Below are 57,132 nucleotides of genomic sequence, written 5' to 3'. Positions count from 1 at the left end.
GCCGAGTTTCGACAGCCGCTCGACGTCGTCGGCGGTTGCACCCGCAGCCATCGCGCCGAACCGTCCGGACGCGGCGATCAGCGACCCGGTCTTCTCCCACACCACCTGCAGGTAGTGCTCGATCGGGTCGCCACCCTCGCGCACCCCCACGGTCTCGCGCATCTGACCGGTGACCAGCTCCGCGAACGTCTCGGCGATGATGCGGACCGCCTCGGGACCGAGTGTCGACACCAGCCGCGACGCGCGGGCGAACAAGAAGTCACCGGACAGGATCGCGACGGAGTTGGTCCACCGCGAGTTCGCGCTGGGGGCGCCGCGCCGGAGCTGCGCCTCGTCCATCACATCGTCGTGGTACAGCGTGGCCAGGTGGATCATCTCCACCACGGTCGCCGAGGTGATGACCTCCGAGGCGTCCGGCCGCTCCCCGAACTGCGCCGACAAGATCGCGAACATGGGACGGAAGCGTTTGCCACCGGCCTTGGCCAGGTGCGTCGCCGCCTCGGTCATGATCTCGTCACCCGACGACAGCTCGGTCAGCAACAAGTCCTCGACCTGCGCCAACGACGATCGGACCGTCTCGGCGAACTCGTCGGTGCCCAGGTCCAACCCGGCGAATGTGGACTTCACGCGCTAGCCGCTCCATCTCGTCGTCGGTCGCAGCCGGCCTGAGGGCTCGGCTGCCATGGTGCCGAGCCTAGTCGTAGTCGCGGCCCGACATACTGGTCGGGTGAGTAGCGACATAACCCCGCCGGCGATCCCCGCACGGGCCGAGGTCCTCGTGGTCGGCGCCGGTCCGGGTGGGTCGGCCGCGGCCGCGCACGCAGCGGCCGCCGGGCACGACGTGGTGTTGCTGGATGCGGCGACGTTTCCGCGTGACAAGACCTGCGGCGACGGACTCACCCCGCGCGCCGTCGCCGAGCTCGACGACCTCGGGCTGGGCGCCTTCCTCGACGACCGGCCCCGCATCACCGGGCTGGACCTGCACGGGTGGGGCGCCGAGCAGCGGGTGCCGTGGCCGTCCGGCCGTTTCCCGGGTTACGGCAGCGCGGTGTCCCGCACGGAGTTCGACGACGCCCTGCGCGCCCACGCGGTCACTCGCGGCGCGCGAATGGTGCAGGGCGCCAAGGCAGTCGACGCCACGCTCACGGACGGGCGGATCACCGATGTGATCGTCGACGACGGGCACGGACGACGCTCGATCGCGGTGCGCGACGTGATCGTCGCCGATGGTGTGCGCTCGGGACTCGGCAAGGCGCTCGGCCGGCAGTGGCATCGCGACACCGCCTACGGCGTGGCCGCGCGTGCGTATGTGCCGTCCCGCCGGGCCGACGACAACTGGATGGGGTCGCACCTGGAGTTGCGTGGCCCCGACGGTGACCTGCTGCCCGGGTACGGGTGGGTGTTCCCCCTCGGCGACGTCGCTCCCGGCCCGCTCCCGGTCTCGGGCGGACTGCTCAACGTGGGTGTCGGGGCACTCGCCACCGCCAAGCGGCCGGCACACATGGCGCTGCGCCCGATCCTCGAGCACTACGCGCGGATGGTCGGCGACGAATGGGGCATCGACGGACCTCCGCGCCTGGTGACGTCGGCACTGTTGCCGATGGGCGGCGCAGTGACCGGTGTTGCCGGACCCAACTGGATGCTCATCGGCGACGCGGCGGCCTGCGTCAACCCACTCAACGGAGAGGGCATCGACTACGCCCTGGAAACCGGGCGGCTCGCCGTCGAACTGCTCGACGACACCCGCCGCTCCCCCGACCACACCACCCGCTGGCGTGATCTCCTCGTCGAGCACTACGGCCTGGCGTTCTCCGCGGCCCGGCGCCTGGCCGGGCTGCTCACCGTGCCGCAGGCGGTGCCCGCGCTGGGTCGTCCCGGCATCCGGTCGGCCCGATTGATGTCATTGGTGGTGCGTGTAATGGGCAACCTCATCACCCCCGACGACGCCGACCTCGTCGCGCGGGCATGGCGGACCGCCGGTCGCGTGTCCACGCGCGTCGACGACCGGCCGCCGTTCCGCTGACCTGCCCCGACCCGGTGTTGGAACAAATAAAGTGATATGTTCCATCCATGTCCGTTGCCACCTCAGCCGCCGTCCGCGCCCAGCGTTCCATCCAGAATCGGCTCGCCACGCGCTACCGCCTTCGGGGTGAGATCGACCAGATCGACGCCGTCGACGACCCGGTCACGATCGCACGGCTGCTCGCCACCCAGGAATTCCCCTGGGGCATCACCCAGGCCCTGAGTTTCGCCCTCTTCCGCACCTACGCGGTGCCGTCGATCGGCGAGCTGCTCTACGACACCGGGCAGTTCACCGAGAACACGCAGAAGCGCTACGACGACACCGTGCTGCTGCTCGACGCCCCGGTCGAGCACGGATTCGACAACCCTGCCGGGCGTGCCGGGATCCGCCGCATCAATCAGATGCACGCGATGTACGACATCTCCAACGACGACATGCTCTACGTGTTGTCGACGTTCGTGGTGTGCCCGGTGCAGTGGGTCAACGCCTACGAGTGGCGCTCGCTGACCGCGCATGAGGTCACCGGCCTCACCAATCACTACCGCCGCCTCGGAAAACACATGGCGATCAAGGGAATCCCCGAGACGTACGCCGAGTTCGAGCGTTTCTACGAGGACTACGAGCGGCGCAACTTCGGCTACAGCACCAAGTCGCTGGCGGTCGCCGACGCAACCCTCGATCTGCTCGGCACCTTCATGCCGTATCGCCTCCTGCCGCGGGCGGTTGTGCGCCGATTGTCGTTCGCGCTCATGGACGATCGCCTTCTCGAAGCCTTCGGCTATCCGAAACCCACTGTCGTCGAGCGCGTCCTGGCCCGCGGTGGCCTCAAGGCGCGGGGCCTCGCCATCCGGTTGTTCGCGCGACCGCGGACCGAACCGCTCTTCGGCCGCGAGACACCTCAGGTTCGCGGCTACCCGAACGGGTATCGACTCGAGGATCTGGGCACGTTCGCACCCGGATGTCCTGTGCCACATGGGGCGTCGGTCGCGAGCGACACCCCCGCTTCCTGAGGAGCGAGCTTGCGAGCGTCACCCCGCCCCCTGAGGAGCGAGCTTGCGAGCGTCACGAAGGGGCCTGTCGGGGGCCCTTCGTGACGTTCTTCGGCTGAGGACCAGCTACCGCACGGCCGAATGAATCGCCGCAATCCCGCCGGTGAGGTTCTGCCAGGCCACATTCGAGAAGCCCGCCGACCGGATCAGCGCCGCGAGATGCGGCTGGTCCGGCCAGGCCCGGATCGATTCGGCGAGATACACATACGCGGCCGGGTTGCTCGACACCTTCGTCGCGACCGCGGGCAGGGCCTTCATCAGGTACTCCATGTAGACCGTCCGGAACGGACGGAGCGTAGGCGTGGAGAACTCGCAGATCACCAGTCGCCCGCCGGGTTTCAGGACACGTCGCAACTCCGCCAACGCCTTCGGGGCGTCGTGGACGTTGCGGAGCCCGAACGAGATGGTGGCGGCGTCGAAGGATGCGTCGGCGAACGGCAGCGCGAGCGCGTCGGCGGCGACCTTGGGGACGTCGCGGTGGGCGCCGGCCTTCAGCATGCCCAGCGAGAAGTCGGCGGCCACACAGTGCGCGCCCGACGTCGCGAGCTCCACCGTCGACACCGCGGTGCCGGCAGCGAGATCGAGGACGATGTCCCCGGGTCGCAGATCGAGCGCGCGGCGGGTCTTCTTACGCCAGCTGCGGTCCTGCCCGAACGACAGCACCGTGTTGGTGCGGTCGTAGCGCTTGGCGACGCCGTCGAACATCGCCGCGACCTCGGCCGGATCCTTGTCGAGAGTTGCGCGATCCTGCGAGCCCGTTCCCATGCCGACCACGCTACCGCCCGCGCAGATGCCAAGCCCCATCGCGCTGTGCGTCTCAACCGGGGCGACTCAGCCGGCGAGGGTCTGCACCTCGCCGATCCCGGTCACCGCACGATAGTGGCCGAGGAGCTGATCGCACACCGCCGGCCAGGTGCGGGCGCGCACGGCGTTCAGGCCGGCGCGTCCCATCTCGGTGCGCAGTGCCGGGTCACGCAGGACGTCGACCACCGACGGCAGCCGATCCGCGAACTCGTCGGGCGCGAGCAGATAGCCGGTGCGGACGTGCGCGACCAGATCCCGCGGTCCACCCGCGTCGGGTCCGATGACCGGCAGTCCCGACGCCATCGCCTCCTGGATGGTCTGGCAGAACGTCTCGTGCTCGCCGGCGTGGACGAAGACGTCGAAGCTGGCGTAGGCGCGGGCGAGTAACACTCCCCGCAGTTCCCCGGTGAACACCGCGCCGGGCATCATCGACGCGAGCCGTGACCGTTCCGGGCCGTCGCCGACGATCACGAGCTGCACCGACGGGTCGTGTGCCAGGGCGGCGAGCCGCTCGACGTGCTTCTCCGGTGCCAGACGGCCGACGAAACCAACCACCAGCCGATCCTCGGCACCCCACGCAGCACGGAATTGCGGGTCGCGGTGTACCGGGTCGAACTGCTCGACGTCCACACCACGTCCCCAGCGGAACAGTCGCGGAACACCGCGCAGGGCAAGGTCTTTCATGGTTTCCGACGACGGCGCGAGAGTGCGGTCGCACATCTCGTGCAGCCGTCGGGTGTAGCGCCAGGCAAGTCTCGAGGTCACCGCCAGGCCGTAGCTCGCGGCGAAGCCTGCCACGTCTGTCTGGAACACGGCGACCGACGGTATCTCCAGGTGGCGGGCGGCGACGGCGCCGGCCGCTCCGATCACGAACGGCGACGCCAGGTGCACCACGTCGGGCTCGACGTCGCGCAGTGCCCGGTACAACGAGGGGGTCGGCACCCCGATCGGCAGCGACGTCACCTTCGGCACGTTCACCGACGGCACCAGGTGTACCGGGGTCCGTCGGCCGACCATCCGAGGCGCGGGAAGCTCGCCGCGCGGGGTGTCGGGGGCGATGACGAACGCCTGATGCCCGGTTCTCTCGAGATGGTCCACCACCCGCAGGACGGAATTGACCACTCCGTTCATCTGCGGCAGGAAGCTCTCGGCGACAATCGCGACCCGCATGCCGCCAGTGTCCGGCAGCGGCTTGTCCGCGGTGGTGGTAACACGTGACGACATGTCGAAGATCGGATGAACACGCCCGGGCGTCGACCTCGGCTGTTTCACCGCATGTCAGGGACACTTCAGACGTGACCGAATTGCTGCTGCTCAGCCGTTGGCTGGGTGCGGTCCCCGGCTTCCTCGCCGAACGGTGCCCGGCCGCCGCGCGTGTCGGTTTCGTCCCGACCGCGTCGTCGATTTATCCGGACCGGGCGTGGGTCGATCTCGATCGCACCACCCTGCTCGACCAGGGCTTCGACGTCGTCGACTTCGACATCGAAGCAGTGTCGGCCGCGGAGACGGGCACCTCCCTCGACGACGTCGACGCCCTCTTCGTCTCGGGTGGCAACGTCTTCCACCTGCTCGCGACGATGCGCCGCACCGGCTTCGACCGACTGCTCACCGACCGTGTCCGCGCAGGTCTCCCCTACCTCGGCGCCAGCGCCGGGGCCTGCGTGGTCGGCGCGGACATCGAACCGCTCGGGATGCTCGACGACCCGGCCGAGGCCCCGGGCCTCACGTCGACGACAGGGCTCGGCTGGATCGACGAGGTGATCGTGCCGCACGCCGACGGCATCGTGTCCGGCCGCGCGGTGGTCGACGAGTTGCGGACGCGCTACGGCAGCCGATTCACCCTGCGGATGCTCGACGACGATCAGGCGTTGCTGGTCTCGGGTTCGGAACGCTCGGTGGTGCCGTCCTGATCCGTCTCGTCCTGATCCGCCTCGTCTTTGTCACCGTCGGACCGGGCGCGCCGCGCGTTCAGCCGCCGGTTGATCTCGGCGAGCAGCACCATCACCGCTCCGACGATCAGCCAGCCGACCACGATGATCGACAACGCCGGGATGATCGCCAGGGTCCAGCTGCGCCCGGCGGGTCGTGCGAGGTCGGGGTTGGTGGCGTCGTATTCGACGCTGATCCGCTGGCCTTGCGTCAGTTCGGTCGGGTACAGCAGCCCGAGCCGGGGACTGTGGAAGTCGCCGTCGGGGGTCTGGAAGTTGACCGCCGCGTGCAGCCGGTCCGCCGACACGACGTCGGCCATCACGGTCGCCATGTTCCGGTCGATCTGCGCGTCGTTGCGGTGACATCCCGCGACCAGCACCAACGCCATGGTCGAGATGACCATGCCGAGCAGCACCAGCACGTACTGGGTGCGGCGCAGGACAGTGGGATTCACGTCGCCCAGCGTAGCGTCGCCCGCCCCCACGTTCTGGCCGCACCTCCAGCTTCTGGCCGCAGTTCCGTGTCCAAGCCGGAACCTGAAAGTGCGGCCAGAACCTGCAGTCGCCTACCCGACCCGCCCCGCGATCGCCGCATGCACGGCACGCAGGTGGGCACGGTCGGTGATCACCTCGACCACCTCGACGCCTCCATCGGGCGCGTCCTCGGCCAGCACCGACGACAGCTCACCGATGGTCACGCGCCGGTGCGGCACGTGGAAACCGGCGCACAGCGACGCGAGGTCGGCCGAATGCGGGGTGCCGAAGACCCGCTCGTAGGCGCCGACGTAGGGGCCGCTGTTGTAGCGCGGGTCGCCCTGTTCCAGCAGGCCGAAGATGCCGCCGCCGTCGTCGTTGGCCACCACGATCCGCAGGCAGGACGGCCGCGGCTCCCCCGGCCCGATGACGAGTCCGGTGGCGTCGTGGATGAAGGTGAGGTCGCCCATCAGAGCGATGGTGTGCGCGCCCGGCGAAGATCGGTCCAACGCCAACGCCGCACCGATCGCGGTCGAGTTGCTGCCGTCGATACCGGCCACACCCCGGTTGGACAGCACCCGCACACCGTCGGTGACGCGGCCGGCAAGCGCGACGTCGCGGATCGGGTTGCTGGCGCCGACGACGAGCTGATCGCCCGGCCGCATGGCCGCACTCACCACCCGGGCGACGTGCAGCCCGGTGGTGGCCGCCGGGTCGTCGAGCCGACCGTCGAGTTCGGCATCGACGGCGCCGAGCACCCGCTGCTGAACGTCGGCGCACTCCTTCAGCCACTCCTCGCGCGGCTCACCGGTCGGCTCCACCCGCGTCCCGGTGGCGTACACGTTGCCGGAGACATCCGGCCAGCGCGGACCGGTGGTCAGGGCGTACACGGTGACCGCTGGGTCGGCCAGCAGCCGCGACACCCCGCGGTGCAGCGTCGGGCGTCCGCAGATGATCGCCTGCTGCGGATGAACCGAATCCAACGCCAGCGGATGCAGTGGTGTATCGGCATGCGGCGCGGTCGGTTCCGCGACCGTGGGGATGCCGGCCAGCGCCGGGTGCACACCGGCGCCGTGCCCGGACACGACGACGGTGTCGAGCGACAGGTCGATGGGCAGCGGCACGTCGAGCTTGCCGACGGGAGCCTGGGTCCACGGCACACCGCCCGGGCGGCCGGCGAACGTGCCGAGGTCGTCGTCAGGCCCGACCTCGGGATCGGGGACGAGCGGTTCACGCAGCGGGATGTCGAACTGCACCGGGCCCGCGTTGCCGGTGCGGGCACCGCGCGCCGCCGCCAGCACGCGACCGACCGCGGAGCGCCACTGACTGTTGGTGTCGAGATCCTGCTCGGCGAGGCCGAGGCTGATCGCGGCCCGCACCTGGGTGCCGAAGATGCCGAACTGTTCGACGGTCTGGTTCGCCCCCGACCCCAACAGTTCATACGGCCGGTTGGCGCTGACCACCACCAGCGGGACGCGCGCATAGTTGGCCTCGAACACCGCCGGACTCATGTTGGCGACGGCCGTGCCGCTGGTCATCACGATCGGCACCGGCTGCCCCGACGACACCGCCAGCCCCAGTGCGAGGAATCCGGCCGACCGTTCGTCGATCCGGACGTGCAGGCGCAGTCGGCCCGCGACATCGGCGGCGTGGAGTGCGAACGCCAACGGCGCGTTCCGCGACCCCGGGCACAGGACCGCCTCGGTGACACCGCAGCGGATCATCTCGTCGACGATGACGCGGGCCTGCAATGTCGAGGGGTTCATGGGACCAGCGTAGGACGACATCGGATGTCATCCGCACGGCCTAACGACAGTGGTGCTCGTCACGCCCCGAGGCGCACCATGAACACATGGGCTTCTACGAGGACCGCATCCTGCCCCACCTGATCAACCTCACCTGCGGAATGTCGGTGCTCGAACCACTGCGCCGACGCACCTGCCAAGGCCTGTCCGGCGACGTCGTCGAACTCGGATTCGGGTCCGGGCTCAACGTCGGCGCCTATCCGGAGACGGTGACGCGGATCGCGGCCATCGAACCCAATGATCGCGGATGGAAGATCGCCGCCGACCGGGTCGCGGGTTCACGCGTACCGATCGATCGGGCGGGCCTCGACGGTCAGCGCCTGCCCTTCGACGACGACACCTTCGACCATGCGCTCACCACCTTCACGCTGTGCACCATCCCGGACCTCGCGGCCGCGTTGTCGGAGGTGCAGCGCGTGGTGAAGAGTGGCGGCACCCTGCATTTCCTCGAGCACGGCAACGCCCCCGACGAATCGGTGCGCCGCTGGCAGCGTCGGCTCGAGCCGATCCAGAAACGCGTCGCCGGCGGCTGCCACCTCACGCGCGACATCCCGGGCGTCCTCGCCGACTCGGGCCTCACCGTGGAGAGCATCGAACGCTTCTATCAGAAGGGCACCCCGAAGCCGATGGCCGCGATGAACCTGGGCGTAGCGCGAATACCGCTGGTCGAGTAGCCCGAGGCGCTAGCCGAGGGCGTATCGAGACCGCCCACCACATACCCTCAACCAAGTGCGTCGTTGGATATCGCTCGCCCTCCTGACCGCGGCCGCGACGTACGTCCTCGAACTTCTCGATGTGGACGCCGCGGCGTTGTTCGCCGGACTCGTCGTGGCGGCGATCCTGGCCATCGCCGGGTTCGGGCCGCCCAGGCTTCGCACGACCAGGCAGGCACGCTCAGACGACCCCGACCCCGAGGACCCCGACCCACCCGCCATCCCGCGACCGATCATGCAGGCCGCGCAGGGCGTGCTCGGGGTGTTCATCGGCACGATGGCCGACCCCGAGACGATGTCGGGCCTCGGGTCGTCGTGGTTCCCGGTCCTCGTCATCGGGTTGGCCACCCTCGCCCTGTCGGTCATCGGCGGCGCGTTGCTCGGCCTGCACCGGCTCGTCGACCCGCTGACCGGCTCCCTGGCACTCGTCGCCGGTGGCGCGTCCGGGCTGGTCGCCCTGACCCGCGAGTTCGGCGGCGACGAACGCATGGTCGCGGTCATCCAGTACCTGCGGGTGGCGTTGGTGACGATCAGCATCCCGCTGGTGGCGTCGGTGGTGTTCCACGCCGAATCCGCAGCGGTGCGCGAGGAGTCGCCCACCGTCGCCGACCAGGGCTGGGGCCTGCTGTTGCTGGCCGTCTGCCTGGGTGTCGGCATTCCGCTCGGCCGCCTGATCCGGTTGCCCGCCGCCGGGCTGCTCGGTCCGATGGCGCTGGCCACGGTCGCCGAACTGACCGGCCTCGCCGGCGACGCCGAGGTGTCGCCGATCCTGCTCACCGTCGCGTACGCGGTCATCGGCTGGCAGGCGGGTCTGGGCTTCACCATGGAACGGCTGCGCGCCATCGGTCGCGTGTTGCCCGCCGCTCTGGTGCTGATCCTCGGCATCGGCGTCGGGTGTGCGCTGCTCGGGGTGGCGCTGTCGGCATGGACGGGCGAGTCGATGTTCGACTGCTATCTGGCCACCACGCCGGGCGGGATCTATGCCGTGCTCGCGGCGGCCACCGCGGCGGGCGACAACGTCGCGTTCGTCGTCGCCGCGCAGATCCTGCGGGTGCTGTTGATGCTGTTCGTCGCGCCGTTCGCCGCCCGCGCCTTCGCGCGCCGACTGGGTCGGTGAGGGCAAGCCCCACGAGGGGACCTCGACCCGCCTCGTCAGCCTGTCTAGAGTCGAGGACATGAACGGGGACGCCAATCCGACCAATGCCCGCGAGTTCGACGTCGTCGTGTTCGGCGCGACCGGTTTCGTCGGCGAGCTCACCGCCCGCTACCTGGCCGAACACGGACCACGCGGCACCAAGGTCGCGCTCGCCGGGCGGTCGGAGACCAAACTCGCCGCGGTGCGCAAGCGACTGCCCGACCGCGCCCACGACTGGCCGTTGATCGTGGCCGACGCGTCGTCGCCGAGTTCGCTCGATGCGATGGTCGCCCGCACCCGCGTCATCTGCACCACCGTCGGCCCCTACCTGCGCTACGGCGAGGCCCTCGTCGTCGCCGCGGCGAGCGCCGGCACCGACTACGTCGACCTCACCGGCGAGGCGCCGTTCGTCCACTACTCCATCAACAAGGCACACGAGACCGCGCAGGCCACCGGCGCCCGCATCGTCCACTCGTGCGGATTCGATTCCGTGCCATCCGATCTCGGTGTGTATCTGCTGTTTCAGAAGATCTCCGACGACAAGGCCGGCGAGCTCACCGACACCACCTTCGTCGTCAAGTCGTTCAAGGGCGGGATCTCCGGTGGCACTTTCGATTCGGTGCGCGTGATGGCCGAGGAGTCGCGCAATGCGGAGACGCGGCGGCTTGTGCTCAATCCGCATTCGCTGTCCGGCAAGCCGGGCGAGACACCGCGGCCGGCCATCAAGTCCGAACCGAGCGACATGTCGATGATGAGCGCCAAGAAGGTCGATCCGTCGATGAGCGGCACGCTGGCGCCGTTCTTCATGGCCGCCTCCAACACCCGGATCGTGCGGCGCACCAACGCCTTGCTCGACAACGCCTACGGCCCGGACTTCCACTACGCCGAGACCATGTCGGTCGGCAAGATCCCCGGCGTCTCCACTGTCGCGGCGGGTGCCGTCGCCGTTGGCACGGGTGCATTCCTGGGCGCGATGAGCTTCGGCCCCACCCGCAAGCTGCTCGACCGTCTGCTGCCGAAGCCCGGTGAGGGCCCGAGCGAAAAGGCGCGTGAGAAGGGCTCGTTCATCACCGAGACCTATACGACGACCAGCACCGGCCGCCGGTATCGGTCGGAGATGCGGATGAAGGGCGACCCCGGCTACAAGGCCACCGCGGTGATGCTCGGCGAGAGCGCGCTGTCCCTCGCTCTCGAACGCGACCGCCTGTCCCCGCTGACCGGCGTCCTCACGCCCGCAGCCGCGATGGGCGAGGTCCTGGTCCGGCGCCTGCGCGACGCCGGCGCCACCCTCGACGCCGTCGAGCTCACGTAGGCCCCCGCCTCAACCGCTGGTCGATCTCGCCCCCACCCGCTGGTCGAGGGGTCCCCCAACCGCTGGTCGAGGCTCCTCCTTCGCTGGTCGAGTAGCCGAGGAGCCTGCGACGAGGCGTATCGAGACCCGCCGCACCCGACGCACAGCCGAAACCCTACTGCTGCCCCGGATTCAGCTTGATGAACAGCGCGTCCATCTCCGCGCACAGCCGATCACCGTCGTAGATCGCACCTTTGGTGAACACCTTGCGACCGTCGACGCGGTCGGCCCACGTGTGCGCCTGCAGCGGCGTGTTCAGCGGGGTGATCGAGCGGTATTGCACAGTGAGATAAGCGGTTCGGCAGACACCCTGGATGGCGACCGCTGAGGCGTAACCGCCGAGGTCGTCGAACGCGACCGCCACGTGTCCGCCGTGCGCCGCCTTGTTGCCGCCGAGATGGAAGTCGCGGAACGTCACGGTGGCGAACACGCCGTCGTCGTTGACGTCGGTGACCTCGAACGGCGGAAGCGTGATGTTGCCGCGCGCCGGCAGATCGATGCGGGTGCCCGACGGCGAGTGCCACTCGTCGATGCGGGTCGCGTCGAGCTTCTCGTTGATCGCCGCTAGCTGCTCGATCAGTTCGTCGGCCACCTCCGGAGGAGGGCATGCGTAGCGGACGTTGTCCATGAGGGCGCGGACTTGCTCGCTGAACTCGCCGTAGCGGGGCCCGCCCCGTTCGGTGGTGATGGCGGTGTGTGCGCGGAACCCGCCTTCGTGCGGATCTTCCTCGATCTCGGTGGTGGTTTCCGGACTGCTGGCACCGTCACTCATGGATCAACCGTATAGAACGGCCGTTCACGCGTCGCGATGTGATCCCGGTGGGCCGAAGTCGTCGTGGACCGGCTGGGGCTTCTCGTGGATGTCGCGCAGCCGGACGGCCCGCGCGATCACCAGGGCGAGCACCACCGACACCGTGACCCACACGGTGATGAGGATCGCTGCGATGATCCATGCCACGACCCCAGGATGCCACCATTTGTGGGGGCGTGGTCAACGCGTGACGTACTCGTGAGGTAGCCGGTCGCTGCCCGGCACGAGGTATTCGTCGGCGCTGAGCATGCGGGTCCACTCGCCGGTGAGCCCGCGATACCGGTTCTCCACGACCGCCCAGTCGGTGAGCTCGATTCCGTCGACGACGAGGCCGGCGACCAGACCGGCCAGGGCGACGTCGACGTCGCCGGCCGACTCCCACCGCCCGGCCGCGGCCTGACCTGGGACGACGGTGACCTGCCCGGCCTCGACGTCGACTCGGACGCCGAGCCGGCGCAGGTTGTCGACCACGGCCAGCACACGATCGTCGATAGGGCCGACGAAGCGACTTTCCCCGCCAGCGAGGCTCGCGACCACCAGTAGCAACGGAGCGACCCCGGAAGCATCCGCCAGGTCGATCGTGACCGGATCGACATCGCCGCTCGTCGACCGGCCGGTGACGGTCAGGCCGACCGACGACGACACGACGTAGCCGCCCATGTCGGCGAACGCGACCGCAAGTGCCTCCGCCGCAGGGACGTCCTCCGGCCAGTTGCGCACCAGCACTGTGCCGCCGGTCACCAGCCCTGCCGCGGCGAACGTACCGGCCACCATCACGTCGGGTGTCGTGTCGTCGCCCGCGGTGGGCGCGTTCACTCGCGCCCGCACGGGCGCGGCCGCGGGGGGCACGCGCCACCATCCGGTGTCGTTCATGGTCGTACCTCCATCGGGTAGTGATAGCTCTCCTTGACCGTGTCCAGGTGGACCCAGCTGTCGATCCGCAGCACCGACCGCATCGCCCGGAGACGGTCCAGCACGCTGACTGCGTCCGTCAGCGAGTTCGCGTCGATGGTCGCCAACAGGTCGTAGCGGCCGAGGGTCTCGGCGAGGAAGCGCACCTCCGGCATCTCCACCAGCAGGTCACCGGCCTGCGACACCGGGCCGCGCAGCGTGATCCCCACGCCGACGTCGATCCGGCTCTCCCGCCGGCCGGTCCGAACGATGGCCCCGATCCGGACGACGCCGTTGTCGATCATCCGCAGTACCCGGGTCCGCGCGGTCCCGGTGGACACCCCGACCTTCTCGGCGAGTGCCGTGAACGGCATTCGGCCGTCGAATTGCAAGTGCGACAATATCTTCGCATCCACCCGATCGATCTCGACGTCGGTGGCCTGCGCGGGCCGGAGGACGTCGACGGCGAGGCTGGTGTAGTAGAGGGTCTCGGTGGCCAGCACTCCGTCCACCGACCGGACGCGGTCGAGCACGGCGGCCAGCTCGGCGTCGTCGCGGGCGCGCACCTCGGCGATGAGCGGAAAGCTCCCCGAGGCGAGCGACACGAACGGCACCTCGGGCATCGCGCCAAGTGTTTCGCCGACGCGCCGCACCGGTTTGTCGACGGTCAGGGAGACATGCGCCAGTGACCGGATGCCCAGGGTCAGCGGATGCACGATGCCGACCACCCGGACGATGTCCTCGTCCAGGAGCTGACCCAATCGGCGGGCGGCGGCAGTGCGGGAGACGCCCACCCGATCCGCCAGATCGTTCGCGGTGATCCGCCCGTCGGCCCTCAGTTCTTCGAGGATCTGCAGGTCGATACCCGCGAGCGAGCCGTGCCTCGTCTCATCACGAGAAGTTAACAATTGAACACTCTCCAGGGCGATTGGGTCATTTTGCAGATTTCTGACGAGCAGAGCAGCGTAGAGCGCCAGAATCGACAGAACCTCGCACGTTTATGCAGTTTCAGGCCGTCGAACTGACAATCTCATTTTGCACGACGATTCTACGCAGACCTAATGTGTCCCTCGAACGACCGGCGATCAGGGCCGGCACCCATCACGACGAGGTCCGAGGATCACCATGCGAAGAGTTCTGGTCAGCATCGCCGCCACCGTGTTCGCGGCAACATCTCTCGCCGCCTGCAGCGGCGGCAGCGAAGTCACCGAGGCATCCGGCGACGCACCCGCGGGCCTGCTGCGCGAAGGTCAGCTGTCGGTGTGCACCGATCCGGAGTACCCGCCGATGGAGTACTTCGCCGACGGCGACACGTCCACCCCGGTCGGTTTCGATCCGGACGGAGCGCGCGCCCTCGCCGATCTGTGGGGTCTCGAGATCAGCTTCCAGAACACGTCTTTCGACGGCCTGATGCCGGCACTGCAGGCGAAGCGCTGTGACATCCTCTGGGCGGCACTGTATCTGAGCCCGGAGCGTCTCGAGGTCGCCGACGGCAGCCCATTCATGAACACCGGCCCGGGTCTCATCGTGCCGACCGCGACCACCGACATCACCACCGCCGACGACCTCTCGGGCAAGACCGTCGCCGTGCAGGGTGGCGGCTCCAACGAGCTCACCCTCAAGGACCTGTCGGCCAAGTTCGAGGCCGAAGGCAAGCCCGGCATCACCGTGCAGCCGTACCCGAAGACCGCAGAAACTGTCGCCGCGGTGACCAACGGCAAGGCCGACGCGCTGATCGAGACCGACGTCGCCGTCGTCGACATGGTGGGCAAGTCGAACGGCCAACTGAAGTCCATTCCGGGCGTGTTTCCCGCCGAGACCAAGTTCGGCGTCTTCACCCTCAAGGAGTCGCCACTGAGCCCCGCCGTCACCGAGGGCCTGCAGGAGCTCAACGACAACGGCACCCTGGCTCAGCTCGCCGAGAAGTACGGCCTCGATCCCAACAGCATCGTCACCGAGTAGACCATGACCTTCGACTTCGACGTCTTCGTCGACGCGCTGACCTCCGGCACGTTCTTCCGTGGGGCACTGCTCTCGCTGGCGCTGGCCGTGGTGTCGATGATCGCCGCGACCATCATCGGCTTCGTCGTCGCGCTGCTGCGGATCGCCAAGAACCCCGGCGCCCGCTCGGTGGGATGGACCTACGTCTGGTTCTTCCGGGCCATCCCCACCCTGCTGGTGCTGCTGATCATCTGGAACGCCGGACCTCAGCTCTTCCCGGCACTCCGGGACAACTGGTTCACCCCGTTCCTGGCGGCTTTCATCGGGTTCGCCGTGGTCGAGGCCGCCTACATGGCCGAGATCCTGCGGTCGGCACTGCTCAGCGTCGACGACGGACAGCACATCGCCGCACGCGCACTCGGCCTGCCGCCACACAAGGTGCTGTTCAAGGTGGTGCTGCCACAGGCGATCAAGGTGGCCATCCCGCCGAGCGGCAACGAGTTCATCGCGATGCTGAAGTACACGTCGCTTGCGTCGGTGATCTCGCTGCGCGAGCTGCTGACCACCGCGCAGTCGGAGGTGTCGGTCACGTTCCGCTACGCCGAATACTATTCGGCCGCACTGATCTACTACCTCGTCATCGTCAGCATCGCCATGCTCGGGCAGTACTTCCTCGAGCGTCGCTACCAGTGGATCTCCAAGGGCAACAGCACCTCACGGACCGCACCCCGATCACAGGAGGTCCCGGCATGACCGAGCCGGTCCTGCAGGCGATCAACCTGCACCGCAGTTACGGCGACACCGAAGTCCTCAAAGGTGTCGACCTGACCGTCGGCAAGGGCGAGGTCAAGGCGTTGCTCGGACCATCCGGGTCCGGCAAGTCGACCATCCTGCGTCTGCTGGCGCTGCTCGAGCCCGCCGACGACGGCGAGATCCTGCTCAACGGCAAGCAACTCGGCGTCTCCGTGGCCACCGACGGCAGCACCCGTCCGCTGCGAGAGGCGCAGCTGGCCAAGCAGCGCCGCGACATCGGCATGGTGTTCCAGCGGTTCAACCTGTTCGCCCACCTCGACGTGATGCACAACGTCACGTTGGCGTTGACGGAGGTGGCGGGCGTGTCGAAGCACGACGCCCGCGACCAGGCCGAGGCGATGCTGGAGCGGGTGGGCATGGCGCACCGGATGAAGCACTACCCCAGCGAGCTGTCCGGCGGCCAGCAGCAGCGCGTCGCCATCGCCCGTGCGCTGGTGATGAATCCGTCGGTGATGCTGTTCGACGAGCCGACGTCGGCGCTCGACCCCGAGCTGGTCGGTGAGGTGCTCGACGTGATGGAGCAGCTCGCCGACGAGGGGATGACGATGGTGGTGGTCACCCACGAGACCCGGTTCGCCCGCCGGGTCGCCAACGAGGTCGCCCTGTTCGACGACGGGCAGATCGTCGAGTCCGGCCCGCCGGCAACGTTCTTCGACGATCCGAGTCACCCACGCACCCAGCAGTTCCTATCCCACCTGCACTGAACCATCTGCACTGACAACACAGAAGTGAGCACCCCGAGATGAGCGATCACCGTCCGCTCGCCGTCTACACCGACACCGACGACCTCGATCCCCGCATCGGTGTCGACCTGTTGACCGACAACGGTTTTCGCGTCGAGGTCTGCGAGACCCGCGACCCCGAGGTGATCGCGCACGCCGCGGCCGGCGCCACCGCGCTGCTGGTCGGCTACGCGCCGATCGACGAAGACCTGCTGGACCGGCTGCCCACACTCCGGGTCATCGCTCTGCTGTCGCGGGGTTACGACAACGTCGACGTCGCGGCGGCCACCGCCCGCGGTATCTGGGTGTGCACCGTCGCCGACTTGGCCGCGCCGGAGGTCGGGGCGCACGCGTGGGCGTTGAGTCTGGCGCTGCTCCGTCGCCTCCCGTTCTTCGCCGGGTCCGGCAGTAACCACGGGTGGCTCGAGCGGCCGCGCGTACTGCCCCGGCGGCTGTCCGAGGTGACCGTCGGGGTGCTCGGGCTGGGCAGCACCGGGCGCACGTACGCCGCGCTCGCCGCCCCCGCGGTGGGCCGAGTTCTCGCGTATGACTCCGGTTCCCGCAGCGACAAACCCGCGATCAGCGGCGTCGAGCTCACCGACTTCTGGACCGTGATCGAGCAATCCGATGTGGTGTCCCTGCACCTACCGCTGACCGACGACACCCGCCTTATTATCGACGGTTCGGTGCTCGCGCGGATGCGTGACGACGCCTACCTCGTCAACGTCGCCCGCGGCGCCCTCATCGACGACGTCGCCCTACTGGCCGCGCTCGACGACCACCGGCTCGCCGGCGCCGCCCTCGACGTGTTCGACGCCGAACCGCCACCCGCCGACGACCCGCTGCTGCGGCATCCGGACGTCCTGACCACCCCGCACGTCGCTTACCTGTCCGACACCACCGCAGCGGGCTACGTGACGGCGCAGGCGCGCAACGTCATCGCCTGGCGCACAGGCGGCCGCCCGGAACATCCGATCAACGATGTGGCGGCCCTTTCATGCTGACCGTCTACCAATCCCTCTGGGCGATGGAAGATCTGCCGTCCACGGATGCGCCCTGGACCCTCGCCGAGCAGATCGCGAGGATCGACGACGCCGGGTTCGCCGGTATCGCGGTCGATCTCGGTGCACGTCAGGCCCCCGCCGCCGACGACCTGGCACCCCTGCTCCGCGGCACCGCGCTGCGACGAATGGTGTTCGCCTTCGTCGGCGACCGCGCCGCGCTGTCGGCGGCCATCGACTACGCACACCGCATCGGCGCCGACCGGATGGTGGTGTGCGCGCAGATCTACGGCTTCGATCCGGTGCCACTGGCCGCCACGCTGCGCGACTGGTACGAGACGTGCCGGCAGGCCGGGATCACGATGCAGGTGGAGACCCACCGCAACACCGTCACCAACGATCTGCGGTTCACCGCACTCTTGATCGAACACCTCGATCCGCGCATCGAACTCGCCGGCGATCTCTCGCACTTCGTGTGCGCCAACGAACTCCCCGACGATCCGACTCCCGAGCACGAAGCGCTCATCGCCGCCGTACTCGGCCGCTGCGGGTCGCTGCAGGGCCGAATCGCCACCCGCGGACAGGTGCAGATCCCGCTGGGCACACCCGCCGGCGCGGTCTGGGAGAAGCGCTTCCGCGGCTGGTGGGAGGCCGGATTCCGGTCCATCGCCGCCCGCCATCCCAGCGACGACGTGGTGTTCTGCACCGAGCTCGGCACCCGCCCGTACGCCATCACCGACCTCGCGGGCAACGAACTGTCCGACCGCTGGACCGAGGCCCTCACCCTCAAAGACTGGGCGGCGCAGGCCTTCCGCGCCGCCACCTCAGAACTCCAGGAGCAACGATGACCATCAGCGACGCCGCACCTCTCGCACAGGTGCCCGACTCCCACGTCAACGACGCCGGCAACCGGATCATCGACGGACCCTTGCAGACCGACAGCAGCCAGCGCGCGATCATCCCGGCGCGCGCCTACGTCGGACAGGCCGAGTTCGACCTGGAGCAAGAGCGGATCTTCTCCTCGGGCTGGGTGTGGGCCGGGTTCGCCCACTGGGTGGAGGAGGCCGGGCAGGTGCATCCGGTCACCGTCGGCGGAAAGCCGCTACTGATCGTCCGCGGCAGTGACGAGGAGATCCGCGTCTTCCACAACTCGTGCCGCCACCGCGGGATGGTGATGCTCGAGGAGCCGGCCAAGGTGCGCCGCCGCATCCAGTGCGCCTACCACTGCTGGTCGTACAACCTCGACGGAAGCCTTCACGCCACACCGTATTTCAAGCGGGAACGTTCCCGTGGACTGCCTGACGCCGCCGACGACCTCGGTCTGCTGCCGGTGACCTCGCACGTGTGGGCGGGCATGGTGTTCGTCAACCTGTCCGCCGAACTCGACGACGCCGCTGCCGCAGAGGACTTCGAGCAGATGCTCGCGCCGATCATCTCCCGCTGGGATCACGTCGACTTCAGCCGCATCCAGCTCGCCGACGAACGCGAGTTCGACATCGGGGTCAACTGGAAACTGGTGGTGGAGAACTTCCTCGACTTCTATCACCTGCCGTTCATCCATCCGCAGGTCGGACCGGTCAGTGCGTCACTCGACGTCGACGACGTGTGGCTCGCCGATCACATCGTCGGCGGCACCTACCCGCGCGGGGCGGCCGGCAAGGCCGCGAAAACCGAAGAGTCCCTGCCGTTTCTCGGTGACGTACCGGCCGACCGCACCGAGAGCCAGGACATCTTCTGCGTGTTCCCCAACGCACTGCTGTTTCTCGAGGCCGACTGGTTCCAGGTGATCGGCTACGACGCCGTGGCACCCGACCGCACCGTCGAACACATGGCCATCTTCGTCGACGAAACCGCGACCGCGGAAAAGTACAGTCCGGCGCGAAAGAGCCTGACCGACATCCTCTTCGAGGTCAACGAGCAGGACATGCCGATCCTGCACCGGCTGCAGAAGGGCCGGCGCTCACCCGGCTCGGACCGCACCAACCTGGTCACCCACTGGGACCAGATCACCGCCGCGTTCCAGCAACTCGTCGCACGCAAGGTCGGTTACTGATGGCAGCATACACATCACGAACACCCGACGAGGCACAACTGCGGTGCGAACTCGCTGCCGTCTACCGGCTCGTCGCGCACTACAAGATGACCGACCTCATCTTCACCCACATCTCCGTGCGCATCCCCGGCCCCGACGACCACTTCCTCATCAACCCGTACGGCCTGCTGTTCGAGGAGATCACCGCGTCGAACCTGGTGCGCATCGACCTCGACGGCAACGTCGTCGGCGAGACCGACGCCGTGGTCAATCCCGCGGGCTTCGTCATTCACAGCGCCATCCACCGCGAACGCCATGACGCCCAGTGCATCCTGCACACGCACACCCTCGCCGGCTGTGCCGTCGCGGCGTCGGAGACCGGGCTGCTGCCGCTCAACCAGATCTCGATGGAATTCCACAATCGGGTCGGCTACCACGACTACGAGGGTGTGGCGCTCAACCTCGACGAGCAGAAACGAATCGTCGACGACATCGGTGACCACAATTCGCTGATCCTGCGCAATCACGGTCTGCTCACCGTCGGCGAGACACCCGGTCGGGCCTTCCTGCGGATGTTCTACCTCAACAAGGCCTGCGAGATCCAGGTCGCCGCCACCCGCGCCGGTGCGGTCCGGCTGCCCGAGGAGCGGATCGCCGAGCACACCGCGCAGCAGCTCAACGGCGAGGACGCCGGCGACGACTACACCGACGACGTCGGACTCGATCTGGCCTGGCAGGCGATGCTCCGGCTCGTCGAGCGCGTCGCCCCCGATTACAAGGACTGACACCATGACCGCTCACCTGATCCGCGGGCCGCTCGATGCGAGCACCACCCCCCGCTACACCGAACCGTCGACCTTCGCGCGGCTGCCGCGGCTCGACGAGGTGCCGTCGGCCGCGGTGAAGATCATCGGCATCCCGTTTGACAGCGGCGTCAGCTACCGGCCCGGCGCACGCTTCGGTCCCGGCCACATCCGTGCCTCGTCGAAGCTGCTGCGGCCCTACAACCCGGCGCTCGACGTCGCGCCGTTCGACGTCCAGCAGGTCGCCGACGCCGGTGACATCGCGGTCAACCCGTTCGACATCGTCGAAGCCTTGGCGACCGTCGAGCACGCCGCCACCGACCTCACCTCTGATGGCGCCCGGCTGCTCACCCTCGGCGGCGACCACACCCTCGCGCTGCCGCTGCTGCGTGCCGTGCACAAGGAGCGCGGCAAGATCGCCGTGCTGCACTTCGACGCCCACCTCGACACCTGGGACACCTACTTCGGCGCGCCGTTCACCCACGGCACCCCGTTCCGCCGGGCCAGCGAAGAGGGCCTGATCGACATGGAACGGTCGATGCACGTCGGCATCCGCGGCCCGCTCTACGGCAAGGCCGACCTCGAGGCCGACGGCGTACTCGGCTTCCAGATCGTGCGGTCCGACGACTACCAATTCGACGGGGTCCGCAGCATCATCGAGCGCATCCACCGCCGGATGGCCGGCGGACCGGTCTACCTCTCCATCGACATCGACGTGCTCGACCCCGCGCACGCACCCGGGACCGGAACCCCGGAAGCCGGCGGCATGACGTCGCGGGAACTGCTCAACACCCTGCGCGGCCTGGTCGGCCTCGACATCGTCGGCGCGGACATCGTGGAGGTCGCCCCCGCCTACGACCACGCCGAGATCACCGGCATCGCCGCCGCCCATGTCGGCTACGAATTGCTGTCGGTGCTGGCCGCGAACCGGGTGAGCTGACCCTGGAACTAGGCTCGGTCCCATGAGTGCACCCGACGCCGCGGCCACCGACAAACCGTTCGATCCGTCCCAGTGGGCGCCCGTCGCCGGGTTCGACGACCTCACCGACATCACCTACCACCGGCACGTCGGCCAGGGTCGGGAGAACGGCATCGTGCGCATCGCGTTCGACCGGCCGGAGATCCGCAACGCGTTCCGCCCGCACACCGTCGACGAGCTGTACCGCACCTTCGACCACGCCCGCCGCTCCCCCGACGTCGGGACCGTGCTGCTCACCGGCAACGGTCCGAGCCCCAAGGACGGCGGCTGGGCGTTCTGCAGCGGCGGCGATCAGCGCATCCGCGGGCGGTCGGGATACCAGTACGCCACCGACCACGACTCCGATGTGACCGCGGCCGGCGTCGAGGGCGTCGACGAGGCGCGGGTCAAGGCCGAGGGCGGTCGCCTGCACATCCTGGAGGTCCAGCGGCTGATCCGCACCATGCCCAAGGTCGTCATCGCCGTGGTCAACGGCTGGGCCGCGGGCGGTGGGCATTCGCTGCACGTCGTCTGCGACCTCACCCTCGCCTCCCGCGAACACGCCCGCTTCAAGCAGACCGACGCCGACGTCGGCTCCTTCGACGCCGGCTACGGCAGCGCCTACCTCGCCAAGCAGGTCGGCCAGAAGTACGCCCGCGAGATCTTCTTCCTCGGCGAGGCCTACGACGCCGACACAATGCACCAGATGGGTGCGGTCAATCGTGTTGTCGCACACGCCGACCTGGAGAACACGGCCATCGAGTGGGCCCGCAAGATCAACGGCAAGTCCCCCACCGCACAGCGCATGCTGAAATTCGCGTTCAACCTCACCGACGACGGCCTCATGGGCCAGCAGGTGTTCGCCGGCGAGGCCACCCGACTGGCCTACATGACCGACGAGGCGGTGGAAGGTCGGGATGCGTTCCTGGAGAAGCGCAGCCCGGATTGGGAAGCGTTTCCGTATTACTACTGAGCGCACCCCAACCCTGCACGGGTGACCAGCGGCGTCTCAGCCCCCGACGATCCCCCGCAACACCTCCATGTCGGCGACCCGCTCCTTGTGCGTGCCCGCCACCGACGACGCCAACAGACAGGTGACCCCGGCGGACCGGAACGCGGCCGCCCGCTCCTCGACCTCCGAACGCGAACCGATCAGCGACATCGAGTCGACCAGATCGGCGGGCACCGCCTCGGCGGCCTCCTGCTTCTTGCCGTCCAGGTAGAGGTCCTGGATGAGCTTGGCCTCCTCGACGTAGCCGTAGCGCTGGGCGAGGGTGTTGTAGAAGTTCTTGCCGCGCGCGCCCATGCCACCGATGTAGAGGGCGGCGTGGTGCCGCACGAGGGTCTTGGCGTTCTCGATCTCCTGCGCGTCGTCGGAGATGCGGGCGGTGGCCTGCACGACGATGCCGAGTTCACCGAGCGACGGATCGCGCTTGGCCTTGCCCGCGCGCAGCGACTCACCGAAGGCGGCGTCGATCTGCTCGGGATGGAACAGGATCGGCTGGAACTCCTCGAACAGCTCGGCGGCCAGTTCGGTGTTCTTCGGGCCGATCGCGGCGAGCAGCATCGGGATGCGCTCACGGGTGGGGTGGTTGATGATCTTCAGGGCCTTGCCGAGACCGGAGCCGCCGTGCTCCTCGTCGAGCGGCAGGGTGTAGTGCTTGCCCTGGTAGTCGAGCTTGTCGCGGCGCCACACCATCCGGCAGATCTCGGCGTGCTCGCGGGCCCGTCCGACCGGGTAGTCGTACTTGACGCCGTGGAAACCCTCGATGACCTGCGGGCCGGACGCGCCGATGCCGAGCACCATCCGGCCGTCGCTGATGTAGTCGAGGCCGGCGGCGGTCATCGCGAGGTTGGTGGGGGTGCGCGAGTACATCGGCAGGATGCCGGTCTGCAGTTCCATCTTCTCGGTCTTGGCGGCGATGTACCCCAGCTGGCTGACCGCGTCGAAGCTGTAGGCCTCGGGCACGACGATCCGCTCCACCCCGACCGATTCGTAGTCGACGAGGTTGTTGATGGTCTCGCGGAAGTCTCCCGCGTAGTTGATCGGCATGCCAAGCTTCATCGCAGTCATGGTCGGATTCTTCCACAGCGGCACTTCGGGCCACCAGACCCGGGTTAACGCTCGTTAGAGAAGAATCTCACCGTTGACCGCGGCCTACGATGGGTGCGTGCCCGCGCCGACAGAACCCCGTTTCGCGCCGACAGAACCCATTTTTTCGCCGACGGAACCCGGTTTCGCGCCGACAGAACCCACCACCCCCGGGGAAGACCACTGAGTCCGCTGCTGCACGCCCTCCACCTCCCCGCTCGGCCCGACGTCCTCGACCGCCGCGCGGAGCTGTTGGCGATCCTCGACGGTTCCGCCGCCTACGTCCCGGTCCCCGACGACCCCCGCGAGACCGCGCTGCTGCGCGACGCCCTCGCCGTCGACGAACCGATCGGCGACGACATCTCCCTCGTCATCTCGACCTCCGGCACCACCGGGACACCCAAGGGCGCCCAACACACGCCAACCACCCTCGCCGCGTCCGCGCAGGCAACCACCGAACGCCTCGGCGGACCGGGCAACTGGCTCCTCGCCCTCGCGCCACATCACATCGCCGGACTTCAGGTTCTCTTGCGGGCGTTGGCATCCGGCCACACACCTGCCGTCCTCGACGTCACCGACGGTTTCGATCCCGACGCCTTCGCCCGCGCCCTCGACACCCTCGACGGAACGCGCCGCTACACCTCACTCGTGCCGACCCAACTCATCAAGGTCCTCGACTCCCCCAGTGCGACCGCGAGTCTCGCCGCCACAGACGGCCTACTGGTCGGCGGAGCCGCGACCCCGCCCGCACTGCTGCGCCGAGCAGTCGACGCGGGCATTCCGATCATCCGCACCTACGGCATGAGCGAAACCGCCGGCGGCTGCGTCTACGACGGCGTTCCGCTGAACGGCGTGCGCATCCGTATCGACGACCCGAACCCCGAGGGTGTCGGCCGCGTCATCCTGGGCGGGCCGATGATCGCGCACGGTTACCGCAACCGCCCCGACCATCCGGCGTTCGCCGAACCTGGTTGGTTTCGCACCGACGACCTGGGCGCCGTCGACGACGACGGTGTGCTGTCGATAGTCGGTCGGGCCGACGAGGCGATCACCTCGGGCGGACTGACGATTGTGCCGCAGGTGGTGGAGGCCGTGATCCTCGACGACCCGGCGGTCCGGGAATGCGCCGTCGTCGGGCTCCCCGATGAACGGCTCGGCGAGAAGGTGGTCGCGTTCGTGGTCAACCGCGACTCAGCGCCGCTCGACGGGGACCGCATCAGAGGTGCGGTCACCGAACGCCTGGGCCGTTATGCCGCACCGCGGGACGTCATCGCACTCGACGCGCTACCCACCAGGGGGCCCGGGAAGGTCGACCGGCGGGGGCTGCGGGCCCGCTTTGCCCGGTGAGCAAGCCGCGTCGCGCTGCCCTCACTCCGGAATCGCCTGCACCACCGTCGAAATCCGCGCAGCCGCATCCCGGACCCGCTCGATCTTCGCCGACAGATCGTCCCCCTGGAACGCCTCCACCCGACCGCCGATGCTGATCGATGCGATCAACGTTCCCGTGCGGTCGAAGATCGGCGCCGCCACCGCCGCGACCCCGTCCAGGTAGTCGGCGTTGCTGACCGAGTAGCCGTTGCGTCGCACTGCATCCAGATGCTCGCGCAACGCGCCGACGTCGACCAGGGTGCGATCGGTAAATGCGGTCAGCCCCTCTCGAATCCACCTGTCGCGCAACTTGTCCGAGTTCGCCAGCATCACTGTCGGGCCCGCCGCCGCGTGGTACGGGATCACGGTCCCCACGTTGATTCCCGCGACCACCAGGGTGTTGTGCCCCTCGACCCGATCGATACACACCGCACCCTGCTCGGCGGGCACCATCAAGTAGGCGGTGTCCCCGAAAGCCTCGGCCAGATCACTCATATAGGCCCTGGCCGCGGAACGGATGTCGAGTTCCTCGAGCGCCGACGACCCGATCTCGAAGACCCGGAGCCCGATCCGGTACGCGCCCTCGTCGGTGCGGTCGACCCAGCCGGCGTGGATCAGGGTCGCCATGAGGCGATGCACCGTCGTCTTGTTCATCCCGCTGACGGTCGTCAGCTCGTTCAGGGTCCACGTCGGCCGGTCGGCACCGAAGTGCTCGAGTAGCGAGCACGCCTTCAGGACGGCACCGACGACCTCCCTGTTCGACGAACCAGCGGGCTCAACAGGTGTAGCCACAGACGGTCTCCCACTTCCGTGTCGGCGAGCGATCGGTATCGACATCTTACGAACCCTCCTGAACGGCGATGGCTTGACATGTGATCCAGCCCACCTTACCGTTCGTATCGAGATGCGAAATGCATTCCGCATTACGGAACGGAGTACATCACATGAGTGCACCCTCACTCAAGGACCTCACCTCGCAGGGACTCGTCTACGCGCCCGGAGTCTGGGACGGGCTCACCGCTCGCCTCGCCGACCAGGCCGGCTTCCGCGCGCTGTGCGCATCCGGGTTTGCCATCTCGGCAGGGCTCGGGCTGCCGGACGCCGAGCTCTACACGATGAGTGAGAACCTCGACGCGGTCCGCACCATTCACGCGGCATCCGACCTGCCGCTGGTCGCCGACATCGACACCGGCTACGGCAACGCCGTCAACGCCGCCCGGACCGCGACGAAGTTCGTCGAGGCCGGGGTCCAGGGCATGTTCATGGAGGACCAGGTGTCGCCCAAGTCGTGTCCGATCTGCGTCGGAGACCCGGTCGACCTCATCACCGTCGCCGAGGCCACCGGCAAGATCCGCGCCGTGCGCGACTCGATCCCGGACGAGGTGCTGCTCATCGCCCGCACCGACGCCCGCGGCGACGAGGCGATCGCCCGCGCGCAGGCCTACGTCGAGGCCGGGGCGGACATGATCATGCCGGTCACCAAGACCTTCACCTCCGTCGAGGAGTGGGAACGCTGCCACTCCGAGGTGGGCGTGCCGCTGATGGCGACCCTCACTGCGTCGACCTGGACCGAACGCGACTTCACCCCCGAGGTGCTCGACCAGATCGGCGTCCGGCTCGCGCTGCTGCCGACGCAGATCCTGATGGCCGCAACGGGCGCGATGCAGCAGGCCCTGCGCCGCCTGGCTTCCGGCGAACCACCGGCCCAGGTCAGCAACGATGCGCTGCCGCACCACGAGTTCGTCGACATGATCGGCTTCTCCGACGTCGAAGCCATGCAGCGCAAGTACCTGCCTGCCGAGCGGACCCGGTGAGCGGCATGGGACAGACCATCACCGAGAAGATCCTCACCCGCGCCACCGACCAAGACGGTGTACGCGCCGGCGAGAATCATGCGGTCCGCCCGGCCCGCATGATCGCCTACGACTTCCCCGGCTACACCGACGTGATGTTCCGGCAGATGCGCGACGACTTCGGCATCACCGAGCTCGACGACCCGAGCCGCTATGTCGTGTTCATCGACCACATGCTCACCAAGAACAACGAGCGCGAGGACGAGGTCCACCAGGTGACCCGCGACTGGTGCGAGTTCTACGGGATCGAACTGCACGAAGGCCAGGGCATCGGCCATCAGCTGACCGCCGAACTCGGGCTCGCCATTCCCGGCGACTTCCTGGTGCATTTCGACGGCCACATCAGTGGCGTCGGCGCGTTCAACGCGCTGGGTTGGGGTATCCGACGCGACCTCATCGAGGCGTGGGTGACCGGCCAGGTCTACGTCGACATCCCCGCGACGACCCGTTTCGACCTCGTCGGCGAGTTCCCCGACGGCGTCGACAGCCGCGACCTCGTCCACACCATCATCGAGATGGTCGGCGCCGACGGCTGCGCGCATCAGGTGATGGAGTTCGGCGGACCCGGTGCCGCATCGATGAAGATCGACCACCGACAAGGACTGTGCGGCATGGCGATGTTCAGCGGCGCGGTGTCGGCGATCTTCGAGCCCGACGAGATGTCGATGGCCTACGCGCGCAATGTCGCCCGCCGCGACTTCGAACCGGTCTACCCCGACGCCGACGCCCAGTACGCGGCCCGCTACGAAATCGACCTGAGCACCCTGGTGCCACGGGTCGTCCGACCCGGGTCGGCCCGCGGACCGAACACGGCCACCGTCGACGAACTCGCCGGGACTCCCATCACCCGGGCGTTCATCGGTTCCTGCGCCAGTGGTCGGATCGAGGATCTGCGCGCGGCGGCGCTGGTGCTCGACGGCCAGACCGTCGCCCCCACCGTCGAACTCAACGTGGTGCCGACATCTCGAAAAGTGTTGCAGCAGGCCGAAGACGAGGGCATCCTCGACGTCCTACGCGGAGCCGGCGCCAAGATCGCGATCTCGAGCTGTGACTTCTGCTTCGGCTATCAGCAGCCGTTGCAGCCCGGTGAGAACTGCATCTCGACCGGCGTCCTCAACATCTCGGGACGGATGGGCAGCCCGGACGCCAACATCTACATGGGTTCCCCGTACACCGTCGCGGCCAGCGCCGTGACCGGAACCATCGTGGAGTCCGTCGCGGCGCAGCACGCGGGAGCGGCCCGATGAGCGCCTACCCGCCCCCACCCGACATCATCGACGGACGGGTCGCCTGGATCTTCGGCGACGATTTCGACATCGACCTCGTCGTCGGCGTCTCGAACATCAAGTCCTACGACCCCGACCATCTGCGCTCGGTGTGTATGCAGGCCTACGACCCGACTTTCGTCGACCGGGTCGGCCCCGGCGACATCATCGTCGGCGGACGCAACTTCGGCTACGGGCATCCGCACTATCCGCCGATGGTCGCGCTACGCAACGCCGGTATCACCGCGATCGTCGCCGAGTCGTTCTCCCCGGGCTTCTGGCGCGGCGAGACGTTCAACGGCATGCCGCTGATCACCATCCCCGGGGTGTCGTCGGCGGTCACGCTCAACGAACCGATCTCGCTCGACTGGCGCGAGGCGCGTCTGCGCTCCGCAGGCGGCACCGACCTCGTCGGCCACCCACCCAATCCCCGAACCGTCGCCATCATCGAGGCCGGCGGATCGTACGAGCTCCTGCTCGCCGAACACTCACCCGCACAGCAAGGACTGACACAATGACCAACGTGGAACGCCCCATCCGCCCGGCGGGCGCCGCCGACGGACCCGATGCCACCGGCCCGACGCCGCCCTCCCGGTCCCCGGAGATGGCTCGGCGCGCGGCGATCGCCGGCGGTGTCGGCACCCTGATCGAGTATTACGACTTCGCGGTCTACGGGTTCCTCGCCGTCATCATCGCGCCGCTGTTCTTCCCTTCCGACAGCCCCGGGGTGTCGATCCTGGCGACGCTGGCCGTCTTCGGCGTCGCCTACGTCGCCCGCCCGCTGGGCGGCATCTTCTTCGGTCGCCTCGGTGACCGAAAGGGTCGTCGGTCGGCACTGGTCGCGACCGTCGTGTGCATGGGCATCGCATGCGGCATCCTCGGCCTTCTGCCGACGCACTCATCGGTCGGGGTGCTTGCGCCGATCCTGCTGGTGATGGTCCGACTGGCACAAGGGTTCTCGGCCGGCGGCGAGGTCGGGGGCGCAGCGACCTACATCGCCGAATCCGCACCGCCCAAGCGTCGTGGGTTCTTCGGGTCGTTCACCCCGGTCGGCTCCACCCTCGGGTTCGCCGTCGCGGCCGCGGTCGTCGGCCTCATCGCCCTGCTCACCACCGACGAGCAGATGGAGTCCTGGGGTTGGCGCATTCCGTTCCTGCTGGCGCTGCCCCTCGCCTACGTGTGCCTGCGGGTGCGGTTGAAGCTGGAGGACACCCCCGAGTTCGAGGAGATGGCCGAAAAGCACGAGGTCGTCAAGAGCCCGCTGTTCGACGTGGTCCGCAACAATCCGACGTCGGTCCTCAAGGTCATCGGCATCGCCATCGCCATGAACGGGTCCGGTTACATCGGCCTCACCTACTTCTCCGTCTATCTGATCAATGACCTGGGCTTCTCGAAAGACGCGGTGTACTGGACGTCGGCGATCTGCATCGCGCTGGCATGTGCGACATTCCCGATCAGTGGCATGATGACCGACCGTTTCGGGCGCAGACCGGTCCTGCTCTTCGGTTACCTGGCGTTCATCGTGATCGCGTTGCCCGCCTTCATGATCCTGGGCGCCACGGGCAGCATCGTCGTCGTCGGTCTCGTCTACTTCGTGTACATGACGCTCAACGGTGTCGTTCAGGTCCCCGCATTCCCGCTGTTCACCGAGTTGTTCCCCCGCACCACCCGGTACACGGGCGTCTCGCTCGGCTTCAACATCGGCACCATCGCGGCGGGCGGCACGGCTCCGTACGTCGCCGCCCAGTTGGTGGAGACAACCGGAAGCAGCATGTCCCCCGCCTACTGGGTGGTCGGGGTGTGCGTGATCGGTGCGCTGACGCTGTTGACCGTCCGCGAAACCAGCCGCGACGCACTGCCCGCCTGACCGTTTCCGTGAGTGGGGCGTATCGATGTCCGATACGCCCCACTCCCCTCGTCACGCGTTTGCCACCCCACTTTCTCGGGTAGAAACTCCTCATAGCCCCGCCGCGAGAAAGCGACCACCCCATGCGCGACTTCCTGTGCCACAACTGCGGACAGCGTCTGTCCTTCGAGAACAGCAAATGCCTCAATTGCAAGAAGGCTCTCGGCTTCTGGCTGGCGACGCGCACAATCTACAACGTCGACGCGGAAGGCAAGGCGGAGATCAACGGGACGCTCGTGGAGCGCTGCGAGAACACCGAAGTGGCACAGTGCAACTGGCTGGTGCGGTGGACCGGCACACCGACGCTGTGTGAGTCGTGCCTACTCACCCGGACCCTGCCACCAGAGACCGACGTGGACGCGCGCGCCGAGTACGGCCGCGCCGAAACCGCCAAGCGGCGACTCGTCCTGGAACTCGACGAGCTGGGCCTGCCGATCATCGGCCGCGACGAGAACCCCGAGACCGGCTTGGCCTTCGACCTGCTGTCGAGTTCGGAGCAGTCGGTCATCACCGGCCACGACAACGGGTTGATCACTCTTGACCTCGCCGAGGGCGACGACGTGCACCGCGAGCAGCTACGCGTCCAGCTCGAGGAGCCGTATCGGACGCTGCTCGGGCATTTCCGGCACGAGATCGGGCACTACTACCAGCTCGTGCTGATCGTCGACGATGTCCGCCCACAGTTCGAGGAGCTGTTCGGCAACCCCGACGACGACTACCAGGCGGCGCTGGACCGCCACTACTCCGAGGGCGCACCGGAGGGCTGGACCCAGAACTACGTGTCCTCCTACGCGACGATGCACCCGGCCGAGGACTTCGCCGAGACCTTCGCGCATTATCTGCACATCCGCGACACCCTCGACACCGCCGCCGCGTTCGCCATGGCTCCCGCAGGGTCCACCCTGGAGAGCGTGCTGCCGGGCGACGTCGGGTTCGAACAGCTCAACGAGTGGTGGCTACCGCTGACCTGGGCGCTCAACCAGATCAACCGGTCGATGGGTCATCCCGACCTCTACCCTTTCGTGCTGCCGCCGGCGGTTCTGGAGAAGATCCGGTTCGTGCACAACCTGATGCCGTCCAGCTGACGTCGAGCGGGACGGATCGGCACCGACTGTCACCGATTGTTTGCCTACGGCTTCGGTTGGGTAACCTGCGGCGGACCGTCGCACTTCTGCCGGGCCGCCGGGCAGCCGCTAGTGTCGATCGATACCGCAACGGACCTTGCGGCCCTTTGACACAGCGGCCCGCACCCGGCAGGTGACGGCGCGCCGGCCCGGTCCGTTCCACGGCGGTTCGGACACAGCTCGAACGTCGGAACGGAGGGGTGCACGACGTGACCCGAACTCTCGACACGACCACAGCGACCGCCACCCGGTCGCCAGACGGGTCCCGATCCGAGCAGCCGGGCTGGCGCACGGCCCTGGCCGGACCGCCGGACACCTCCGGCCTCGTCCGGGTGCAGCGCATCGTCGCCCGGTTCATAGCGGTCGGGCTGCTCGTCATCACAGCGGTGCTGACGCCGGTGATCATCGACCGCGCGGACCTGACCGCAGCCTGGTGGCCGCCGCTGAGTGTGCTGCTGGTGGCCGGGCCCGCTGTGGCGGTGGCGATCTCCACCTACCGGCCGGGGCTGAATCGGCTGACCGAGTTCGGCATCCTGTCGTGCGTTTCGGTGAACGTCGCCGTTCTGCTGTGGTTCGTCGCGTCCAATGGCGAACTCGCACCGGACGGTTCGCGGTGGGCGATCTGGCTGATCCAATTCATCGGCGTCCCCGGCCTTTTGCTGTCCATGTCGGGTCATCATCGGTGGGCGTTCCTCCACGTCCTGGGTTCGACTCTGTTGGCGTACACCGCAAACCAATTCGGCCTCTACGGGCAGTTCAACTGGGAGTCGTACCTCAACGCTCTACTCACCGTCGCGCTGATCTGCGTCTTCCTGTCGATCACCGTGGTGACGCGACGCACCGCCGAAGTGCTCGACGACGAGGAGGAAGCCGCTGTTCGTGGCGCGGCGGCGTCGGCGGCATCGTCGGCGCAGGAAGAGGTTCGGGCCCGGTTCGCCGGCCTGATCCACGACAAGGTGATGGCGATCCTGCTGACCATCCGACCCGGCCGGCAAGAACCCTCGGTGACAGCGCAAGCCGTGTCCGCGCTCGACGAACTCGACACCCGGGCCGCCGGCAACTCGCTGCCGGCAGAGATCGGGGCCGACGACTTCGCGCAACACATCCGCGCCGCAGTCGAATTCATCGACGACGAACTCACCTGCAACATCCAGACCGCCGCGGACACCGAGACCGTGTACCCGGCAGCGGTCGCGACTAGCATGATCGATGCGATGAACGAGGCGGTCCGAAACTGGCGTCGCCACGGCGGCGTCGGATCGAGCTGCGCCGTGACCTGCGACCTCGGCGATCACTGCGTGTCGATCACGGTCGTCGACGACGGGCGCGGTTTCGATCCGCTCGACGTGGCCCCTGAACGGCTCGGCTTGGCCACCGGCATCGACCGGCGCATGGCCGTTCTCCCGGGTGGACGGTCGACGGTCACCAGCTCTCCGGGCCGCGGCACGACAGTCCATGTGGAGTGGGTGCGCGATGCCGCTGAATGACGCCCCGCCTCCCGCACCCATCACCGACATCTTCGGAATCCGTTCGCGGACCGTCATCCTCGCCCTCGCCCACCTCGGGTTCGTCTACGTCGTGGTCACCATCGGCGCCGGACTCGAGATGCGTGGCGTCTGGCCGTGGACCGGTGTCACCATCGCGTTCCTCATCCTCAGCGCACTCGCGGTCGCCGTGGTCCGGGCGCCCGGGGAGAAGTATCCGCTGCCGACCGGCATCGCCGTGGTGGCCGTGATGCTGGTCGCAACCGCGTTGAGTTGGTGGTCGATTCCCACAGAGACACTCGACATCGTCCAGTGCCAGCCGCCGTTGATCGCCGCCGCCGCGATCCTGGTTCTCCTCGCCCTGCGTGGACGACCCGTCGTCGCCTGGGCCGGGACGCTGCTGATGAGCCTGTCCGCCGGCATCTGGTCCGATAGCCGCGATCGCGGCTTTCTTAGCGGCATCTTCTTCACCACCTGGATCTATCCCACCATGATCTTGGCGACCCTGTTCGTGGTGATGTTGCGCCCCATGGCCACCCGCATCAGGGTCCTGCGGGAGGAGGCGGTCCAGCGCGCGGTCGACGATGCTGCCGCGCAGGCCGAGAGCGAGGAGAACGACAGGCAGGTCGCCCACCTGGACCGCACCGCGCGTCCGATCCTGCGGCTGGTCGCCGACGACCACGAGTTCACCGACACCGAGGTCACCCGCGCCCGACTGGTGGAAGCCGATCTGCGCGACGGCCTTCGAGCGCAGGGCTGGCATTCCCCTCGTGTGCGTGACGCCGTGTGGCGCGCCCGCGAGCGCGGCCTCGCGGTGACGCTGCTCGACGACCGCGTCGAGGGTGACACCGGCGTCGTCCACCCAGATCTGGAAGACGCGCTCATCGGCATCCTCGACGAGGCGACGGCTGGGCAGGTGACCGCCCGCGTGGTCCCGCCCGGACGTGCCACGCTCGCAACGATCTTGGTCGAAGGCGGCGGAGTCACCCGGCGCTACGACTACGCCGGCGACGGAAAACTCACCGTCGCCGAGCAGGTTGGGTGAGTTCGCGTCGAGGACAGAGCACAGCCCGTCGAGGTTCACTAGCGTCCCGCGCCGGAAATTCGTTTCATGAGTTCGGCGGTCCAGGTGGATGCATCGCGAGGCGGCGGAGGAGCAGGTACTGGATGTACCTGCGACAACGCCAACGAAGCGAGGCGCCGCCTGGACGTCGAAATCATCAACGAATTTCCGGTGCGGGACACTAGGTTGCAACGAGCGCTGACACCCAAGTCGCGCGACAGCACAGCGGGACTCGGTCCAGTAGGCCCCGACTCGCGGCGTGATACCAGCTCGGCGTATCGCGGGCCTCGCCTGTCAGAGCCACGGTCCGATCTCCCGGGCACTGCGGAGATCGTGCGGACGTCCAGCCAACCACGCGGCGGTCTGTGACAGCTCACCGACCGTGACGAGGTCGTCGTCCGTCATCCCCCGCTTCGCACGGATGTCGTCGACCAACGCGGCCAGAAAGTCGGCGGGCAGATCCCCGAAAACGACGCCTCCGTCGAGGTCCACGACATGCACGTAGACTTCGCGGGTCCGCATCCACGCCGTTTCGGTCGCCCGAACCGTGCGGCCCTGAGCGGTGACTACCTCCCGCTGCCACTGCTCGTCGGCCAAAGCGGCCATGTCGACGTCGAGCGCCTTGGCCGAGTCGCACAACCAGGACAGCAGCGCGTCAGCCGCCATGTGCCGCCCACGCTCGATCCCTTCGGTGCGGATCTCCGGCGAGGCATACATCGGCGTTTCCTCACCTGTCGCCGCCCAGGTCACCAGGTTCCTGATCGCGTCGGCGTTCGCCGCGACATGCGAGAGCACCATCCCGCGGGTCCAGCCCGGTAGCAGGCTGGGCTCTGCCAGCGCTGCGTCATCGAATGAACCGGCGACGTCGAGGAACAGGTCGGTCCCGTCACGCATCCAGCGATACGCGTCGTCGAACGTGCGCGACATCCTCAGCCGCCCTTGACGATCGTGTTGACGCACGAACCCAGCCCCTCGACGGTGACCACCACCTGTTGACCACCGTCCAGATAGACCTTCGGGTCGCGGGCGTGGCCGACACCGGCGGGGGTGCCCGTGGCGATGAGGTCACCCGGCCGTAACCGGATCACCGTCGAGACGTACTTGACCAACGCCACCGGATCGAACAGCAGGGTGCCGGTGTTGTCGTCCTGCATCACCTCGCCGTCGACGGTGGTGGTCACCTGCAGCGCCGGACGCACGCCGCCGACCTCGTCGGGCGTGGTGAGGTACGGGCCGACCGGCGTGGACGAGTCCCAGATCTTGCCTTGCGTCCACTCGATGGTCCGGAACTGCCAGTCGCGCACCGAGATATCGTTCATCACGGTGAATCCGGCGATGGCCGCCTCGGCCTGCTCGTCGGTCGCGCGCCGCACGTCGGACCCGATCACGATGACCAGCTCGACCTCCCAGTCGAGGGCATCGGTCTCCTCGGGTCGGGCGACATCGTCGTTGGCGCCGATCAGACTGTCGGCGAACTTGGGAAACAGCGTCGGATAGGACGGCAGGTCCCGCCCCATCTCCTTGATGTGGTTGGTGTAGTTGTGGCCGACGCAGATCACCTTGCTGGGATGGGGCACGACAGGCGCGAAATCCGCTGCGGCAGCGTCATAGGCGGTGGCGTCCGCGCCGACCGCCGTTGCGGCCGCAAGTCCCTCTGGATCGGCCAGCAGGGCGCCCAGGTCGGGGTACCCCACATCGAGCAGACGGTCTCCGTCGAGCTTGACCGCTCGGGTGCCGTCGGCGGTGCGGATGGTGGCGAGCTTCATTTACGTGGTCCTCTCTGACCGGTCGAGGTGGAGTGCTTCGAAGATGGGTGCATCGCAGAAGCGGAACAGGTCGAGCGCGCCCGAGTCGGAATCGGACTGTCCTGCTTCGGATCGAGCGGAAAACGGCTGCCACGACGGCACGACGAAGAGATCGCCGCGCGCGACCGTCCAGGAGGTCTCCCCGACGGTGACGGTGCCCGACCCGTCGAACACCTGATAGACCGACGAACCCGTCTCACGCACCGGCGCCGTCTCGACCCCACGCGCAACCCGATGGAACTCGGTGCGGATGGTGGGCAGCACATCGCCACCGGTGGCCGGGTTGGTGTAGCGCACGGCAGCGTGCCCGGGTTCCACAGTCCCGCCGTAGCCTTCGCGTTCGAGCGCAAGCTGGTCGTCGAGGGCCGCGTCGGTGTGCACCCACTTGTAGGCCAGCAACGGGCTGCCGGCCGACGCCCCCGTCGCGGAGACCGGCCGCAGACCGGGCCGCCCCCACAGCCGCTCGGAGCGCGAGTATTCCGGCGTGATGCGCTCGGCATCAGAGATCTCGTCGCGGCCGAACTCGAAGAACTGGGCCTCGTTCGCGTACTGGAACGGGATATCGAGGCCGTCGATCCACGCCATCGGCTGCTCGGTCGCGTTGTGGTGGGCGTGCCAGTTCCAGCCGGCCTGCGGCAGGAAGTCGCCGCGGTTCATCGGCACCGGGTCGCCACCGACGACGGTCCACACGCCCGACCCCTCGACGATGAAGCGGAACGCGTGCTGGGTGTGCCGGTGCTCGGGTGCGTCCTCCCCCGGCATCAGATACTGGATCGCCGCCCACAGGGTGGGCGTCGCGAACGGCCGTCCACCCAGCGACGGATTGGCCAGCGCGATCGCACGGCGCTCACCGCCGCGGCCCACCGCGACCAGATCGCCGGCACGTGCCGCCAGCTCAATCAGGTTGCGCCATCGCCACAGATGCGGCACAGCCCGCGACCGTGGACTGCTCGGCATGAGATCACCGATCTCGGTCCACAGCGGCACGAGCAGTTCACGCTCGAAACCGCGGTAGAGCTCCTCGAGGGCGGGAGTCACCTCCGGCTGGTCGGGGGCGGCGACGGCCGTCAGCTTCACTGGGTTCGCTACATCGTGCGCGGTCATACCTCCAGCCTGCACCCTATGTGCAACGATTTCAAGACGGTCACCAGAAATTCGTTGCACATTACGTGTGACCGGGCTACCGTCTCCCCTATGAGCGCTTCGTTGTCCCGAATCGCGATCGTCGGCGCCGGCCCCGGTGGGCTTCTCCTGGCTTCCCTGATCGCACAATCGATCCCACAGGCAGAGGTCACCGTCTTCGAACGCAACCGCAAGGAGGACGTCTTCGGCTTCGGCGTCGTGTTCTCCGATGCGACGCTGCGCAAGATCGACGAGGCCGATTCGACCCTGCGGTCGGCACTGACCGAGGCGGGCACCCACTGGGACCGCATCGAGGTCTGGAGCAAGGGTGAGCGGCACGGATTCTCGGGCAACGGGATGTCGGCGATCCACCGCAAGGCACTGCTGCGGCGACTTCAGCAGAGCGCCGAATCCGCCGGCGCCGACGTGCGCTACGCGACCGCCGCACCACCACTGCACGAACTGCGCGCATCCTACGATCTGGTCGTCGGCGCCGACGGCACCAATTCGACAACCCGGCAGCAACTGGAAGCGCAAGCACCTCTTGGTCATTCGATCGAGACCGCCACAGCGAAGTTCATCTGGTTCGCGACCACGCACCTCTTCGACGGCCTGACCTTCATCCACCGCGTGACCGGCCCGGGCAACTTCGCGGCGCACGCGTATCCGATCAGCGACGAGCTGAGCACATTCATCGTCGAGACCGACGAGGACACATTCGCGCGCGCCGACCTGGACACATTCGACGTGTCGCAACCGCCGGGACCATCCGACGAGTACACACAGCACTACTTGGAGTGGGTCTTCCGCGACGATCTGCAGGGTGCAGAACTGGTCGGGAACAACTCACGGTGGGGAAACTTCCGCACCCGCCGCACCGAGAACTGGGGCCGCGACAACGTGGTCCTGCTCGGCGATGCGGTCCATACCGCCCACTTCTCGGTGGGCTCGGGAACGAAGATGGCCATGGAGGATGCCATCGAACTCGCCGCCCAGCTCACCGCGGTCTCCAAGAGCGAGAAGGACGTCGACATCGCATTGTCGGACTACGTCGCCAACGCCCGCATCCCGGTGAACAAGGTCCAGACCGCCGCGGTACCGAGCCTTTCGTGGTGGGAGCATTTCGGCCTGTATCAACGGTCGCTGGCACCGACCACCTTCGCCTTCCACTTCTTCTCCCGCAGCATCGGTATCGACAAGATCGCCCAACGCGATCCGCAGCTCGCGACCGAGGTGCGCGACGACTGGCAGCGACGGCACGGCACGAGCGCCGTGGACACGCCCATCGAGATCGCCGGCGTCGACCTCGCCGGCCGGATGCTGGAGATGACGGTGACGGCCGGTGTCGCGACGCTGCACGACCGACATGGCGCATCGGCCATCACGCCGTGCATCGAGGTGTCGGCCGACGCCGTCGCCGCCGATGTCGACGACCTGATGGACCTCCTACCCTCCGACGGCGCCGTCGTCATCGACGGACCGCCGATCCTCGCGCGTCAACTGCTGGCCGAACAGGCACGGCTGACCCGTGGCCTGACCGTGGTGCTGGCCGGCGACGATGTCGCGAATCCCGTTGCCGCCGAGACGATGATCCTCGCCGGACGCGCCGACGCGACCGCCGTCGAGAACGGAGACGACCAGTGAGCCTCGAGGCCCTCTTCTCCCCTCGCGGCGTTGCCGTGATCGGCGCCAGTGCCGACCCCGACAAGCTGGGTGGCGCGATGGCGGCGAGCCTCGTCCCCTATGACGGCAACGTCGCCCTGGTCAATCCGCGCGGCGGGGACCAGATGTTCACCTCGGTCACCGAGGCGGCGGCTGCCGGTCCGATCGACCTCGCCGTGCTGTGCATTCCCGCACCCGCCTGCGCGGCGGTCCTCGACGAGTGCGGCGCGGCCGGGATCGGCGCAGCGCTGATCTGCGCCGGCGGTTTCGCCGAGGCGGGGGGCGAGGGCGTCGGACACCAGGACGATGTACTCGACGCCGCCCGACGGCACGACATCAGACTCCTCGGCCCGAACACATCGGGGTTCTTCGTCCCTCGGGCGGCCCTGCTGGCGAGCTTCGTCCCCGGGGTCGCCTCCCTGAGCCCCGGCGGCGTCGGCCTGGTCGCGGCCAGCGGCGGGCTCAATCACGCCCTGGCCTTCGCCTTCGACCGAGAACTGGCCGGCCTGAGCGTCGGCGTCGGCATCGGCGCCGGCATCGACGTCGCCGCGCCCGACGTGCTCGACCATCTCGCCGCCGACGACGCCACCACGGTCATCGCGCTACATCTGGAGACCATCTCCGACGGTCCCGCGCTGATCGCCGCCGTCCGCCGTGCCGCGGCAATCAAACCGGTGGTGGCATTGGTGATCGGTAAGAACGACATCGGCGAGTTCGCACAGTCGCACACAGGCGCGTTGGCCACGTCCTGGCGTACCACCCGCGCCCTGCTGGAGCAGGCCGGAGCCGTCGTCGTCGAGACCGTCGATGCCCTGGTCACCGCTGCCACCGTGTTGTCCCGTGCTCGAATCGCGCCCACCGCCTCGCCCGCGGCCGCGTTGGTCACCGCGCAGGCTGGGCCGGGCCTGGCCATCGTCGACGCCGCCCAGGACACCGGGGTCGGGTTTCCCCGACTCACCGGGTCCACCATCGAGACCCTGTCGACGCTGCTGCCGCCGATGACGTACCAGGCGAACCCCGTCGACACCGGGCGGCCCGGCCCGCGATACGGCGCGGTGATCTCCACCGTCGCCGACGATCCGGAGATCGACGTGACGGCCGTCTACGCACTCGCCGAGCCGGTCGTCGATCTCGTGGAGGCCGCGACGTCGGCGCACCGCAACGGTGCCGCCATCGTTCTCGGCGTGGACGGTCCCGCCGACGACGTGGCGAAGGCACGCCACCGGGCGGCCGACGCGGGCATTCCGCTGGTGGTCGGTCCGCAGGCCGTCGCGGTGGCACTGGACGCCCTGGCGCGTGACGCCACGCTCCGTGACCTGCTCGCCGACACGTCGGCGCCCGCCGGCGTCGCGAGTGCGAGCGGCCCGACCGTCGACCTGCCCGCCACCGGGCTCACCGAAACCGCGGCCAAAGACCTCCTCGAGCGCTGCGGCATCACGACTCCCGCCCGCCGCGTGGTCACCGACCTGGCACAGGCGCAGGCCGCCCGCTCCGGCATGGCAGGCCCTGTCGCGGTGAAGATCTCGTCGGCCGATGTGCTGCACAAGAGCGACATCGGCGGCGTCCGCCTCGGTGTCGCCACCCCCGAGGCGATGGCCGAGGCCTTCGGTGACGTCCGTGACGCCGCCCGGCGAGCGGGTGTCGGCGAGGAGATCCTCATCGAGGAGATGGCCCCGGCCGGAACCGATCTGATCGTCAGCGCCCGACGCGACCCGGTGTTCGGGGTCATCGTCGTGGTCGGTGTGGGCGGCACCGCGACCGAGGTCTACGCCGACGTCGCGGTGGCGGCCTGGCCCGCCACCCGCGGCTGGCTGACGCATCTGCCCGATCGGCTCGTCGCACGCGGCATCCTCGACGGTCACCGTGGTGGGGTTCCGGTCGATCGCGACCAGCTGACAGACGTCCTCGATACCCTGGGACGTCTGGTGCACGCCCACCCATCGATATCGGACGTGGAGATCAACCCACTCCGGGCGACCGCAGACGGCCTGATCGCCCTCGATGCCGTCGTCCTGACCGACACCCTCGCCACCAAGGAGCGATGACCGATGAGCCACTCCACCAGCACGGGCGTTGTCACCTGGCCCGCAGACATCGCCGCCGACTATCGCGCCAAAGGATATTGGGAAGATCGCACCCTGGGCGAGATGATCTCCGCGGTCGCCGACGAGTACCCCGATCGCGAAGCGCTCGTCGACGGCGACGTCCGCATGAGCTACGCCGAACTCGCCGACCGCGCCGATGCGGCAGCGGCCCGACTGCGCGACCTCGGTTTCGAGCCCGATGACCGGCTACTCGTCCAACTCGCCAACGGCTGGCAGTTCGTCGCACTCACCCTGGCATGCTTCCGGGCCGGCGTCATCCCGGTGATGGCGCTGCCGTCACACCGCCGCTACGAACTCACCCATCTGGCCTCGCTCTCGGAGAGCCGCGGAATCGCGGTACCGGATGTGTTGCGCGACTTCGACCATCAGGCGCTCGCGCACGAGCTCGTCGCCGAGCTGGCCGACCTGGACGTCGTCCTCGTGTCGGGGACTCCCCGCCACGGTGCGGTGAACCTCGACGAGATCCTGGCACTTCCCGACGACGGTACCGAGCGACAGCTCTTGCGTCGTCGGGTCGATGAGTGGAATCCCGACCCCGACGCGCCCGCCTGCTTCCTCATCTCCGGCGGCACCACCGGACTGCCGAAACTCATCACGCGCACCCACAACGACTATGTGTGCAATATCCGGGCGACCACTGCCGTCGCCGAACTCGACGAGAACGACATCTACCTCGTGGCACTGCCGGCGGGCCACAACTTCCCGTTGGCCTGCCCCGGAATCCTCGGTGCACTGCTCGCCGGCGCCAAGACGGTGATGTTGCCCAGTCCGGAACCGGTGCGCGCGTTCACGACCATCGCCGCCGAGGGCGTCACGATCTCCGCCGCGGTTCCGGCGGTCGCGCAACAGTGGATCGAGAACCAGGCACGTACCGGCGGTAACCAACTCGAGAGCCTGCGAGTCCTGCAGGTGGGCGGCTCCCGCCTGCCCGACGAGTACGCCGCCCGTGTCGGCAGCGTCCTGCACTGCACGCTCCAGCAGGTGTTCGGGATGGCCGAGGGGCTGATCAACGCCACCCGGCTCGACGATCCCACCGACGTCATCTGCACCACCCAGGGGCGGCCGGTCTGCGACGCCGACGAGATCCGCATCCTCGACCCCGCCGGGGCCGACGTCCCCGACGGTGAGCCCGGTGCGCTCTACACACGCGGGCCCTACACACCGCGTGGCTACTACAACGCGCCCGAGCACAATGCCCGGTCCTTCCTCGACGGTGGCTGGTACGGCAGCGGAGATGTGGTGGTGAGACGACCCGACGGCAACCTCGTCGTGCACGGCCGCGACAAGGACATGATCAACCGTGCCGGCGAGAAGATCTCCGCCGAGGAGATCGAGAGTCTGGTCTATCGTCTGCCCGGGGTCGAACTCACCGCCGCGGTGGCGATGCCCGATCCCGCCTTGGGCGAACGAGTATGTCTCTACCTGGTGCCGCAGGAAGGCCGGTCATTCGACCTCGATGAGGTCCGCGACCACCTGACCGGGCTCGGGATCGCCAAATACAAGTTGCCCGAACGACTGCAGATCGTATCGAGCATTCCCACCACCAAGGTCGGCAAGCTCGACAAGAAGGCACTGCGCGAGGACATCGCGACCCAGCTCTCGCACAGCCAGTAACGTCATCGCAATGGTGACCAGTCCACCTCCCAAGCCCCGGCGGATCATCCTCGATCTCTTCGGTGACTACCTGCGGTACAGTCCCGGCGCGCAGGTGCGCCTCGGGCACCTGACCACGCTGCTCGGCGTCTTCGACATCGCGCCGGCCACAGTGCGGGTGACCATGTCACGCCTGCGTCGCGACGGATGGTTCACCAGCCATCGCGAGGGCCGCGAGACCATCTACCAACTGACCCCGGCCATGCTGGACGTGCTCGACGAAGGTCGCGAACGCATTTTCGCCACACCGATGTCGGAGTGGACCAACACCTGGACGATGGTGATCTATCAGCTGTCCGAGGAGGAGCGTCAGGAACGCGACCAGCTCCGCAAAGACCTTCTCTGGCACGGCTTCGGGGCGCTGACGACCTCGACGTGGTTCGCCCCGGGCGACCGGCGCGACGATGCCCACCGGATCAGCGCCGTCATGTCCCCGGGACGGGTCGAGATCCTGCGGTGTCTGTCCGACGGCGTCGAGCAGGACCGCGAACTGGCGCAACGGTGTTGGGATCTGGCCGCACTGGCCGCCGAGTACGACGCCTTCCTCGCGGAGTTCCGGCCGGTCGCCGACACCGCCGAGACGCTGGACGGTCCGGCCGCGCTGACGGCCCGGACGCTGCTCATCTCGGCGTATCGGCACTTCCCTTACAGCGACCCACTCCTGCCCGAAGTCCTGTGCCCCTCACCCTGGGTGGGCGACGAGGCCCACCGCCTGTTCGTCGGTCTCCACGAGGCATTGGGCCCCGCTGCAGAGGAGTTTGTCGCCGATGTACTCGGGGATCGGGAAGCTGTGCGCGAGCGCGTTGTGGCCGGCGGCGAGCGCTAGGCTCCCCGCAGCGCGCGCGCCTCGACCAGCAGTCGCTCCACATTCCACAGCGTTGCCGAATGCGAGGTGACGACCGGCGCCGAGATCGCGTCCGCAATGGCCTCGATGGCGTGGAACGCAGGCCAGTTCATACAGCTCAGCAGCATCGCGTCGGCACTGTCATCCCAGATGCCGACCGCGCGTTCGACGATCCCGGAAACGGAATCGGTCGACATCAGGTAGGGGTCGTCGATCTCGCCGTCATGTGACGCCACGACGTCGAAACCGTTGTCGGCCAGATAGCGATGCTCGACCGCGCCGAGCTCGTGCAGGTAGGGCGTCACCACCACGAGTGACCTCGCATCCAACGCGCGGAGGTTCTCGACGATGGACAGCATCGTCGACGTCACCGGGGCGCCGGTGATCTGCGCCAGCGCCCGGCACTCGGCGGTGTCTCGCTCATACCCCATCAGCGCACCGGACGCAGTGCAGCAGCTGACGAGCACATCGATCCGCGCGGTCGCCAGCTCGGCGGCCGCCCGGGGCACCTGCAGCTCCATCTCCCGCAGATCCGCCGACCCGGCGCCGGTCAACAGGACACGAGCCGCGACAAAGTCCCATCGATCCCCGTTCACGCGGTTGAACAGTGGTTCTGTGACGACCTGCGCGCTGGGGAGGATGAGCCCCACGCGCGGACGGACGACGTCAGTGAGTGCCATCCCGATCTCCCATCTTTCGCTCTGCAGAGACAGTATCCACTGGACAGATTGAAATCCACGTGTAATGTCTGACACAGATATTACTTCGTGTGATCGAGAATGCAGCGTGATGGAGGTTGTAGTGACACAGGTCGAAGAATTCGATGTCGTCGTCATCGGATCGGGCATGGCCGGCGCGTCTGCGGCGCTGGCTGCGCATGCCGAGGGACTCAGCGTGGTGGTGTTGGAGAAGGGCTCCAAGGCCGGCGGCGGCACCACCTATTCCTACGGCGGGCTGTGGCTGGGCGGCACCCACCTGCAGCGGGAGGCCGGGATCGACGACGACATGGACGATGTCGTCGCCTACATGCGCCACCTCGGCGCCGGGTACGAGGTGCCCGCCCAGCAGCAGGTGTACATCGACGAGGGCCCGCGGGCACTCGAGTACTTCCACCGACTCGGCGTGCCGTTTCAGCTGGTCCGCGGCCTGCCCGACCACTACCACGGCCACGCGCCCGGGTCGCGCGCCGAGGGCCGCATGGTGGAGACCGCCCTCATCTCCACCGACGATCTCGGCGATTGGAAGGACAAGGTCGATGTCTCGCCGGAGCTGCCGATGGGCGTCACCTTCGAGGAGGCGATCGCCTGGGGCGGGATCGGCAACGCCCGCAACTACGACGCGGCGACGATGGCCGAGCGCCGCGCGCAGAACCTGCGCGGCTTCGGCGCCGGCCTGGCCGCCAACTTCATCAAGTTGCTGCTCGATCGCGGCGTTCCGATCCTGCTCGACACCCCGGTGACCGGCCTCGTTCGTGACGACACCGGACGGGTGATCGGTGCCGATGCCGGCGCCGAGGGAGACACGACCCTGTATCGGGCGCGGCGCGGCGTCGTGCTCGCCGGTGGCGGCTACGAATCCAATCCCGAGTTGATCAACCGGTTCGAGGACGTCACCGGCTGGGAGAGCATGTTCCCCGAGACACTCACCGGCGATCCGCTGATGATGGCGACCGAGCTCGGCGCCGGCCTGCACGTGATCCGGCGCCACATGGCACTGTTCCTCGGCTTCCCGATGCCGGCATCCGAGGAGAACGGTCGCCCCTTCCTGCGCCTGGCCGGAATCCAAGAACTGTCCAAGCCGCACACGCTGGTGGTCAACGGCGAGGGACACCGCTTCGCCGACGAGTCGTACTTCCAGAGCATCCTCGACGCGCTCCGCGACTTCGACGTCTGGGCGCATCGCTACACCAACCTGCCGTGCTATCTCGTCTTCGACAGCCAATACACCTCGAAGTACTCCTTCGGCGGATTCGAGGTGGGCCACGTCCCCGACTGGGTCACCCGGGCGGACACACTCGAGGAACTGGCGCACAGCATCGGGGTGGATGCCGACAACCTCGTCGCGTCGGTACAGCGCCTCAACACGTTTGCCGAAACCGGAGTCGACGAGGACTACCAGCGCGGCGAGGCACCGTGGGCGCAGTACTACACCGGCGATTTGACCAGCTCGAACCCCAATCTGGGGACCGTCGGAGAAGGCCCCTTCTACGCGGTGGAACTCAAGCCGAGCGGCCTGTCCTCTGCCGGGTTGATGACCGACACGAGTGCTCGCGTCCTCACCGCTCGCGGTGTGCCGATCGACGGGTTGTACGCCTCGGGCAACTGCGCGGCGTTCGTCGACTACGGCGCCGGCTATCAGGCCGGGTACTCCCTGGCCCGAGCAATGACTTTCTCCAAACAGGCGATCGACCACATCGTCGCGACTTCGACTGCCACGCCCACAGCGGCGGTCACGGCGGCGGTGTGATCGTCACACGAAAGGAGTCAACGTGATTCACGACCCTCGAATCATCCACGCAGGTCGGCGATCTTCTCCTCCAACGCCTGCTGGAGCTCCAGCAGATGCGGTAGTGCATCGGAAATCTGTTGTACGGCAGCAGGTGACATCGAATCCAGCACATCTCCCAGGATCTCGGCTCGCCGACGGTCCCAGATCTCGATCATCTCCTCTGCTTTTCGTGTGAGGGAAAGGGTGGTGGTCCGACCACGGCCGGCAACCGCCTGTTGATCCACGAGACCCGCTGACACAAGCGCCTTCACAAGGGTCGACACCGTGTTCGGGGCCAACTGGAGCATCTCGGCGACGCCACCGACCGAGATGCCGGGACGATCCTGGACCACTCTGAGCACCTCGACCTGCGCGTAGGGAACCACCGGCAGCGGCGGAGCCGCCCGCACTGCCGTACGAATGAGACGCGCCATCGGCAGCAAGGCCACCGAAAGACGTTGCGCAAGTTGTATGTCCACGATGCCAACGGTACTTCGCCCGCGCACCCGACGTCAGCAGATACCCCCGAGAAAGGACATCGAATCTGCTTGACAGAAAGGGAATCTGACTGGGAGACTATGGCACATATCACAGATGTAGCTCCGGTCCCCAAGTCGGACGAGTCACGTCACCCCGGACGACAATTCCTCCAGCCCAGTCCAGTCCAGCCCTGAAAGGACTACCTCCATGCCGGATTCCATTCCGATAGAAGTCAGCGGAACATCCTCGCCGCACCCCTCGACACCACAACGCGATCACTACGACGTCCTCGTGGTCGGTGCCGGACCGTCGGGCGCAGTGGCGACCAAAGAACTTGCGCAGGCGGGATTCTCCGTGGTGTGTCTCGAACAAGGCGATTGGGCGCAGCGCTCGGAGTTCCGCGGCGCCACGCCCGAGTGGGAACTCACCGCGCAGCGCGACTGGCACCCCAACCCCAATGTCCGTCGACGCCCGGGCGACTACCCGATCGACGCCTCGGACTCCGACATGAACCCGTTGATGTACAACGGTGTCGGCGGTGGCACCGTCATCTACGCTGGCCACTGGGCGCCGTTCGTACCGTCGGACTTCCGCACGCGCACCCTCGACGGTGTCGGTGATGACTGGCCGCTGTCGTGGGAGGAACTGCTGCCCTTCTACAACCGGATCGCCGACGAGATCGGCGTCTCGGGCCTCGACGGCGACCCGGCCTACCCGGATTCGCTGACCTACCCGCTGCCACCATTGCCGATCGGTCGGATCGGAATGAAGGCCGCGCAGGGTCTGGACGCGATGGGCTGGCACTGGTGGCCGGCCGCGAACTCCATTGCCTCCAAGCCGTGGCGCCACCAGAACGCGTGCGTCCGCCGCGGCACGTGCCTGACCGGCTGTCCGGAGGGCGCGAAGGGATCCTTCGACCTCACGCACTGGCCCGACGCCGTCAAAGCGGGTGCCGAGCTCATCACCGGGGCTCGGGTCCGTGAGGTCACCGTGAATGACCGCGGTCTGGCCACCGGTGCGGCGTGGGTCGACCGCAGCGGCACCGAACGGCACACGACGGCCGACGTGGTCATCGTGTGCGCCAACGGTATCGGCACGCCGCGGCTGCTCAAGATCTCGTCGTCCAAACGCTTTCCCGACGGACTGGCGAACAGCTCCGGACTCGTCGGCCGACGCCTCATGATGCATCCGCTGGTGATCGCTACCGCGATCTACGAGGACCCGCTCGAGAGCTGGCTGGGCCCGGCCGGACAGTCGGTGGTCTCGATGGAGTTCTTCGAATCCGATCCATCGCGCGGCTTCCGTCGCGGCGCGAAGTGGCAGATCATGCCGAGCGGCGGCCCGCTCGGCCTGCGCGCCGGGTACGCCAACTCCACGGTGGAGGCGGCCTGGGGCGACAACTTCCACCGTTCCCTGGACCGGACCTTCGGCCACACGGTCGAATGGTCCGCCGAGGTGGAAGACCTGCCCATGGACTCCAACCGCGTCGAACTGTCGTCCACCGTCTTCGACGACAGCGGACTGCCGGCACCGGAGATCCACTACCGGCTCGACGACAACACCCACCGCAACCTCGAGTTCAACGCCGAACGACTCAAGGAGGCCATGGCCGCATCCGGTGCGCTCGAACACTCCGAGCCGATCCTGATGCGCGACGCCGGCTGGCACATCATGGGCACCGCCCGGATGGGCGACGACCCGTCGTCGTCGGTCGTCGACAAGTGGGGTCGCAGTCACGACGTGGACAACCTGTTCATCTTCGACAGCAGCATCTTCGTGACCTCCTCGTCGTCCAACCCGACCGCAACCATCGCGAGCCTGGCGCTGCGCAACGTCGAGCGCCTCATCGCATCCCGCACACAACAGGCGGTGCCCGCATGAGCAATCAAGCGACCCAGCAGTACTACAGTGCCGATCTGTCGCAAGCCGATCGGGAGACCTTCGCGATCGTCGCGGATGCGCTGATCCCTTCCTACGGCGATCGCCCGTCGGCCTCGGGTGCCGACGTTCCCGGCCGGTGGATCGATGACGCCCTCACCGCACGCCCAGACCTGCTGGCACCGTTGCGGGAGGTCTTGGCGGCATTCGCCGACGCCGAACCGGCCATGCCTGCACCGGCAGTGTTCGAACGCCTCCAGGCACTCGCACCAGAACTTGTCGGCGCAGTTGGGACGCTCACCGCCGGTGCGTACTTCCTCAACCCCGAGATCCGCGCGCGCATCGGCTATCCCGGCCAGGAGGCGCGCACGTACAACCCCGGTGCCGATCTCCCCTACCTCGACATGCTCGAGCGTGTCGTCGAGCGCGGCGAGATCTATCAGCCCACCGTCGAGTCCGCGGCGGCCACCGCGAGCCCATGAGAACCACCGTCACCCAACGAGTTAAGGAGCAACAATGCCCGACCAGACAACTGACTTCGTCACCAAGCGCTCGATCTCGATGTCGCTGGCCCTGCGACTGATCGACGCGGCCGCGGCCGAAGCCCACTGCATCGAGGGAGCATTCTCGATCGTCGTGCTCGACGACGCCGGCCATGTGAAGGCCTCCGCCCGCATGGATGGCGCCGGCCTCAGCAGCCTGCAGGTCGCCACGGACAAGGCCTACACGGTGGTCGCCACCGGCTTCACCCCGGCACAATGGTTCGAGTATTCGTCCGGTGATCCGAAGATGGCGTCAGGAATGGCAGGTATGGACCGTGTGGTCACGTTCGACGGAGGCTTGCCCATCGTGATGTCCGGTGAGGTGATCGGCGCAATCGGTGTGAGCGGCGGCCATTATGAACAGGATCTGCAGGTCGCCACCGCAGCCGCGAACTCCGTGCGGGAGACCACCGGGGCCGTGAGTGGCTGAGCACATGGCCGAGCGGGTGGCGGTGGTCACCGGTGCCGCATCCGGCATCGGCAGCGCCTGTGTGGCGGCGCTGCTGAACGAGGGTGCCACGGTGGTCGGTGTCGACATCGTCGAGACCGCACCGGTCGACCGCTTCCACCCATCGGTCTGCGATGTCTCCGACGAATCCGCCGTGCGCGGCCTGTTCGCCGAGATCGCCCGGCAGCACGGCCGGCTCGACGCCATCGTCAATGTGGCCGGCATCCAGCGGGCCGCACGGGTCGACCTCGCCGACGTCTCCGACTGGGATGCGCAGCTCGCGGTGAACGTGCGATCGTGCTTTCTGCTGGCGAAGTACGGGCTCGAGTTGCTCAAGGGCGCCGACAACGGCGCGATCGTCAACGTCGCGTCGGTCGCCGGCATCAAGGGGACCGCCGGGGTCACCGGCTACTCGGCGTCCAAAGGCGGCGTCCTCGCCTTCACGCGCAGCCTCGCCCATGAGTTCGCACCGCACGGGATCCGCGTCAACGCGGTGTCCCCGGGGTGGACCGACACCGCGTTCAACGGTCCGGTCATCAACGAGCTCGGCGGGCAGTCCGAACTCGACGAACTCGTGCGAACCACCGTGCCCCTGGGCCGCCAGGGCCGGCCCGCCGAGGTCGCCGCTGCCGCGGTGTTCCTCGCCGGGGAGGCGGCGTCGTACATCACCGGGCAGAATCTCGTCGTCGACGGTGGGCTCTCGAGTTGATGTGGGCCACCGGTTCGCCGCGCGCGACGGTCGCCGTTCGTCCCCGTCCGGGTCGGTTACCATGCTGAGCATGGCAGTCGATCGGGACGGGGACGACTCGGGAAGGCCCGTACCGCAATACCCGATCGAGTCCGTCGACAACGCACTGCGCATCCTGCTGCAGCTGGCCGAAAAGCCCAGCCTGCGGATGACCGAGGTGAGCAAGTACCTCGGTGTGGCCACCTCTACGGCGCATCGACTGCTGGCAATGCTCCAATACCGCGGTTTCGTGCGGCAGAATCCGGTCACGAAGGAGTACGAGCCGGATACGTCGTTGACCACGATCGCGTTCGCGGTGATGAAGCACGTCGATGTCCGCGACCGGGCGCACCCGATCCTGGAGAAGCTCAGCACTGCTCTCGGCGAGACCGTCCATCTCGGACGGCTCGACGGCGCCAACGTGTACTTCCTCGACTCCATCGAGAGCACCCGGGCCGTGCGTGTCGGATCGCGTCTGGGCGCCACCCTGCCGGCGCACTGCACGTCCACCGGAAAGGCGCTGCTGGCAACCTGTTCCTCGGCGCAGATCCGTGAGTTCTATCCGCGTGAGAAGCTCACCGCGATGACGCCGTCCTCCATCTCGACGCGCACGCAGCTCGAGAAGGAACTCGAGGCGGTCCGTGAGCGCGGATATGCCTACAGCAGAGAAGAAAGTGAAGAGGGCGTCGCATCGGTATCGGTGGCAATCGGGATGATCGCCACCAATCTGTACGCGGTGAACGTCTCGACTCCCACCTACCGGATGAACGACGGTGTGCGGGAGGAGTTCGCCGCAGCCCTGCATGAGGCGGCGCGCGAGATCGCCAACCTCTTCGCCTGACCCTGCCGTCACTCCCGCTCGATCACTCATCTGCGCGGGCGCCGATCGATCACGTCGGTCCCGCGTCACCCCGTCGTGTCCGCGGGGATCGCCGGAGCAACCTGCACTTTCCCTGGCGATCTCGGCCATCGAGAACGGGGTGAACACCCCTACCACCCGAGAGGGCACTCATGGCCAACCCCGCCGACATCGCGAACCGATCATGGCATCTGTGGATCGACGGACAACCCACCGAATCGATGTCCGGCGAGCGCTTCGCCACCGTGAACCCGGCCACCGGCCGGGCGCTCGCCCATGTCAGCGACGCCGGTCCCGGAGACGTCGAGCGTGCAGTCGCGAGTTCCAAACGAGCACAGCGGGATTGGTCGCACACACCGGCGCGTGAACGCGGGGCGATGTTGCGTGCACTCGCAGCCGTGTTGCGCGAGCACGTCGAGGAGCTGGCCACACTCGACGCACTCGACTCCGGTAACCCGCTGACCGCCATGCGCAACGACGTCGATTGGGGCGCCATACTTCTGGAGTACTTCTCCGAGGCTGCGACAGCCCTTGACGGTGACGCCATCCGCGCGAGCACGCCGAACCTGCATTACACCGAACGCGTCCCGTACGGCGTGGTCGGCCGGATCATCCCGTTCAACCACCCTCTCTTCTTCGCCGCCGGCAAAGTCGCGGCGCCGTTGATGGCCGGCAACACGGTGGTCCTCAAGCCATCCGACATCACCCCGCTGTCCGCACTCCGTCTCGGTGAGCTCTCGGCCGGAATTCTCCCCCCGGGTGTCCTGTCGGTGTTGCCGTCCTCGGCGGTCGACACCAGTCGCGCCCTGGTCGCTCATCCCGATGTGCGACGCATCGGCTTCATCGGCAGTGAGACCGTCGGACGCGCGATCCAGGCCGACGCCGCCGCGTCCGGGGTCAAGGACGTGTCACTGGAACTGGGCGGGAAGAATGCTCTGATCGTCTGCCCCGATGCCGATCTCGCCACGGCCGCCGACGGCATCGTTCGGGGGATGAACTTCGCCTGGTCGCAGGGACAGTCCTGCGGCTCCACGTCGCGGGTGCTGCTCCACGAGGACATCGCCGACGAGGTCACCGACCGGGTTGTACGCGCGGTCGCCGCATTGCGGGTGGGCGACCCGATGCGCGAAGCGACTCAGATGGGGCCGCTCGCATCGCGGGCGCAGATGGACAAGTCACTGCACCACATCGACACCGCACGAGGAGAAGGCGCCCGACTGTTGACCGGCGGCGGGCGCGCCGAGAACCTCGCCGCCGGGTACTTCGTTGCGCCGACGGTATTCGACCAGGTCACCGACGGGATGACGCTGGCCCACGATGAGGTGTTCGGTCCGGTGATGGCGATTCTGCGCTGGCGCGACGAGGAGGAGGCGGTCCGCATCGCCAATGCGACGCGGTACGGACTCACCGCGAGCGTGTGGACGCGGGATGTCTCCCGCGCCATCACCCTGTCCCGGCGGTTGGAGGCCGGCTACCTGTGGATCAACGGGTCGTCACAACACTTCTGGGGCATGCCTTTCGGCGGTGTCAAGAGCTCCGGACTGGGCCGCGAGGAGAGCGTGGACGAGTTACTCAGCTACACCGAGGTCAAGGCCGTCAACATCGTGGTCTGACACCCATCTGGGCCCGATCGACGGTTGACAAAACTGCCACCATCCATCAGTATCTCTACTTAGAAGATAGATTATCTGCTCTACAGATTCTCCGCTCGACAGATTTCAGACGGGGTGAGCCGCCGGCCCGACCATCGACACCGACGCCGGCCTTCGAACACAACCCCACCCGACAGACGCAATGAGGAGCCTCATGTCCGACCTGGCCCACACCCTGGACGCGGTGCGCCGCGGAATGATCCCGGCGAACATCTACAACGACAGCGAGATCTTCTCGCTGGAGACCGAACGGCTCTTCTCGCGCACCTGGACGTTCGTCGCGCACGAATCAGAGATCCCTCAGGTCGGCGACTACGTGGTACGCCGCGTCCTGCAGGACTCGTTCATCGTCAGCCGCGATCAGTCCGGCGGCATCAACGCGATGTTCAACATGTGCCTGCACCGCGGGATGCAGGTGTGCCGCGCCGAGCAGGGCAACGCCTCACACTTCCGGTGCCCCTATCACGGATGGTCGTACCGCAACGACGGCCGCATCGTCGGGCTGCCGTTCCACAAGGAGGCCTATGGTGGCGAGGAAGGCTTCAACAAGAAGGGCCAGCGTCTCGTCCCCGCCCCGGCCCTCGACACCTACAACGGATTGATCTTCATCTCCCTGGATGACAACGCGCCGCCGTTGCGGGAGTTCCTCGGCGACTTCGCCTTCTATCTGGACTACTACACCAAGCAGAGCCCCAGCGGCATCGAGTTGCGCGGTCCGCAGAAGTGGCGCATCAACGCCAACTGGAAGATCGGTGCCGAGAACTTCGCCGGCGACATGTACCACACACCCCAGACCCACACGAGCGTCGTCGAGATCGGCCTGTTCCGCGAACCGAAGGCCGAGAAGCGCAAGGACGGCAACACCTACTGGGCCGGTCGGGGCGGCGGCACCACCTACAAGCTCCCGCCGGGAGACCTCGAGGAGCGCCTCCGCTACGTGGGTTATCCGGACGAGATGATCGAGCGGATGAAGCAGACCTGGAGCGCCGAGCAGCTCGACGTCATCGGGCGCGACGGCTTCATGATCTCCGCGGCCTCACTGTTCCCCAACATGAGCTTCGTGCACAACTGGCCGCGCGTGGAGGACTCCGACGACGTGCTGCCGTTCATATCGCTGCGCCAGTGGGTCCCGATCAGCGAGAACGAGACCGAGGTACTCTCCTGGTTCGCCGTGGACGCCGAGGCGCCGCAACGATTCAAGGACCTCTCCTACAAGGCGTATCTGATGTGCTTCGGCAGCAGCGGCATGTTCGAGCAGGACGACGTGGAGAACTGGGTGTCGCTGACAACCACCGCCGGCGGCACGATGGCCTCGCGGCTGTTGCTCAACAGCCGGATGGGAATGCACACCGACGACTCACCGGTGGTGGCGCCGTTGACATCCGAGGAATTCGCGGGCCCGGGCGTCGCGCACGTCGGCTACGGCGAGTACAACCAGCGACACCTGTTGCGCGAGTGGGCCGATCACCTCGAACGTGAACCCGAACGCCCGGCACCCACCGAGATGGGGTTGGCGAAGACCACCGCCAACGGATCCTCGGCGGCCGCGGCCACCAACGGAGCCGCCGTCACCGCAACCGGAACGGAGACCCTGCGATGAGCACCTACGTCCCCATCAGCTCGCACGACTCCCCGCTCGGGGCCGGGGCATCCACGATCGAGGCCGAGGGCGAGAGCCTGGCGTTCGACGACCCCCGCCACCTCCTGGCGCACCGTTGGCTCGTCGAGGAGACCTACATCCTCGATCATCAGGACTACTCCCGCTGGCTGGACCTTCTGGCCGACGACATCCATTACTACATGCCCATCAAGGTGACGACCGCGCTCGGCGCCGGCTACGACACCGCCAAGAACATGGCACACTTCGACGAGGACAAGTACTCACTGAGCCGCCGGGTTGCCCGGTTCGAGACCGAACACGCCTGGACCGAGGACCCACCCTCACGAATCCGCCACCACCTCAGCAACGTTCGCACATTCGCCACTGCCGACGACGAACACCTCATCGTCGAGTCCGGCGTGCTGATGTTCCGTAGCCGCGGCGACGTCCAGCCGCCCGCAGTCATCTCCGCCGGCCGACGCGACCTGCTCCGCCGCCGAGAGGGCGACTGGCTCCTGGCCCGCCGGCACATCGCCGTCGACGAATCGGTGCTGCGCACCCAGAACCTGGCGGTGTTCCTGTGACGCTGCGATGGGAAGGCGAGGAACAGGACCGGGTCGCGGCCCAGTCGGCGGCCGAACGACTCCGTGAGTTCCGCGACCGCGCGGTCGGCGAGCCGATCGAGATCGCCAACGAGTTCTCCGAGGTACGGGTGGTCAAGACGGTGACCCGCAACGGCACCCGGCTGCTGATCGAGTCCCCCAAGTCCGGACAGTGGGTGACCCTCGACTCTCTCGAACTCGAAGCGCTCACCTGGCAGAACGAACGGACGCTCTCGGCCATGGTCGGCGAACCGTTCGCGCCGCTACTCCCCGACGAGGAGGCACCGTGAAAGAAGCACTCGACGACATCCGAGCCGTCGTCGTCGGCGGCGGCTCGGGCATCGGTCGCGCCGTGGTGGACGTGTTCGGCGAGCAGGGTGCGGCCGTCGCCGTGCTGGAACGCGACGAGGCCAAATGCTCACAGCTCTCCGAGGATTCGACCGCGATCTGCGTGGAACAGGTCGATGCGACCGACGCCGACGCCGTCGCCGCCGGTATCGACAGTGCCAGAGCATCGCTCGGCGGCGGGATCGACGTGGTGGTGAACTGCGTCGGGGTGTTCGACTTCTATCGCAAGCTCGCCGACATCCCCGCCGACGAACTCGACCGCGCCTTCGACGAGATGTTCGCGGTCAATGTCAAGTCGCAGTTGCACGTGGCCAAGGCCACCCATGACGCCCTGGCCGAGTCGAACGGCTGCATGATCCTCACCGAGTCGACCTCCGCGTACTACCCCGGCCGCGGCGGCACCCTCTACGTGTCCTCGAAGTTCGCCGTCCGCGGGCTGGTCACGGTGCTCGCCTACGAGTGGGCACCGCAGGTGCGGGTGAACGGGGTCGCGCCGGGCGGGACGCTGGGCACCGACCTGCGCGGCCTGAGCACGTTGGGACTCGATGACCGTCGCCTCGACAGTCCCGACCGTGCCGCGGAACTGGCCGCCAACAACCCGCTCGGGGTGGCCCTCGACAGTCGCGATCATGCACATGCCTACGTACATCTGGCATCTCGTCAGTCGCGTGGCATCACCGGATCGGTGATCCACAGCGACGGCGGCATGGCCGTGAAGACCAAATGACCGCCGTGACACCGACGGCGACAGAAGGGATGAACCGATGCCGATCGTGAAAGCCGACCTCGAGGCGTGCCAGGGCTACGCCAACTGTGTTGTCGGAGCGGAAGATGTCTTCGACCTCGACGATGACGGCAACGTCGTCGTGCTGCGCGCCGAGATCGACGAGGCCGACCGCGCCCGCGTGGAGACCGCGGCCAAGAGCTGCCCTGTCTCGGCGTTGCGCTTGGAGGACTCGTGACCGGCCATGCGGTGATCGTCGGCGCATCCGTCGCCGGCGTCCGGGTGGCACGCACACTGCGCGACGAGGGGTGGACGGGACCGATCACCCTGCTCGAGGCCGAGCAGCACATGCCCTACGACAAGCCCCCGTTGTCCAAGGCCGGGTTGCTCAGTGCCGACGACGTACCCGCACTGCTCACCGCCGACGACGTCGGCGCCCTCGACCTGGACCTTCGTCTGGGCTCCCGAGCGGCAGCGCTCGACCCGGCCACCGGCACCGTGACGCTGGCCGACGGGGAGGTCGTCGGCTACGACGCCCTGGTGCTCGCCACGGGAGCCGCGGCACGGCCCTCCCCCTGGTGTGCCGGGTCGCCGCGCGTCCATGTCATGCGTTCCCGCGACGACGCTCAGGCACTGCGCACCATGCTGGCGCCGGGCAATCGGTTGCTCATCATCGGTGCCGGTTTCATCGGGTCCGAGGTCGCCGGCTCGGCGCGATCGCAGGGCGTCGAGGTGACACTCGTCGATCCACAGCCGGTCCCGATGGCTCGCATCATGGGCGAGGCCGTGGGCCGGCGATTCGTCGACCTGCAACGCGACCACGGAGTCGATGTGCGACTCGGCGTAGGGGTCGAGCAGATCGACGATCGGGGAGAGCACGTCGTGGCAACCCTGACCGACGGAGCGCAGGTCGAGGCCGACGCCGTGCTGGTCGGCATCGGCGTCTCGTTGAACACCGCGTGGCTCGGCTCATCCGGACTCCCCATGGACAACGGTGTTCTCTGCGACGCCCAGTGCCGGGTGATCGGGTCGTCGAACATCTATGCGGCCGGCGATGTCTCACGGTGGCGCCACGAGCGCCACGGTCGCGACGTGCGGGTCGAGCACTGGACGAACGCGATCGAACAGGCGGCCGTCGTCGCCCACAACATCGCGCATCCCGACGACCTGCGAACGCACGCGCCCGTCGAGTACGTGTGGAGCGATCAGTACGACTGGAAGATCCAGATCGTCGGCACGCCGGCACCCGGCATCGAGCCGGTCGTCCTCGAGCCCGCCGGGACCGGGCGATTCGCCGCGATCTACGCCGACGCCGACAACGCACTGTGCGGGTCGGTGACCATCAACTGGGGACGGGCATCGGTGCTCGTCCGCAAGGCCCTGCGCGATCACGGCAGCGTCGAGGACGTACTGAGGACACTGAGCCCGCAGGTGGTGTCGTGACGATGACCGAGTCTCCCGCCGACGACCTCGGCGCGGTCCGCGAGCTCATCGCGACCGGATGCCGCGTGCTGGCGGCCCGCAACCTGGCACCCGGCATCCTCGGCCACATCAGCGTCCGCCTCGACGAGTCACGACTCGCGATCCGCTGCCGCGGTCCGCAGGAGCGTGGCCTCGCGTTCACGACCGCACATGACGTGCGTGTCGTGACCTTCGACGGAGAGGCCGGCGACCCCGGCGAGCTCGACGGCGGCTACACACCCCCGCACGAGCTGCCGCTGCACGCGGAGACGCTGCGCCGACGGGCCGACATCTCCTGCGTCGTCCACGCCCATCCCCCCTCGGTGGTCGCCGCCGACCTGGCCGATATCGAGATCCGCCCCATCGTGGGTGCCTACGACATCCCCGGTTCGGCGCTGGCCCGCGACGGCGTGCCCGTCTATCCACGCTCGGTGCTGATCCGGCGCACCGACCTCGCCGCAGAGATGGTGGCCCACCTGGGTGACAAGAGCGTGGTACTCCTGCGCGGCCATGGGATGACCGCGGTCGGCCGCTCCGTGGAAGAGGCCGTGCTGCGCGCCATCTCGATCAACTCGATCGCGGCGCTGTCACTGGACATCCGCCAGGCCGGCGGCGTGCTGACCGACATCGCCGACACGGACGTCGCCGAACTGCCCGATCTGGGTGGCTCGCTGAACACCAGCACCGCCTGGCGCCACGAGGTGGCCTCGCTTCCCGCCTGACC

Annotated in this window: 57 protein-coding genes (1 of these 57 cut by a window edge); 41 read left to right on the top strand and 16 right to left on the bottom strand. The window is 67.9% G+C overall.

The features are described 5' to 3' along the window. On the bottom strand, positions 1-627 hold the 5' portion of the coding sequence (locus V1Y59_RS13480) for a polyprenyl synthetase family protein (protein ID WP_330505483.1). 393 nt of this gene lie to the left of the window's left edge; the window shows 627 of its 1,020 coding nt (coding positions 1-627); the start codon lies at positions 625-627; its stop codon lies off the left edge, out of view. 100 nt (positions 628-727) lie between these two features. Between V1Y59_RS13480 and V1Y59_RS13475 the strand changes: the two genes are divergently transcribed. After that, complete coding sequence (locus V1Y59_RS13475; RefSeq protein ID WP_330505482.1) at positions 728-2,023, top strand: geranylgeranyl reductase family protein; 1,296 nt, start codon at positions 728-730, stop codon at positions 2,021-2,023. Positions 2,024-2,070: 47 nt separating this feature from the next. Continuing rightward, positions 2,071-3,033 (top strand): oxygenase MpaB family protein, encoded by a 963-nt coding sequence (locus tag V1Y59_RS13470; RefSeq protein ID WP_330505481.1) that lies wholly within the window; start codon positions 2,071-2,073, stop codon positions 3,031-3,033. 105 nt (positions 3,034-3,138) lie between these two features. Here the strand turns inward: V1Y59_RS13470 and V1Y59_RS13465 are convergent, their stop codons facing one another. Both V1Y59_RS13465 and V1Y59_RS13460 read right to left on the bottom strand, forming a co-directional pair. Further along, on the bottom strand, positions 3,139-3,837 hold the full coding sequence (locus tag V1Y59_RS13465; RefSeq protein ID WP_330505480.1) for a demethylmenaquinone methyltransferase: 699 nt from the start codon (positions 3,835-3,837) through the stop codon (positions 3,139-3,141). Between the two features lie 66 nt (positions 3,838-3,903). Beyond that, positions 3,904-5,046, bottom strand: a complete 1,143-nt coding sequence (locus V1Y59_RS13460) for a glycosyltransferase family 4 protein (RefSeq protein ID WP_330505562.1) — start codon at positions 5,044-5,046, stop codon at positions 3,904-3,906. Between the two features lie 125 nt (positions 5,047-5,171). Between V1Y59_RS13460 and V1Y59_RS13455 the strand changes: the two genes are divergently transcribed. Continuing rightward, entirely contained in the window at positions 5,172-5,786 is a 615-nt protein-coding gene (locus V1Y59_RS13455; protein WP_330505479.1) for a Type 1 glutamine amidotransferase-like domain-containing protein, read from the top strand. Here the strand turns inward: V1Y59_RS13455 and V1Y59_RS13450 are convergent. Next, positions 5,738-6,259: a DUF3592 domain-containing protein gene (locus V1Y59_RS13450; RefSeq protein WP_330505478.1), complete on the bottom strand. Its 522-nt coding sequence runs from the start codon at positions 6,257-6,259 to the stop codon at positions 5,738-5,740. The genes V1Y59_RS13455 and V1Y59_RS13450 overlap by 49 nt on opposite strands. A gap of 111 nt (positions 6,260-6,370) precedes the next feature. Continuing rightward, the gene (gene menD / locus V1Y59_RS13445; protein WP_330505477.1) at positions 6,371-8,044 is read right to left on the bottom strand and encodes a 2-succinyl-5-enolpyruvyl-6-hydroxy-3-cyclohexene-1-carboxylic-acid synthase; all 1,674 of its coding nucleotides are present in this window, start codon (positions 8,042-8,044) and stop codon (positions 6,371-6,373) included. Positions 8,045-8,130: 86 nt separating this feature from the next. On the opposite strand from menD, the gene V1Y59_RS13440 reads away from it, so the two are divergent. From V1Y59_RS13440 to V1Y59_RS13430, 3 genes are read left to right on the top strand one after another with little or no spacing between them, the layout of a single operon-like run. After that, entirely contained in the window at positions 8,131-8,757 is a 627-nt protein-coding gene (locus tag V1Y59_RS13440; RefSeq protein WP_330505476.1) for a class I SAM-dependent methyltransferase, read from the top strand. 55 nt (positions 8,758-8,812) lie between these two features. Beyond that, entirely contained in the window at positions 8,813-9,913 is a 1,101-nt protein-coding gene (locus V1Y59_RS13435) for an AbrB family transcriptional regulator (RefSeq protein WP_330505475.1), read from the top strand. A 58-nt stretch (positions 9,914-9,971) separates the two neighbouring features. Continuing rightward, positions 9,972-11,243, top strand: coding sequence for a saccharopine dehydrogenase family protein (locus V1Y59_RS13430; RefSeq protein WP_330505474.1), 1,272 nt, complete (start codon positions 9,972-9,974; stop codon positions 11,241-11,243). A 154-nt stretch (positions 11,244-11,397) separates the two neighbouring features. On the opposite strand, the gene V1Y59_RS13425 is transcribed toward V1Y59_RS13430, so the two are convergent. The 4 genes from V1Y59_RS13425 to V1Y59_RS13410 are packed head-to-tail and all read right to left on the bottom strand — an operon-like array spanning position 11,398 to position 13,892. Further along, positions 11,398-12,054: a PaaI family thioesterase gene (locus V1Y59_RS13425; RefSeq protein WP_330505473.1), complete on the bottom strand. Its 657-nt coding sequence runs from the start codon at positions 12,052-12,054 to the stop codon at positions 11,398-11,400. Between the two features lie 24 nt (positions 12,055-12,078). After that, on the bottom strand, positions 12,079-12,240 hold the full coding sequence (locus V1Y59_RS13420; protein ID WP_330505472.1) for a hypothetical protein: 162 nt from the start codon (positions 12,238-12,240) through the stop codon (positions 12,079-12,081). 33 nt (positions 12,241-12,273) lie between these two features. Continuing rightward, the gene (locus V1Y59_RS13415) at positions 12,274-12,966 is read right to left on the bottom strand and encodes a 3-phosphoshikimate 1-carboxyvinyltransferase (RefSeq protein WP_330505471.1); all 693 of its coding nucleotides are present in this window, start codon (positions 12,964-12,966) and stop codon (positions 12,274-12,276) included. Next, entirely contained in the window at positions 12,963-13,892 is a 930-nt protein-coding gene (locus V1Y59_RS13410; RefSeq protein WP_330505470.1) for an Lrp/AsnC family transcriptional regulator, read from the bottom strand. The genes V1Y59_RS13415 and V1Y59_RS13410 overlap by 4 nt, the downstream gene beginning before the upstream one ends. A 217-nt stretch (positions 13,893-14,109) precedes the next feature. On the opposite strand from V1Y59_RS13410, the gene V1Y59_RS13405 reads away from it, so the two are divergent. From V1Y59_RS13405 to V1Y59_RS13365, 9 genes are read left to right on the top strand one after another with little or no spacing between them, the layout of a single operon-like run. Then, the gene (locus tag V1Y59_RS13405) at positions 14,110-14,946 is read left to right on the top strand and encodes an ABC transporter substrate-binding protein (RefSeq protein WP_330505469.1); all 837 of its coding nucleotides are present in this window, start codon (positions 14,110-14,112) and stop codon (positions 14,944-14,946) included. 3 nt (positions 14,947-14,949) lie between these two features. Then, positions 14,950-15,678: an amino acid ABC transporter permease gene (locus tag V1Y59_RS13400; RefSeq protein ID WP_330505468.1), complete on the top strand. Its 729-nt coding sequence runs from the start codon at positions 14,950-14,952 to the stop codon at positions 15,676-15,678. Beyond that, positions 15,675-16,442 carry an amino acid ABC transporter ATP-binding protein gene (locus V1Y59_RS13395; protein WP_330505467.1) on the top strand — a complete coding sequence of 256 codons (768 nt, stop codon included), beginning with the start codon at positions 15,675-15,677 and terminating at the stop codon, positions 16,440-16,442. Before V1Y59_RS13400 ends, V1Y59_RS13395 begins: the two co-directional genes overlap by 4 nt. 38 nt (positions 16,443-16,480) lie before the next feature. Next, a complete protein-coding gene (locus tag V1Y59_RS13390) occupies positions 16,481-17,464 on the top strand; it encodes an NAD(P)-dependent oxidoreductase (protein WP_330505466.1) in 984 nt (327 codons plus the stop codon). Continuing rightward, positions 17,458-18,309: a sugar phosphate isomerase/epimerase family protein gene (locus tag V1Y59_RS13385; RefSeq protein WP_330505465.1), complete on the top strand. Its 852-nt coding sequence runs from the start codon at positions 17,458-17,460 to the stop codon at positions 18,307-18,309. The genes V1Y59_RS13390 and V1Y59_RS13385 overlap by 7 nt, the downstream gene beginning before the upstream one ends. Next, positions 18,306-19,514 (top strand): aromatic ring-hydroxylating oxygenase subunit alpha, encoded by a 1,209-nt coding sequence (locus V1Y59_RS13380; RefSeq protein WP_330505464.1) that lies wholly within the window; start codon positions 18,306-18,308, stop codon positions 19,512-19,514. Before V1Y59_RS13385 ends, V1Y59_RS13380 begins: the two co-directional genes overlap by 4 nt. Beyond that, positions 19,514-20,278: a class II aldolase/adducin family protein gene (locus V1Y59_RS13375; RefSeq protein ID WP_330505463.1), complete on the top strand. Its 765-nt coding sequence runs from the start codon at positions 19,514-19,516 to the stop codon at positions 20,276-20,278. The genes V1Y59_RS13380 and V1Y59_RS13375 overlap by 1 nt, the downstream gene beginning before the upstream one ends. Positions 20,279-20,282: 4 nt before the next feature. After that, positions 20,283-21,236, top strand: coding sequence for an agmatinase (gene speB / locus V1Y59_RS13370; RefSeq protein WP_330505462.1), 954 nt, complete (start codon positions 20,283-20,285; stop codon positions 21,234-21,236). Positions 21,237-21,258: 22 nt separating this feature from the next. Further along, positions 21,259-22,227, top strand: a complete 969-nt coding sequence (locus tag V1Y59_RS13365) for a 1,4-dihydroxy-2-naphthoyl-CoA synthase (protein WP_330505461.1) — start codon at positions 21,259-21,261, stop codon at positions 22,225-22,227. 36 nt (positions 22,228-22,263) lie between these two features. Here V1Y59_RS13365 and V1Y59_RS13360 read toward each other — a convergent pair whose 3' ends face one another. Beyond that, complete coding sequence (locus V1Y59_RS13360) at positions 22,264-23,328, bottom strand: LLM class F420-dependent oxidoreductase (protein ID WP_330505460.1); 1,065 nt, start codon at positions 23,326-23,328, stop codon at positions 22,264-22,266. Between the two features lie 267 nt (positions 23,329-23,595). On the opposite strand from V1Y59_RS13360, the gene menE reads away from it, so the two are divergent. Then, positions 23,596-24,693: an o-succinylbenzoate--CoA ligase gene (gene menE, locus V1Y59_RS13355; RefSeq protein ID WP_330505561.1), complete on the top strand. Its 1,098-nt coding sequence runs from the start codon at positions 23,596-23,598 to the stop codon at positions 24,691-24,693. Positions 24,694-24,714: 21 nt separating this feature from the next. Here menE and V1Y59_RS13350 read toward each other — a convergent pair whose 3' ends face one another. Next, positions 24,715-25,506 carry an IclR family transcriptional regulator gene (locus V1Y59_RS13350; RefSeq protein ID WP_330505459.1) on the bottom strand — a complete coding sequence of 264 codons (792 nt, stop codon included), beginning with the start codon at positions 25,504-25,506 and terminating at the stop codon, positions 24,715-24,717. 152 nt (positions 25,507-25,658) lie between these two features. Here V1Y59_RS13350 and V1Y59_RS13345 point away from each other — a divergent pair, with 152 nt between their 5' ends. The 7 genes from V1Y59_RS13345 to V1Y59_RS13315 all read left to right on the top strand — a co-directional run bounded on the left by V1Y59_RS13345 (position 25,659) and on the right by V1Y59_RS13315 (position 33,391). Then, complete coding sequence (locus tag V1Y59_RS13345; protein WP_330505458.1) at positions 25,659-26,528, top strand: isocitrate lyase/PEP mutase family protein; 870 nt, start codon at positions 25,659-25,661, stop codon at positions 26,526-26,528. 5 nt (positions 26,529-26,533) lie between these two features. Continuing rightward, entirely contained in the window at positions 26,534-27,814 is a 1,281-nt protein-coding gene (locus tag V1Y59_RS13340) for a 3-isopropylmalate dehydratase large subunit (RefSeq protein ID WP_330505457.1), read from the top strand. Further along, entirely contained in the window at positions 27,811-28,350 is a 540-nt protein-coding gene (locus V1Y59_RS13335; RefSeq protein WP_330505456.1) for a 3-isopropylmalate dehydratase small subunit, read from the top strand. The genes V1Y59_RS13340 and V1Y59_RS13335 overlap by 4 nt, the downstream gene beginning before the upstream one ends. Continuing rightward, positions 28,347-29,699, top strand: coding sequence for an MFS transporter (locus tag V1Y59_RS13330; RefSeq protein ID WP_330505455.1), 1,353 nt, complete (start codon positions 28,347-28,349; stop codon positions 29,697-29,699). Before V1Y59_RS13335 ends, V1Y59_RS13330 begins: the two co-directional genes overlap by 4 nt. 122 nt (positions 29,700-29,821) lie before the next feature. Continuing rightward, on the top strand, positions 29,822-30,823 hold the full coding sequence (locus V1Y59_RS13325) for a zinc-binding metallopeptidase family protein (RefSeq protein ID WP_330505454.1): 1,002 nt from the start codon (positions 29,822-29,824) through the stop codon (positions 30,821-30,823). A 248-nt stretch (positions 30,824-31,071) separates the two neighbouring features. Beyond that, positions 31,072-32,349 carry a sensor histidine kinase gene (locus tag V1Y59_RS13320; RefSeq protein WP_330505453.1) on the top strand — a complete coding sequence of 426 codons (1,278 nt, stop codon included), beginning with the start codon at positions 31,072-31,074 and terminating at the stop codon, positions 32,347-32,349. Continuing rightward, positions 32,336-33,391 carry a hypothetical protein gene (locus V1Y59_RS13315; RefSeq protein WP_330505452.1) on the top strand — a complete coding sequence of 352 codons (1,056 nt, stop codon included), beginning with the start codon at positions 32,336-32,338 and terminating at the stop codon, positions 33,389-33,391. The genes V1Y59_RS13320 and V1Y59_RS13315 overlap by 14 nt, the downstream gene beginning before the upstream one ends. A 312-nt stretch (positions 33,392-33,703) precedes the next feature. Here V1Y59_RS13315 and V1Y59_RS13310 read toward each other — a convergent pair whose 3' ends face one another. The 3 genes from V1Y59_RS13310 to V1Y59_RS13300 are packed head-to-tail and all read right to left on the bottom strand — an operon-like array spanning position 33,704 to position 36,318. Beyond that, entirely contained in the window at positions 33,704-34,336 is a 633-nt protein-coding gene (locus V1Y59_RS13310) for a maleylpyruvate isomerase family mycothiol-dependent enzyme (protein WP_330505451.1), read from the bottom strand. 2 nt (positions 34,337-34,338) lie between these two features. Beyond that, entirely contained in the window at positions 34,339-35,175 is an 837-nt protein-coding gene (locus V1Y59_RS13305) for a fumarylacetoacetate hydrolase family protein (protein WP_330505450.1), read from the bottom strand. After that, entirely contained in the window at positions 35,176-36,318 is a 1,143-nt protein-coding gene (locus V1Y59_RS13300; RefSeq protein ID WP_330505449.1) for a cupin domain-containing protein, read from the bottom strand. It abuts the gene before it with no gap. Between the two features lie 90 nt (positions 36,319-36,408). On the opposite strand from V1Y59_RS13300, the gene V1Y59_RS13295 reads away from it, so the two are divergent. From V1Y59_RS13295 to V1Y59_RS13280, 4 genes are read left to right on the top strand one after another with little or no spacing between them, the layout of a single operon-like run. Next, entirely contained in the window at positions 36,409-37,980 is a 1,572-nt protein-coding gene (locus tag V1Y59_RS13295; RefSeq protein ID WP_330505448.1) for an FAD-dependent monooxygenase, read from the top strand. After that, a complete protein-coding gene (locus V1Y59_RS13290) occupies positions 37,977-40,043 on the top strand; it encodes an acetate--CoA ligase family protein (RefSeq protein ID WP_330505447.1) in 2,067 nt (688 codons plus the stop codon). Before V1Y59_RS13295 ends, V1Y59_RS13290 begins: the two co-directional genes overlap by 4 nt. A 3-nt stretch (positions 40,044-40,046) precedes the next feature. Then, positions 40,047-41,717, top strand: coding sequence for a (2,3-dihydroxybenzoyl)adenylate synthase (locus V1Y59_RS13285; protein WP_330505446.1), 1,671 nt, complete (start codon positions 40,047-40,049; stop codon positions 41,715-41,717). Between the two features lie 10 nt (positions 41,718-41,727). Continuing rightward, entirely contained in the window at positions 41,728-42,582 is an 855-nt protein-coding gene (locus tag V1Y59_RS13280) for a PaaX family transcriptional regulator (protein ID WP_330505445.1), read from the top strand. Here V1Y59_RS13280 and V1Y59_RS13275 read toward each other — a convergent pair. Beyond that, positions 42,579-43,280 carry a maleate cis-trans isomerase family protein gene (locus tag V1Y59_RS13275; protein ID WP_330505444.1) on the bottom strand — a complete coding sequence of 234 codons (702 nt, stop codon included), beginning with the start codon at positions 43,278-43,280 and terminating at the stop codon, positions 42,579-42,581. The two genes, V1Y59_RS13280 and V1Y59_RS13275, sit on opposite strands and share 4 nt — an antisense overlap. A gap of 121 nt (positions 43,281-43,401) precedes the next feature. On the opposite strand from V1Y59_RS13275, the gene V1Y59_RS13270 reads away from it, so the two are divergent. Then, a complete protein-coding gene (locus V1Y59_RS13270; protein WP_330505443.1) occupies positions 43,402-45,066 on the top strand; it encodes an FAD-dependent oxidoreductase in 1,665 nt (554 codons plus the stop codon). 41 nt (positions 45,067-45,107) lie between these two features. Here the strand turns inward: V1Y59_RS13270 and V1Y59_RS13265 are convergent, their stop codons facing one another. Then, a complete protein-coding gene (locus V1Y59_RS13265; protein ID WP_330505442.1) occupies positions 45,108-45,566 on the bottom strand; it encodes a MarR family winged helix-turn-helix transcriptional regulator in 459 nt (152 codons plus the stop codon). A 208-nt stretch (positions 45,567-45,774) separates the two neighbouring features. Between V1Y59_RS13265 and V1Y59_RS13260 the strand changes: the two genes are divergently transcribed. The 13 genes from V1Y59_RS13260 to phtC all read left to right on the top strand — a co-directional run bounded on the left by V1Y59_RS13260 (position 45,775) and on the right by phtC (position 57,130). After that, positions 45,775-47,448, top strand: coding sequence for a GMC family oxidoreductase (locus V1Y59_RS13260; RefSeq protein WP_330505441.1), 1,674 nt, complete (start codon positions 45,775-45,777; stop codon positions 47,446-47,448). Further along, positions 47,445-47,927, top strand: a complete 483-nt coding sequence (locus V1Y59_RS13255) for a hypothetical protein (RefSeq protein ID WP_330505440.1) — start codon at positions 47,445-47,447, stop codon at positions 47,925-47,927. The genes V1Y59_RS13260 and V1Y59_RS13255 overlap by 4 nt, the downstream gene beginning before the upstream one ends. 34 nt (positions 47,928-47,961) lie before the next feature. Further along, on the top strand, positions 47,962-48,417 hold the full coding sequence (locus V1Y59_RS13250) for a GlcG/HbpS family heme-binding protein (RefSeq protein WP_330505439.1): 456 nt from the start codon (positions 47,962-47,964) through the stop codon (positions 48,415-48,417). Next, complete coding sequence (locus V1Y59_RS13245) at positions 48,410-49,144, top strand: SDR family NAD(P)-dependent oxidoreductase (protein ID WP_330505438.1); 735 nt, start codon at positions 48,410-48,412, stop codon at positions 49,142-49,144. The genes V1Y59_RS13250 and V1Y59_RS13245 overlap by 8 nt, the downstream gene beginning before the upstream one ends. Positions 49,145-49,205: 61 nt before the next feature. Beyond that, a complete protein-coding gene (locus V1Y59_RS13240) occupies positions 49,206-50,003 on the top strand; it encodes an IclR family transcriptional regulator (protein ID WP_431309165.1) in 798 nt (265 codons plus the stop codon). Positions 50,004-50,173: 170 nt separating this feature from the next. Then, a complete protein-coding gene (locus tag V1Y59_RS13235) occupies positions 50,174-51,634 on the top strand; it encodes an aldehyde dehydrogenase family protein (RefSeq protein ID WP_330505436.1) in 1,461 nt (486 codons plus the stop codon). A 193-nt stretch (positions 51,635-51,827) separates the two neighbouring features. Next, positions 51,828-53,273, top strand: a complete 1,446-nt coding sequence (locus V1Y59_RS13230) for an aromatic ring-hydroxylating dioxygenase subunit alpha (RefSeq protein ID WP_330505435.1) — start codon at positions 51,828-51,830, stop codon at positions 53,271-53,273. Continuing rightward, a complete protein-coding gene (locus V1Y59_RS13225; RefSeq protein WP_330505434.1) occupies positions 53,270-53,857 on the top strand; it encodes a 3-phenylpropionate/cinnamic acid dioxygenase subunit beta in 588 nt (195 codons plus the stop codon). Before V1Y59_RS13230 ends, V1Y59_RS13225 begins: the two co-directional genes overlap by 4 nt. Before the next feature lie 95 nt (positions 53,858-53,952). Then, positions 53,953-54,165, top strand: coding sequence for a dihydrodiol dehydrogenase (locus V1Y59_RS13220; protein WP_431309169.1), 213 nt, complete (start codon positions 53,953-53,955; stop codon positions 54,163-54,165). Then, entirely contained in the window at positions 54,162-54,950 is a 789-nt protein-coding gene (locus V1Y59_RS13215) for an SDR family oxidoreductase (RefSeq protein ID WP_330505432.1), read from the top strand. Before V1Y59_RS13220 ends, V1Y59_RS13215 begins: the two co-directional genes overlap by 4 nt. A gap of 37 nt (positions 54,951-54,987) precedes the next feature. Then, positions 54,988-55,185, top strand: coding sequence for a ferredoxin (locus V1Y59_RS13210; RefSeq protein ID WP_330505431.1), 198 nt, complete (start codon positions 54,988-54,990; stop codon positions 55,183-55,185). Then, a complete protein-coding gene (locus V1Y59_RS13205; RefSeq protein ID WP_330505430.1) occupies positions 55,182-56,390 on the top strand; it encodes an NAD(P)/FAD-dependent oxidoreductase in 1,209 nt (402 codons plus the stop codon). The genes V1Y59_RS13210 and V1Y59_RS13205 overlap by 4 nt, the downstream gene beginning before the upstream one ends. A 2-nt stretch (positions 56,391-56,392) precedes the next feature. Further along, positions 56,393-57,130: a 3,4-dihydroxyphthalate decarboxylase gene (phtC, locus tag V1Y59_RS13200; RefSeq protein ID WP_330505429.1), complete on the top strand. Its 738-nt coding sequence runs from the start codon at positions 56,393-56,395 to the stop codon at positions 57,128-57,130. Positions 57,131-57,132: the final 2 nt, after the last annotated feature.

The sequence above is a fragment of the Gordonia prachuapensis genome (assembly GCF_036350515.1).
Classification (GTDB): Bacteria; Actinomycetota; Actinomycetes; order Mycobacteriales; family Mycobacteriaceae; genus Gordonia; species Gordonia prachuapensis.
Note: the sequence above shows the minus strand (reverse complement) of the source record. Positions and strands in the feature narration are given on the sequence as shown.

Coding starts and splice junctions, on each gene's coding strand:
- V1Y59_RS13470 (WP_330505481.1), top strand. CDS start 2,071: ATGTCCGTTGCCACCTCAGCCGCCGTCCGCGCCCAGCGTTCCATCCAG.
- V1Y59_RS13465 (WP_330505480.1), bottom strand. CDS start 3,837: ATGGGAACGGGCTCGCAGGATCGCGCAACTCTCGACAAGGATCCGGCC.
- V1Y59_RS13460 (WP_330505562.1), bottom strand. CDS start 5,046: ATGCGGGTCGCGATTGTCGCCGAGAGCTTCCTGCCGCAGATGAACGGA.
- menD (WP_330505477.1), bottom strand. CDS start 8,044: ATGAACCCCTCGACATTGCAGGCCCGCGTCATCGTCGACGAGATGATC.
- V1Y59_RS13440 (WP_330505476.1), top strand. CDS start 8,131: ATGGGCTTCTACGAGGACCGCATCCTGCCCCACCTGATCAACCTCACC.
- V1Y59_RS13430 (WP_330505474.1), top strand. CDS start 9,972: ATGAACGGGGACGCCAATCCGACCAATGCCCGCGAGTTCGACGTCGTC.
- V1Y59_RS13425 (WP_330505473.1), bottom strand. CDS start 12,054: ATGAGTGACGGTGCCAGCAGTCCGGAAACCACCACCGAGATCGAGGAA.
- V1Y59_RS13415 (WP_330505471.1), bottom strand. CDS start 12,966: ATGAACGACACCGGATGGTGGCGCGTGCCCCCCGCGGCCGCGCCCGTG.
- V1Y59_RS13405 (WP_330505469.1), top strand. CDS start 14,110: ATGCGAAGAGTTCTGGTCAGCATCGCCGCCACCGTGTTCGCGGCAACA.
- V1Y59_RS13400 (WP_330505468.1), top strand. CDS start 14,950: ATGACCTTCGACTTCGACGTCTTCGTCGACGCGCTGACCTCCGGCACG.
- V1Y59_RS13395 (WP_330505467.1), top strand. CDS start 15,675: ATGACCGAGCCGGTCCTGCAGGCGATCAACCTGCACCGCAGTTACGGC.
- V1Y59_RS13390 (WP_330505466.1), top strand. CDS start 16,481: ATGAGCGATCACCGTCCGCTCGCCGTCTACACCGACACCGACGACCTC.
- V1Y59_RS13385 (WP_330505465.1), top strand. CDS start 17,458: ATGCTGACCGTCTACCAATCCCTCTGGGCGATGGAAGATCTGCCGTCC.
- V1Y59_RS13380 (WP_330505464.1), top strand. CDS start 18,306: ATGACCATCAGCGACGCCGCACCTCTCGCACAGGTGCCCGACTCCCAC.
- V1Y59_RS13375 (WP_330505463.1), top strand. CDS start 19,514: ATGGCAGCATACACATCACGAACACCCGACGAGGCACAACTGCGGTGC.
- speB (WP_330505462.1), top strand. CDS start 20,283: ATGACCGCTCACCTGATCCGCGGGCCGCTCGATGCGAGCACCACCCCC.
- V1Y59_RS13365 (WP_330505461.1), top strand. CDS start 21,259: ATGAGTGCACCCGACGCCGCGGCCACCGACAAACCGTTCGATCCGTCC.
- V1Y59_RS13360 (WP_330505460.1), bottom strand. CDS start 23,328: ATGACTGCGATGAAGCTTGGCATGCCGATCAACTACGCGGGAGACTTC.
- V1Y59_RS13345 (WP_330505458.1), top strand. CDS start 25,659: ATGAGTGCACCCTCACTCAAGGACCTCACCTCGCAGGGACTCGTCTAC.
- V1Y59_RS13340 (WP_330505457.1), top strand. CDS start 26,534: ATGGGACAGACCATCACCGAGAAGATCCTCACCCGCGCCACCGACCAA.
- V1Y59_RS13335 (WP_330505456.1), top strand. CDS start 27,811: ATGAGCGCCTACCCGCCCCCACCCGACATCATCGACGGACGGGTCGCC.
- V1Y59_RS13330 (WP_330505455.1), top strand. CDS start 28,347: ATGACCAACGTGGAACGCCCCATCCGCCCGGCGGGCGCCGCCGACGGA.
- V1Y59_RS13325 (WP_330505454.1), top strand. CDS start 29,822: ATGCGCGACTTCCTGTGCCACAACTGCGGACAGCGTCTGTCCTTCGAG.
- V1Y59_RS13315 (WP_330505452.1), top strand. CDS start 32,336: ATGCCGCTGAATGACGCCCCGCCTCCCGCACCCATCACCGACATCTTC.
- V1Y59_RS13310 (WP_330505451.1), bottom strand. CDS start 34,336: ATGTCGCGCACGTTCGACGACGCGTATCGCTGGATGCGTGACGGGACC.
- V1Y59_RS13305 (WP_330505450.1), bottom strand. CDS start 35,175: ATGAAGCTCGCCACCATCCGCACCGCCGACGGCACCCGAGCGGTCAAG.
- V1Y59_RS13300 (WP_330505449.1), bottom strand. CDS start 36,318: ATGACCGCGCACGATGTAGCGAACCCAGTGAAGCTGACGGCCGTCGCC.
- V1Y59_RS13295 (WP_330505448.1), top strand. CDS start 36,409: ATGAGCGCTTCGTTGTCCCGAATCGCGATCGTCGGCGCCGGCCCCGGT.
- V1Y59_RS13285 (WP_330505446.1), top strand. CDS start 40,047: ATGAGCCACTCCACCAGCACGGGCGTTGTCACCTGGCCCGCAGACATC.
- V1Y59_RS13280 (WP_330505445.1), top strand. CDS start 41,728: ATGGTGACCAGTCCACCTCCCAAGCCCCGGCGGATCATCCTCGATCTC.
- V1Y59_RS13275 (WP_330505444.1), bottom strand. CDS start 43,280: ATGGCACTCACTGACGTCGTCCGTCCGCGCGTGGGGCTCATCCTCCCC.
- V1Y59_RS13260 (WP_330505441.1), top strand. CDS start 45,775: ATGCCGGATTCCATTCCGATAGAAGTCAGCGGAACATCCTCGCCGCAC.
- V1Y59_RS13255 (WP_330505440.1), top strand. CDS start 47,445: ATGAGCAATCAAGCGACCCAGCAGTACTACAGTGCCGATCTGTCGCAA.
- V1Y59_RS13250 (WP_330505439.1), top strand. CDS start 47,962: ATGCCCGACCAGACAACTGACTTCGTCACCAAGCGCTCGATCTCGATG.
- V1Y59_RS13240 (WP_431309165.1), top strand. CDS start 49,206: ATGCTGAGCATGGCAGTCGATCGGGACGGGGACGACTCGGGAAGGCCC.
- V1Y59_RS13235 (WP_330505436.1), top strand. CDS start 50,174: ATGGCCAACCCCGCCGACATCGCGAACCGATCATGGCATCTGTGGATC.
- V1Y59_RS13230 (WP_330505435.1), top strand. CDS start 51,828: ATGTCCGACCTGGCCCACACCCTGGACGCGGTGCGCCGCGGAATGATC.
- V1Y59_RS13225 (WP_330505434.1), top strand. CDS start 53,270: ATGAGCACCTACGTCCCCATCAGCTCGCACGACTCCCCGCTCGGGGCC.
- V1Y59_RS13210 (WP_330505431.1), top strand. CDS start 54,988: ATGCCGATCGTGAAAGCCGACCTCGAGGCGTGCCAGGGCTACGCCAAC.
- phtC (WP_330505429.1), top strand. CDS start 56,393: ATGACCGAGTCTCCCGCCGACGACCTCGGCGCGGTCCGCGAGCTCATC.